We start from the raw sequence: 53,384 nt of genomic DNA, 5'->3' as shown, positions 1-53,384 counted from the left end.
CAAGGTGCGCGTCGCCATGAGCAACGCCTTCGCCATGGGCGGTACGAACGCAGTTCTGGCATTCAGGCAGGTGTAGAAGCCATGCAAGACGCCTCATTTGAGGTCACCTGTCGTATCTAGCTGCTTGAGGGGCGGGGCATTGTGATACAGGGAGAGCTGTGGGGTCCCTCCTTCTCGGCCTCGACGATGTGGAAGGAGCCTGTGCGGCGAAACGGGCTAGACGCCCCCAGGCCCAGAACTTGGGCGAAACCAACTCCCACCAAAGGACAGCCGGTTTAGTAGCCGAACAATGAAACCTCGCTCGACGAGCCGCCGTCTCTACTGTCTCCGGCCTCACGCGGTTGAAGCGAACAGCGCAGCAGCTACTGTTCCGCACAACTCGGATGGCAATTGGGACAAGTCCGCACATGTCGTCACGTACGCTGAACGCCGCAGGTACAGCCAAACTGGGGCGGGGCGTTTCTGCCGTTTTGATAGAATTCTATCAAACTGACAATTTTCCTTGCATAAATGCAAGGAGAGCTCGGTTGACTCCCCTCCTTTCTTGTCAAGGATGAGTTTGCAGGCTGCGGTGCGGCAGAAGCCGGACAGAACAGCGACCGGTCGAGTAAAGGCCTGCGCAAACCGCATATTGCGAGCGCCCGCGCGGAGGAAGACGCTCGTCCTGGTGAAAGGCAACGATGCTCAGGCGCCATTGCCATTTGCCGAGGGCGTCCGCGCGCCGAAAATTTCGAAGCAACAAAGGTGAGATCGAGAATGATGATGACGAAATACAACACAGCTCACCGTCCAGTGCAGTTCTACCGGCGGGTGGCGGAGTGGGATGGGCTGCCAAATGGAACGTAAAAAGATCAGCAAGGAGATGCTTGGCGATAGTCAGGCGCTGCGCAAGCTGCGTGAGCACCTTGTCAAGGTGGCCAAGGCGAAGACTACGGTCCTGTTGCGAGGTGAATCCGGAACCGGTAAGGAGCTGGTTGCCAAAGCCATTCACGAGCTCTCGCCTCGCGCCAAGCAGCCCTTCATCAAGGTCAATTGCGCGGCGCTCACCGAGACGCTTCTGGAATCTGACTTGTTCGGTCATGAGAAGGGTGCCTTCACCGACGCGAGCAGTTTGCGCAAGGGGCGCTTTGAGGCTGCCGACAAAGGCACATTGTTTCTGGACGAGATTGGCGAAATATCAGGTTCGTTCCAGGCTAAGCTGCTGCGTGTCCTGCAGGAGCAGGAGTTTGAGCGCGTCGGCAGCAACCACACCATTAAAGTTGATGTTCGCGTGATTGCCGCAACGAACAGGGACTTGGAAACGGCAGTTCAACGCAAGGAGTTCCGGCAAGACCTCTATTATCGCATCAACGTCGTCACTTTACGCGTGCCGGCATTGCGCGAAAGGCGAGGTGATATTCCGCTCTTGGCCGCTCAGTTTCTCAAGAATTTCAATACTGAGAATGATCACACGCTGACCTTCGCTCCCGAAGCGATTGAGGTGCTAATGAACTGCGAATTTCCAGGCAACATCCGAGAGCTCGAAAACTGCGTTCAACGGACGGCAGTTCTGGCGACGGGTCCATCAATCCTCAGAACTGACTTTGCCTGTTACGCGGATCAGTGCTTGGCCGCGGCGCTGTGGAAGAACGGACCGCCGACGTCAGAGAAGTCGACTACGATCCAGCCTTCCGCCGCCTGTGCCGCCCCGCCCGTCGGCGACGGGCAAGCGCCGATAGGCCCTGCCACGAGTCGTGGTAGGGTGCCCGATGCCGATACGGTCATTGCTGCCATGGAAAAGTGTGGCTGGGTGCAGGCAAAGGCGGCGCGCCTGCTCGGTTTGACCCCGCGCCAGATCGGCTACGTGCTGAGAAAACGCGGTATCGAGATCAAGCGTCTCTGAAACAACCCGCCGAGCAAGAGCTGGAGCAGGTCAAGCATTGGTGCTCTGGCGAGCCCATCGGCCAGGCTTACGAAGTGGGTGTGAACAGCGCTGCCAAGATTCCGGCCGTGTGCTTTCTACCACGTAGTCATACTGGGGCTCTGCGACTGACAAACTAAAAAGGAGTAATCCTATGGCTAGTAACTTCGCTCTACACCGCAAGGCAAATCAATTCGACGTGCCTGGATCCAGAAATAATCGATGTATTATTGGTGACACGCCAGCATGCGTAGAGGCGACGCGCAGATCTCCGCTGGCGGGACCTGGTCGATACATTAGCTGATGGCTTACCGCTCGATATCACGCAATCTGAGATGGGCATGAAAGTGAGTTCGACCGCTGGACAGTTGCCGACCTCGTCAGGTATTGGCCCCTGCGACCGGTTGATCTGCGATATCCAAATTCGCGGAAGTTGGTCGAGACGAAACTGTCGCCCCGGCTCGTGACCGACCGCGCGCCCGGCAAGACCGAGTTACAAAGTTGCCGAGGCAGTTTGATGTGCGTTCCTGCATCACTGTACGGGACACGACCTGACGGGAGACTATGATGCGTAGCCAAAAAGAAAAGATGCTCGCAGGCGAGTTTTACAATGCGGCGGATCCGGAGATCCAAGCTGACCTGTTGGCCACCGGGGCTTGGCTCAAGCGGTACAATGATACGCTGGGGCAGACCACGGGGCATTGGCATGAGCTTTTGTCCGAGCGGCTGGGAGAGGTTGGGCGCGGAACGGTCATCCGTCCGCCCTTTTTTTGCGACTACGGATTCAATATCCGCATTGGAGCCAATGCCTACATCAACTTCAACTGCGTTATTCTTGACGTGGTAGAGGTCAAAATCGGGCAAGGAACGGCAATTGGGCCTGCTGTGCAGATTTATACCGCCGATCATCCACATGATGCCGAGCAGCGGCAGGCCGGCCTGCAGGTCGGGCGTCCTGTTCACATTGGCAGCCGTGTCTGGATCGGCGGTGGAGCAATCATTCTGCCTGGCGTCACGATTGGTGATAATGCAGTGGTAGGCGCTGGCTGCGTGGTCACACGAGATGTTCCCGCCGGGGCAAAGGTAGTGGGAATTCCTGCTCGCGTGGCCGACCCACATAAACAGGCATAATCAACCTCGTTGACCCTGGAGGTGCATGCGAACTGTCGAAACTGTGCCGAATTTTTGTCGAAGCCATTGAGCGCTGCATATGTTGTCGCGACTCGGGCGCTTCAGTTCTTTTGCCACGGGGGTCACAAGATCATGTGCGTAATGCCGCCGCAACGTGCTCACGTCCCGCAGCAGCGGACCCTTTCACATCGCCCAACGAATTCAGAGCCTACGTTGTGCTGCCACTAGCATTACTACTCACGAATGTATTCCCAACTGAGTTTTCGCCCTTGGAGGCAAGCAGCGACTCACCAGCAATCGCCGGCCATTAATCCTGGCTAGCATCGACCCCGACGAGGCGAGCCGCGGCGTTGCGGATCGGCATGTCGATGACCGTGATTGCGCCTTCGGCAAGGAAACGACGTTCGTTTCTGGTCAGCGTAGCCGAATCGATCACCGCAAAATGTGGGCCAGTGGAGCGCTTCATCAGCTGTCTGGCATATGTGCGCAGCATCTGATCGTTGAAGCGGCAGCCCACGAAGAAAAAACCCCGGTTGACGCGCCGTTGCTTCACCGCGTCCGGGATCGGCGTCTGGATATCAATTTCGGTTAGGACTTCGACGTAATCGGAATCAGCCACGAGGAAGTTTGCCGCCGGCCTGACGCTGCCGTGCGGCGCATAGAGCACCGTCCTAGCCACTTGTTCGGCCTCGAGTTCTGTTCCTGACAAATCGTAAGTTCTCGTCCAGATGTTACCGATTCCGGTCGCGCGCGTCGTTCCTTGTATCTCGACAACGTCTGTTTGGCCGGCCTCTGCAAGGGCTGCTCGCATGGCGCCATCGTACCAGCTGTCGATGATGACAGACAGTTGAAGGGTTGCGAGCCAGGCGTGAAGAACGGTCGGCTCGGCGGGGGCTGCGAATATCTCCGCCATCCACGCTTGGAGAGTCCGACGATGTCGGCGCTGCTCGATAAACTGCGCGACCGACCACATATTGGTGCGAATCCTGGAAGGGGCAGGCGCCCGCTTGTTGAGGGCCGCGGCGACATCTTCAGGGGTGCAAGGTACAGGTGATTCCGGTGGGTTAAGCTGCAGAAGACCAGGACCGAGATAGGGGATCACTCGATCGGCCTTGAGAGCGCCGTTCAGCAGGTCAATCAGTTTTTTGGCAAAACTGCCCCGGACGACGACGAGATGGTCCCAGCTCAGCATCGTGTTCATACGCGTTTCCTCTCCGCCACTGAACCCACCGGCATCAGGCCCCGTCGGAAATCTTCATCGCCTCGACGGTGATCGGCAAACGCGTGTCGCGCGGAAGGTCGGGCAGCATGAGCCGCCAACCGTTCCTGAGCGTCACGGTCCCGCCCCATAAGTCAGCGTTCTCAATCTCGGTGATCGGCTCTTCGAGATCCTTCTTGGGGACATAAGCCGACAAGCCAGTAGCGGTCCTGCGAATCATTACTTTCATCCGGCTGTTCCCCCGTTGGAAATGCCTTCAGCTCCGCAGGGAACCTCGACTTTGTCGAGGCTAATGAGTTCGCGCGCTCGCATGCCGACGACCGTGCCACGATCGATCCATTCGACCGCATAGATGAAGAATTGCTGGAGAAAGGTTCCAATGTCGCGCACGTAGCCTTCGTCGCCCTTCCGCACGAGGTTTTCGCCGATCTCCTTGCCGGGATAGGTGCCGTCGTTTTTTATGTGGCGTATCGCACGGACCCGCTCACCCTGCATGAACCGTGGCGGTCTGCCGATTTCGACCTCCTGTTCGCGTCTGGACCACATGCTGTCCATTCCTTTCTCGAGGCTTTTGTTGTGGTCGCGGGTTGCAGGCGTCGTCGTGCGGCGAACCCGACCGTTTCGGTAGGAATCAAGCGGGAACGCAGGTTTTCGGTACCGGACAGACCGACACGCATTGCTGCGTATCGAAGGCCTCCTTGCATTCGGTGCACTTGTTTGGATCGATCACATAGGCGTCGCCCTTGAACTTGATCGCTTCCGAAGGACATTCGAACTCGCAGGCCCCGCATTGGGTACATTGGGATGCGATGATCTTTAAAGCCATTCTAACTCCTGGTTATCGGACGAGACGGCTCAGGCCGTCGCCGCTAGTGGTCTGATCCCAAACTCTGCCGCGTAAAGTGCGCTGACTGCGGTCTCGATGTAGTCATGGCCATAGGCGTCGGTTACGCGCAGTCCAGCTCGCGAGAGTTGTTCCTTCGGGCGATTTCCGATCTTGGCGCATAGCACTATGTGTATGCCTTCGAGCGCTGCGATGACGCCCTCGAGGATGGCGTCTTCGCCCCCGCCTCCGAGGCAATACCGCTCGACCTTCCGATGCCCGACCAAGCTGATCCCTCTAGGCGAGACTTCATAAACCTGGAATTCCTTCGCGTGGCCGAAGTGTTCGTTGACCCGTCCACCTCCCTTAGTGGCCACCGCAACCAGAAGCGACTTTTCGGAGTCTGTTGCCTTGACCATACCGATGGCCTCGCTCCTCGCCGCCTCATGATCACGGCGCTCGTGTGCGACCACCTGCCGATAGGCCTGACGCTTGCCAGCATCGTAGGCGACATCGTCGGGAATCCCGTCCAGCGTGAATTCCTGGCCACGATCTTCACCGAGCAGGCCGACAGCATCTGCCCGGCACTGCCGGCAGTGGCGCATCAACTTGGCGCCACCTTCAAGTCGATCCTGAAGAGCCATCATCTCCATTGCCGTTGGGCCGCGCTGCCCGATGAGTCCGTAGTGGGTACCGTGCGCCGGGTCCGAAATCAGAGGCATCACGTTGTGCAGAAACGCGCCCCGCTCCCTGACCATTTTGTTCACCTCAAACAGGTGCTGGTCGTTCACTCCAGGAATCATCACCGAGTTGATTTTGGTGAGGATGCCGCGCGCGCTCAGCATCTCCAGGCCCAGCATCTGCCGCGCGTGCAAGATTCGAGCGGCTTCGATGCCGAAGTAGCGGCGATTTTCATAAAAGATCCATGGATAGATCTTCGCGCCGACTTCCGGGTCGACCATGTTGATGGTGACCGTCACGTGATCAACATTCATTTCGGCAAGCTCGGCGACATGGTCCGGCAGCACGAGCCCATTAGTGGAGACGCACAGCTTTATGTCGGGGATTTCCCTGATGACGCGGTCGAGCGTTGCCTTCGTTTTCTCCCAATCGTAACAGGCATCCCCCGGCCCAGCGATGCCAAGAACCGAAAGCTGCGGAACTTTGTTGGCAACGGCGATGACCTTGCGTAGCGCTTGGTCGGGCGTCAACTTCTCAGACACAACACCAGGCCGGCTCTCGTTGGCGCAATCGTATTTGCGATTGCAATAGTTGCACTGGACATTGCAAGCCGGCGCGACCGCCACATGCATACGCGCGAAATAATGATGCGCTTCCTCCGAAAAGCAGGGGTGATCCTTGATCCTTTCCCAAATAGCCGGATCCCCTTCGCCCGGGCTGGTCGGCGACGAGCCGTAGGAGGACGATGCGCAGCCACCGGATTTCGCGGCTGCCAGAAAACCCTCGGATGTCGTGCTAGTCGGCCCCTCAATCGAAACTGTCGGTGAGGACATCAAACGGCTCCGTTGCTGGTAACGTCGCGGTTCAAGGTGCAAGAGCCATACCAACTGAAAAAAGCGGCTTCAGTTCACTATTCGGGTCGATATCGCATTGTGTCAGGCCGGCGCGACACAATTTTGTCCTGCTTGCGACAGTGCAAGTCCAAATCCGTTCAGAAGCACGAAGCACTCCTTGTCGCGCACAGGGCGCGCAAGACCACTGGCCTGACGATTGGCTCATCAGGCTCTTAGAATTTCCTTCACCTCGATACTATGCCGGCGTATCGCCTAGCCGACTTGTCGCAGCTTGAGGCCGAGAATTCGAGCCGCATTAGCCTGAACCCAGCCGGCCTTCTCCATTGTGTCGATCAGCCGTCACGCTCCGTCCGCCGCGGTCTCAGCCCCCGTCCGGCCGTATCGTTAGAATCGCAAGTGGCTATCTCGTGTTCAGGGGGCGCCGATGCGCCGAACCGGCATCGTGCTGGCCCGTGAGAGCTCGTCGATGACATTGCCACGTTCCGAAAGATTGGTTCCTTCCAGAGGAGAACGCCAAGCACGCAGTTCTCCGGCTCGGACGTTGCCGGGGAAATAGCATTGCGAGATCAGCTCAACTGCCGACGGCGCAAAGCCATGGTTCTCCATATTTCAAGGGTAAGCGCTGTGTCCTTCCAGGAGGACCCGCGATCTGTGGGCCTGCCGATTCTGAGGTGGATCGGAGATCGGCTTGTGTCTGAACTTGAACTTACGATTGACCCTGAGCGGCAGCCTCGGCGTTTTCGAGGGTGATCAACGGCGCTGTTGGTCGGCGGCATTGGTCGATGGACGACAAGGCACGGAGTCATTCCGAGACCCTGGAGCCGACGCGGTGATCTCGGAGGTTGCCCGGCGCTACGGGCTGCGGCCGCGGCGGAACGCTCGCAAGCTTGCGACGTCGGCAGGACAGGCCACTCCCGCCTAGTGGTTTCGGTGGCGCCACCGGAACGACCCGTTGGGCCTATCCGTGCACCAGAGCTCAAGGCCACGGCCTGAGAATCGGCCGCCGCTCACCCTACTTGGTTCCTCAGCCGACTGCGCTAAGAAGGAGAGCAACTTCCGTCGGCGCGAGGATCATTGCGTCGTGGCCAGTGGCGAGTTCCTGCCACGCCCAGCCATCCTGCTTCGCGACCCATTCTCGCGCTCCCGCCATCGGCGGGTGGAGTGGATTAGTGCAGACGACATAGGTTCGGGGTCTGCCGTTGCCGAGCGGGTGCTCGAGCTTAAGTCCGCTTTCGTAGGTGCCTGCCGGATGCGGTGTTATCCGGCGCCGCACCCAGTCCGTGAGCGAGTGTCCCTCGGGAATGCCGAATGCTGTTGGCGGCGGAGTCGGCATGAAGATACCCCGTCCTTCCTCCGCAACCAATTTTCGACGGGCCGCGACGATGTCGGGGGGCATGGTGCTGAATACACTTTGACCGCTCTCGACGATGGCGCTGTCGAGATAAACGAGATGGCTGATATGGTCGGGTATCCGGTCGGCGGCGCCGGTGATGCTGATGCCGCCTAGACTGTGACCGACAAGGATCACATCGCTCAGCTCTTCCGTCACAATGTGGTTGACGATGTCGGTCACGAATGTGTCGGGCGTGATGTCCTTGCACAGCAAACGTGCGCGTTCGCCGACACCTGGTCGGCGTGGTCACGTGGCATCCCATCTTGCGAAGATTGGCAGCCACGTCCCGCCAACACCATCCGCCATGCCAGGCACCATGCACTAGCACATACGTCTTTGCCATGGGTTGTGCCGTTCCACTTGCTCACCGGCCGTTGTGGCTGCCATCCGGCACGATGGCCGGGCGTTGTCCCAAAGGGGCTCGACCACGTGACCGGTGGTAAGTCCGGCGCACAGGGCAGCGCCGTGGCCTGAGGACACCGCTAACGAGTCAAGGAAATTTGAATTGCGAAAGGCCAATATTCACTAGCTCTTTGCAAGTGGATGGAGAGGCTCATGGTGTGCCGCAGTTGCTCGCTGCCGGCATGCTCTTGGCACGGTCCCGGCTGATCATCCGAACTTGAACAGGACACCAAAGCCGCCGCGCGGATAGTTCCACTCGATGTCGCCGCCTTTCTCGCACAATATCCGGCAGGTGCCGCATTCCATGCAGCCGTCGGCGGTGATCTCGACTTGACCCTTGTCATTCAACTCATAGCATTTCGCCGGACAGACGTAGGTCAACGCAAGCAAGTTCGCGCTTGGCTTGTCGTGCGGTCGCACTATAATATGGGGGCGGCCGGAATCGACCAGATAGCGGTTCTGGTAAAGTTTGTCCTCGACACGAACCTTCGTCACTGCGATCGTCATCTTGTACCCTCTTCAGCGCCATGCCAATGCCAGGCGGACCGCGTCGCTGACCAACCCCCAGCGCGAGCGCGCGTTGATGAAGGCGGCCGTGGTGTTCTTTTCCTTCTCGATCTTCGGCGTGCCGTCGACACGCATGAAGTTCTGAGCGGCATGCGACATCAGCCGCGGATAGCTGTCAAAAAAGTTGCTGGAATTGGTGTGGAGCAAGGCTGGCATGTCCTTGTATTTCTTAAGATCCTTGATCACAAAGGAGTCATCCAGCATCGTCTTGTAGAGCGCAAGGTTCGCTTTGGTCATAGGACCGTTGCGGCTTTTGACTTTGATGATCGCCTCAGCCGCGACACGACCCGAGGTCATGGCAAGGTTCGAACCCTCACGGTGAATGGCATTGTTCAGTTGCGCTGCGTCGCCGACGATGACCCAACCGTCGCCGAAGAGCTGCGGAATGGCCTTGTAACCACCTTCGGGGATAAGATGGGCGGCATATTCTTTCACCTCCGAGCCAGCGATCAGCGGCCGGATCGAAGGATGGTTTTTCATCGCATCCAGGAGGGCGGACGGGCTCTCCATCGTCGCGGCGAAATCCGAGACCAGGCAGCCGATGCCGAGTGATATCGACTCCTTGTTGGTGTAAAGGAAGCCGAGCCCGGCCATGCTGCGAGAGATCGTGCCCACGGCCTCGATTACGCAGCCTTCATCGCCCTTGACCCCGAACCGCTGGCCAATGACCTCTTCGGGCAAGAAATGCATTTCCTTGACGGCAAGCGCCACGGTCTCCGGCTTCGGCATCTCGCGCAGGCCTGCGCGAGTGCCAAGCAATCCCGACACCCCTTCTGCGAGAACGACCACATTCGCGAAGACCACTCCGCCAGCCCGGTCTGTGCGGACGCCGATCACCTTGCCATTGCCATCACGGACGAGTTCCGTCGCGGTCGTCTCACACAGGACCGTCGCGCCAGCCTCGCGCACCTTGCGGGAAAACCATTTGTCGAACTGGGCGCGAATGATCGTGTAGCGGTTGGGTTTCGCCTCATTGAAGTCGTCCGACCGGTAATGAATTCCGGTGTGAGACGTGTCGTCCAACACCCAAAGTCGCTGTTCGACCAGGTGCCGCTCGAGGGGCGCATCATCCCGGAAGTCCGGGATGATCTTCTCCAGCATGTTCGCGTACATTATGGCACCCTGGACGTTCTTAGAGCCCGGATATTCCCCGCGCTCCAACTGCAGTACCTTCAGCCCCTGGCTTGCCAAAGTGTAAGCAGCTGCGTTTCCAGACATGCCGGCTCCGACCACTATGGCATCGAATTGTTCAATCATGTCCTCTCCCTCAACTCGCAAGCTTGTCTCGACTGTGCGGCGACAGCCGCCGGGTGAAGGCTTCCGTCAGTGCGGGCAGGAAGCGGATTGCATCCGTGACGATCCCGAGGTGGGCGAACTCGAAAATCGGCGCGTTCGGATCGGTGTTGATCGCGACGATGAGATCGGCCCCCTCGACCCCAACTCGGTGCTGGATGGCGCCGGAAATTCCGGCCGCGATGTAAAGCTTCGGTCGAATGGTCTTGCCAGTTTGTCCAATCTGTCGATCAGCCGGCATCCAGCCCTTCTGGACCAAGGGGCGCGAACAGCCATGCTCGGCGCCGATCGCTCGGGCAAGATTCTTCACAAGCTGAAGGTTCTCCGCCGCTCCGAGACCGAGGCCTCCCGCAACCACGACATCCGCATAGGCAAGATTTGCCATTGCCGACTGGTTATCCGGTAGGAAGCCGAGGACTTTGGTGACGATATCGTCCTCAACGAGCGACAGCTTGTGCCGCATGACACGCCCGACCGGCTTATCCACCCGTTGCGGCATAGGCATGACCCTTGGTCGCACCGTCGCCATTTGCGGCCGGTAATTTAGTGTATAGATCGTACACAACAATGAGCCACCAAAAGTCGGACGGGTCGCGGCGAGTGAACCGTCGGAATCTACATCAAGTTCGGTGCAGTCGGCCGTGAGCCCCGTCTGCAGGGTCGTCGCTACCGAGCCTGCAAGATCCCTGCCCAGTGTGGTCGCGCCGAGAAGGAGGATTTCGGGTTTATGGGTATTGACCAGATCCGTGAGCGCCTTGGCGAACGGCTCGTTCCGGTAGTCGGCGAGCGGCGGCGCATCGACGATGTAGACAAGATCCGCCCCGTAAGCGAAGGCCTCGGCAACAGCGTCCTCGACCATCTCGCCCGGCGGTCCCAGCACGACGCCCGCGAGCTGGACTTCAAGCTTGTCGGCCAATTTGCGGCCTTCGCCCAGCAGTTCGAATGATACAGGATGCACATTGCCGCGTTCGAGCTCGAGGAAGACCCACACGTGCCGGTAGTCTTTGAAATGGTCGGGAAGTTCTTTCTTTACACCGGCACGGCCGGGGGCAATGCGAGGGGTGGTTTGGCTTGCGGTCGACATTTTCTGCTCCTGGCCGTCACGTGCCGCTGTTGAAGGCCAGCTCATGTTCCAGCGCCGGCCGGCGGGTTAAGATATCGGCGATGAGTTCATCGGCTATGTCCTGCAAGCCCCTTTCCGCGGTGTCGATCTGCGCCGCCCTTTCTGCCCGTGCGGTGGGGGCGAAAACACGCTTGACGACTGTAGGCGAGCCACGCAGACCGCACCGGGTGAGATCGTCAATGCCGGCGTCGGCTGCAGTCCACTTCACGACTTGCCTGCGCGCCGCGCACAGAGCCTGCTGGAGCGAGCCCCGGCGGATTTCGTTGGTGTCTTCCAGCATGGTAATGAGGCAAGGGAGTCTGCTCTTCAGCAACTGGGTGCCGCCTTCGGCGCGACGCGCGACTTCGATCTCTCGCGTATCGAGATCGATGGAGGCAATCTTCGCGACATAGGTAAGTTGCGATAAATCTAGGCGCTTGGCTATGCCCGGTCCGACCTGGGCGGTATCGCCGTCAATCGTCTGCTTGCCGGTGAAGACGATGTCCGGCCTGCCGAAAGTCTCCCCAATTTTTGCGATTGCTTGCGAAAGAGCAAAGGAAGTCGCCAGCGTATCGGATCCGGCAAAATAGCGGTCCGTCAAGAGAACTGCTCGGTCAGCACCGTAACCGAGCGCCTTTCGCAGCGAGTCCTCCGCCATGGGCGGACCCATTGTGAGCACAGTAACCTCGCCACCATGAACGTCGCGCAGTTTGAGCGCTTCTTCGAGGGCGAACAGGTCGTAAGGATTGATGATGGTCGGAACACCCTGACGCATGATCGTGTTCGTCACCGGGTGCACGCGGATCTGTGCCGAATCCGGCACCTGCTTGATGCAGATTACGATATGCATTGGCGGTTTCTCTAAGCTCCCAGTCCGGATTCGTGCTTGGCGGTTCGCCTCATTGCCTGCATCGTTCATGCCAAGTCGTCTTCCTGCCTCTATTCCAGAAGGTGGCTTCGTTTGCTTCCGAGGAGGCGTCATGAGGACTGGATTTGTCGACTTCTCGACATTGTCGCGTCGCAGCCGTGTCGGGCTCATTACTTTCCGAACCGCTTCAGTGCAGAGTCGAGCGGGACGAAGGCGCGGCCAGGTGCGGGACATATGTTTGGATCGTGGTCCCTTAGCACCTTGAACACACGTTGCGTGAGCGGCGAGGAAGTCGCGAAATCTTCGTAGGCGCGTTCCAGCTTGGCGCGCACCCGCGCGGCGATTACCTGGTTAGGCAGACCGGAGAAATCTTCTTCGGCAAGGTATTGGCCCACGCGCTTCATGATATGGAGCCGCGAGACATTCATCACTTTCGGGTCGTAGGAGACGCCAAGGCAGGCGAAGAAGTCCTCCGCGGCCGACAGGCCCTTCAGTCGCGCTAGGATATCGGTGCGATCGATCGGGCGGCTATCAGCGGAGCAGTTCATTGTATTCTCCCGGCGCGTAATTGTGGTGTCGATGCATTGGTGACATTGCTGACGGCGTGCCGACCTCTGGCACGGCGGCTGGGCAAGAGACTTGGCGATCTCAAGCTTTTCTGAAGTGGTGAAGGCGACCCCGAGTTTGACTGCTCTCCATTGCGCAGGGTCGTCACGTTGAGGAAGACCTCACGGCTCGTCGGCTATTGTGCCGCTCGGACCCGGGCCGGAATGAAGCTGTTCTGCACCTCGCCCGCACAGTCCAGCACTGGGAACGGCCCGTAGCTTCTCGGTGATCGCAGGCAGGACCTCAAGCACGCGGTCTACGTCATCTTCGCCGTTGTCACGCGACAAGGAGAAGCGGACTGCCCCACATGCCGCGTTCATAGCGATCAGAACATGGCTCGGTTCCAGTGAGCCAGAGGCACAGGCGGACCCGGCGGAACAGGCGATTCCCAGCCGGCTCAGGACAATTGGAATTGCATCGCCTTCGATACCTTCGAATCCAATGTTTGCAGTGTTTGGCAATCGCTCTTGCGGATCGCCGTTGATGGATGTGTTTGGGATGCGCTGGATGATCCCGTTCTCAAGGCGGTCGCGCAACCATTTTATTCGTTTTGTCTCGTCCATGAATTTCAAGGCGAGTTCGGCCGCCATGCCCAGTCCGACTATGCCGGGTGTGTTTTCAGTGCCTGCACGCCGGTCGCGCTCTTGGTGCCCACCCTTGATCATGGAGGAGAAGCGCACGCCACGTCTTACATAAAGCGCGCCTATCCCCTTTGGACCATGCAGCTTGTGGGCGGAGAGCGACAGCATGTCGATCGCGGTCGATTTCAGCTCAATCGGAAGCCTTCCGACCGCCTGCACTGCATCAGTGTGGAAAAGCGCGCCGACTTCCCTGGCTAGATCGGCAAGCTTAACCACGGGAAAGATCGTACCGGTCTCATTGTTCGCCCACATTATCGAGACGATTGCCACTTGTGGAGTGAGAGCGGTTCTGTAGGCGTCCAGGTCGAGCCGGCCGTGGTGATCGACTGGGATAATGTGCACCTTGACGCCGCGCGTCTTTTCAAGGTGCGCGCACAACTTCAGAACGGCCGGATGTTCAACCGCGGAAGTCACTATTTCCGTTCGGTCGGGCATCACCTCCAGCGCCGAAAGGATGGCTGTACTGTCGCTTTCAGTCCCGCCCGAGGTGAAGATGATCTCGTCCTCGAATCCCGCGCCGATGAGGGCTTGCAACTGTTGCCTCGCCTTTCTCACGGCTTCAGCAACCGATGCGCCATAGGCGTGCATGGACGAATGATTGCCAAATTGCTCCGTAAAGAAAGGCAACATCGCTCCAACGACTGCAGGATCAACCCGCGTCGTTGCGTTGTTGTCGAGATAGACAGGGTTCATGGGAGTGATCCTTCAACTGCTGAAATGATTCAAGGGTAGGCGGGCCATTGAACCTCTGGCGCATATCGTATCTGGTAAGGTGGGCGGCCGGGCGAGCGATGGCTTGGCTGACCGGTCGCTGTCGACATTGCCCTTTGGTGGCGGCATCTGCCGGGAATTCAGCTGTTTCGGGCAATTTTGTTTGCTTGCCCACGGCAACGATCGATGATCGCGATTTGGCGCATCACCGAACGCAATTGTTCCGGGCCGACAGTGCGTGTCGGCCGGTTCCAGAGCGCCGGCGGTGCCGGTTCGACGCAGTATTCCTTGGCGTCGCTATAGTCGAACATAGCCTGTTCCCTCGCAATCATTTGCAGGACTTGCCGCAGCCGCACGTCTCACGCGCATTGGGGTTATCGAAAACAAAGCCGGATGTTTCGAGCCCAGTGACGAAGTCCACGGTCATGCCGGCTGCATGGGGTTGGGAGCCTCTATCCATGAACACCTTGAGCCCATCTCGCTCGATGATCGCATCGCCCTCACGTGAGACGCTCTCCAGGCCCATTGAGTATTGGAAGCCGGCGCAGCCGCCGGCATGGACCATGATGCGAAATCCTTCCGCCGGCTCGCTGGCGCGGTAAAGAGCGGCCTTGATGGCGGCAACAGCGTTGTCGGTGAGCGTAATCATGGCTCGATTTCTCCTCGGTCCGACGTTTTCGCGGATCATCTCGCATGGACCGTGCCAAAGGGAAGACGTGTCAAAAACCGTAGGACATCCCGACGTCTCTTATGCTCGATTGCTGGGGAGACGTCCGACAACCGACACTTACTGTCGGATTTGTCGCGTCCGCGTCACAGGAAGGGCGCCTGAGTTCGCGATGCACTCACGCGTAAAGCAATGAACAGAGCCAAAGATGTTCAGAGCTTGCCGCGGAGCAACTGGCACGATTTTTGTGAAGCCTTCGTTGCGGCGGCAAAATTGCCGGCCGATTCACCTTTGGGTTGCCCTCGCAATCGAAGAACGAAGGAGAGCAATATGATCCATCAGACCCGCCTTGAGTGGGAAAGCAGCACCGCCGGTGGTACCCGAATGCTCGATCGGCCGATTGGCGCCGACCACCCAACAATCGCTCTCTACCGGCGATTGGCCGCTGACCGCCCGGAGACAGGATTCGACTGGCATGTGCCTGACGATCGATCGCGTCCGCCGTGCACACCCCTGAGGCCCGTTTTTCGATCGATCGTCAAAAGAAGAACGGGGCAGGGGTAAAAACATGGATCAGCGCAAGAAGCGGTCGCCCAACGAAATCCGGCGTGCGTGGGAAGTCTGTCCGAACATTCCCGCGCGTGATTTCGCAGCCCAATTGGCCATTTCGGAAGCGGAACTGGTCGCGGCCCATTGCGGTTTCGGCGCGGCACGCATCGACCCGCGCGTCAATCACGTTCTGACGGGCCTCGAATTCGTGGGCGAAGTGACGGCGCTGACCCGCAATCAAGGTGCCGTGCACGAAAAGATTGGCGTCTTCAACAGAGTGATAACCGGCAACAATCACGCCATGGTCCTTGGTGACGAATTCGACCTTCGCGTCTTCCCGCAAGCTTGGAGGTATGGTTTCGCTGTTGAAAGGCGCCATCGCGGCGGAATCCAGCGCAGTTTGCAATTCTTCGACGCCACCGGCGCAGCAGTGCATAAGGTGCATCTCAGGCCGGTCTCCAACCTTCATGCCTATCGAAAGCTGGTGGCCGAGCTCGTATCCGCCAACCAGGAGCCGACCATGTCGCTTAAGGCGAGAGTAGCCGACCTGGGCGCGAGGACTGCGGACTGGGCCGGCACGGTGGACGACCTACGCGAGCACTGGAGCCGGCTGACTGACGTCAACCTTCTAAAGACGCTCAAGCTCAGCCGCTGCCAGGCTTTGCGCATGGTCGGCCAGGATTACGCTTGGCTGCTCGACAATGCCGCAGTTGGCGCCGTGCTCCAGCGTGCGGCCGAAGACGAATTGCCGATCATGTGCTTCGTCGGCAACCGAGGTTCTATCCAGACCCATTCCGGCTTAATCAAGTCGGTCAAGCAGATCGGGCCGTGCATCCATGTGCTGGACGAAACGTTCCGGCTGCATCTCAGGACCCACCAAATCCGTGAGGTTTGGGCCGTGCGCAAGCCGACCAATGACAGTCACGTCACCTCGCTCGAAGCATATGGGTCCGACGGCAAGATCATCATCCAGTTGTTCGGTGCGCGCAAGGAAGGCGAACGCGAGCGCGACGACTGGCGGGTTCTGGCGGAAAACCTGCCTCGTTTCCCCGACAGCTACATGAGAAAAGACCGATCGTCGTCGGTGGGACGCCGGCGCCCATCTGCCTCCGCAGCCAGTAGCCGGGCATTGAAGCCGAGACCGGGGACACGATGACGCAATAAGCGCGCTGTATTATCGCAACGCGATGAGCAGGAAGCAATTTGGCGCTGCCCCATCGACCGCATGGTTACGACGAAGCCGCGGCCTTTGGGCCGAGCTCAGAGGTGGCAATAGCGTGAACGCCGCCGACCGTCACTCCCCACCAGGCGGTCAGGTTTTGCGGTTCGGGCCGAGCAAAAATACTGTCAAGACAGCGAGGAACGTGGCAACCGCGCTGTAGACAAAGACACTGGCAATACCCGTGTGATCCACCAATAGGCCACCGAAAGTTGTGCCGGCTGCGATGGCCACTTGGAAGGTTATGACCATCAGTACACCAGCGCTCTCGGCCTGTTTCGGAGCGGCGCGTAGCACCATCCATGTCTGCAATCCGACCGGGACCGCGCCAAAAGCAAAGCCCCATACGGCAACTGCAATTGCCGAGGTCAAGGCCGATGCTCCCATAGTCAGGAGCGAGACAGCGGCTACGGCAATGAGCAGGGGCGGCAGGGCCGCGACCGCCTTGAGACTGTGTTTGGTGAGGAATGCGCCGGCTAAATTGCCGAAGACGCCGGCCGTGCCAAAAGCAAGGAACACGAGCGGGATTGACTTCTTTTCGAGCGCAGGAACGCTCTCGAGAAAGGCGCGGATGTAGGCGAAGCTGGCAAAATGGCCGGAAGCGACCAATAGCACGACTAGCACCGCAACCTTCATCGCCGGATTCTTCGCGACATCCAGCGGACTGCGGAATCTGCGCACTTCGATCGGAGGCAGTGGCGGAATGGTTACGAGTTGCACGAGCAGCGCAACGGCACTCACGATTGCGGCGACCTTGAACGAGGCTCGCCATCCCCAAATGTCACCGACATAAGCGCCGATTGGAGCCGCGCAGACGGAGGCGACAGAAACGCCGGTGAGGATGATCGACATGGCGCGCGGCATGAGGTGACTTGGAACCAGCCGCATCGCCAACGCTGCCGAAATAGACCAAAAACCACCAAGCGATATGCCAAGGACGACGCGTGCCGCCAGCAAAACCGGCAGCGACCCCGCAACCTCTGCCAGAACGTTCGACAGGATCAGCAGGAGCGTCATCGCCCAGATGACGACCCTGCGGTCCAGACGCTTTGTCACGATGGCGATTATCGGTGCCGAGATCGCCGCGACGATTGCGGTCGCTGTTAGCGCCTGTCCAGCCGTGCCCGTGGTGATACGGAGATCATGCGCGAGCGGTGTCAGAACGCTGGCGGGCAGAAACTCTGCCGTCACAAGCCCGAAGGTGCCGAAGGAAAGCGAAATGATGGCACCCCATGCAGGGCCAGAACGTTGATAGGGACTTTCTGGGTCAAGCCGATCTCGGTCGAACAAAGCCGCGTCCACTAAATCTGTCGCCGATTCGGTCATGAATGAGTTCTCCGGCTAGGAGCTGTTGCAGCAGGGGTGGCTACATCGCCGGGGATCAAAGCCGCGAGACCTTCCGGCGGCGGCCAGTCGGCATCAGTCGAGGCCTCGGCGCCCGACGCATCCGAGGCCTCATCGGAGGGCCGACGGACCCAACCGTCGACAATGCGGGAGAGTTCTCGGCGCGGTCGCATCGATCGCATTCGTCGAAGTGCGGTCTGTTCACTGCGAACCAAGCAAGCCGAACGCGGTGTCCTCGATCGAGGCCTTGATGGGGGGATGATCGACGATCTCTATATTGCTTTGAAGCAGGAAGTTCCGTCGCCATATGTGGTTATCCTGGCAGCCAGAATTGAGCGGTTGTCGCAAGCACCAAGGCGGTCGCAATGAGTGCAACGAGGCGGAAGTCTGATCGATGGCTGCGGTTCGATGGCCGCGCGATCGACAAAATTGAGGTGATGAGTTATCCCTTTTGAAGCCGTTGCTCCCAATTCTGGGATAAGGTAATTGCAGGCGGTCCCAGCAACGTCGGGCGGCCTTTTTGGTGATCGAATTCATGGGACGACACTCTCGGTCCGTGACGCATCTGCGAATGACTCCGCAAGTTCCGTGCCATCAACGACAAATCTGGCTCTGCTGAGCGGGTGGTGGAGGCACGAGCGTGGGCTATCCCAAGAGCTTGCCGCAAGGTTGTTCGAAGTTGAGGTGCCGGATAGACCGCAAATATGTCGGGCGGCCTGGGGTTGGCCAACACGAAGATGCGCAAGTTCAAAAGGACGAGCTGAACCCTTGCCGATATCCATCCGAGGCTGATCTGGAGAAGGTCAAGAACTGCGTCTTGAAGGCTTCCGCCGCACCGGCAAATGCTAAGCCAAGGTGCTGGGCAAGATGGACAGGGCCATCCAACCCGTCGACTGGACGCTCATTAATGGCGTCGGTGTGGCTCTGTAGCTGGCGAGAAAAACGCCCTGCTGAAAGACAAAAGCTCGTGTGGCCGGCTCTGAAGGACGGCCAGTGAGGCAGGCGAGGAGAGGCTATAGCCCATTCGTGTAGACTGATCTTGTCCCACGGAGGCGGCTAACCACCCCGCCAGACATCATCGAGGGGAGCGCCACTAGGCTTACCCCAAGTGTTGGTCATTTCCACCTGGGTGACCTCGGCCAAGTCACCAAGCCGCTTAGAGCAAGCTTTCGAACTGGATGCTCCCCGGGCACATGATCGGCTAGCTGTGAGCTTTCGGGAGGTTGTCCATTCGGACCGGACCGAGGAGACTGGAGTTACCACGCTTCAGCATCCATCGGAGGATCCGAATGAACATCCATAAGAATGCCCGTCTCACACCGCTGCGTCGAGAGGAGATGGCGCTGTCGGTGATAGAAGGCGCTTTCTCCAAAGCCCATGCGGCGCGTGTCTACGGCGTGTCGGCCAAGATCGTGGCGCGCTGGGTCGAGCGCTACAAGTCCGAAGGGCGGGCCGGCATGATCGACCGTTCCTCGCGGCCCGCCCATATGCCGCAGGCCACCGCTGCGTTGATCGCCGAGCGCATCATGGCGCTGCGGCGGCAACGTTGGACCGGCAAGCACATCGCCCATGAGGTCGGCGTCTCGCCCGCCACCGTTAGCCGGGTTCTCAAGCGTGCCGGACTGTCGCGGTTGCGGGATATCGAACCGGCCGAGCCGATCCGACGCTACGAGCGCGAGCATCCTGGCGAGATGATCCATATCGATATCAAGAAGCTCGGTCGTTTCGAGCGCATCGGTCATCGCATTACCGGCAAGCGCACCGGCAATGCCAGCTCGCGCGGCAGCAGTTGGGAGTTCGTCCATGTCTGCATCGACGACGCCTCCCGCATCGCCTTCTCGCAGATCCTGCCCGACGAGAAAAAAGAAAGCGCCATCGCCTTCCTCAAGGCGGCGGTGGCCTACTACGCCAGCCTCGGCGTCACGATAGCCCGCGTCATGACCGACAACGGCTCCTGCTACAGATCAAAGGCCTTCGCCAAGGCCTGCCGCGATCTCGGCCTCAAGCACGTCAGGACAAGACCCTATACACCCAAGACCAATGGCAAGGCCGAGCGCTTCATCCAGACAGCACTGCGCGAATGGGCTTATGCCATCGCTTATCCGACTTCAGATCACCGCGCCGCAGAGTTGCCGGTCTGGCTGCACAGATACAATTGGCACCGTCCCCACGGGAGCCTAAAGTCCAAAACACCTATCAGTCGCCTCGCTCTAACCGAGGACAACCTGTTGAGGCTCCACAGCTAGCGATCCCACCAGTTGAGTTGCTCCAAGTCGGTGTCTAGCTTTCTACATTCTGTGTCCGACGCTGGACAAGAATGTTGCAATCCCGACCAGCAAGTCAGCGCAGGCGCCACCTGTTGCCCAGCAAACGGCAAGGATTATCGAAAGACGAATTCGGCACGGAGCTTGCACCAACGATTGCATGCAAATGCCGACAGCATCTCATGAACGGTCTCTCGATTCTGGCGCGGTTAAATCGCGGCCGGTTCCAGATCATGTCCCGCCCGAAATGGTGAGGGACTTCAGCCTGTTTACGTCGCCCGGCATGTTGCCGACCGCTAACGGGGATCCGCATGCAGCGGTTGCTTGCGTTCATGCCGGGCCTCCGATCTTTTATTCAACCAGCAACACGCGCGACGGTCGGGGTACCTGGGTCATCACTCGCGCGAGCGACCAGCGCCGGGTGCCGCAGGACACCGAAACGTTTTCCAGCCATCGCAGCATCTTCGCCTCTGTGCTCGGCGAGAGCTGGCCGATGATCCCGCTTGAGCTCGATCCGCCATTCCACGGTGTTTTTCGCTCACTGCTCAATCCGCTGCTTTCGCCAAAGCGGGTAATGGCATTGGAGCCGGCTGTCCGGGAACGAGCGATCAAGCTGATCGACAGGATCGCCGCATCAGGCACGAGCTGCGACATCATGAAGGATTTTGCAGTTCCGTTCGCGGTCAATATCTTCCTTCGCTTTATTGGGCTTTCGGACAACGGACTAGAAACATTTGTCGGCTGGGCTAGAGATCTGCTCCACGGCGATAAGGAGCAACGACCACCCGCAGCCCGGACGATCGTGGCCTTCATCGACGAACTTGCCACCGAGCGCCGCAAGGAGCCGGTCGATGATTTCATGACCTTCATCGTGAAGGCAAAGGTCGAGGGTCGTCTGCTCAGTGACGAAGAAGTCCGTGGCATCGGCGTGCTTGTGTTCGTCGCGGGACTCGACACGGTCTCAGCAGCCATATGCTTCGACTTGGCCCATCTCGCGCGCAACCCCAAAGATCAGGAATTGCTACGAAGCGAACCGGACCGGATTGCCGTCGCTGCGGAAGAATTGCTGCGCGCCTATTCGACCATTCAGATGATCCGAGTGGCAACGAAGGATGTCGACTTCAAAGGCGCGCCGATCCGCAAGGGAGACTATGTTTCCTGTGCCACGATGATTGCCAATCGTGACCCGGCGGAATTCGAATGCCCGAATGAGATCGATCTGGCGCGCGAGGACAACCGGCACGCTGCCTTTGGCTATGGTCCCCATCGTTGTCTTGGCTCACACCTTGCCCGGCGGGAGATTGTCATTGGCCTGGAGGAGTGGCTGGCGCGCATCCCAGCCTTTCGGATCAAGACAGGGACTGAACCTATCACCTTCGGCGGCCATGTGTTCGGGATCGAGAATCTGATCCTGGACTGGTCCTGAAGTTTCAGCCAACGACATTGGAGTTCGCTATGCGTGTCGTCGTACATAAAGCCAGATGCCAGGGTCATGCGCGCTGCTGGGCGCGGGCGCCGAGAGTCTTCAAGCTTGATGACGCCGGCTACATCTTGCCCGGTGATATTGATGTTGCCGATGGGGAGCAACTGCTTGCCTCAAAAGGGGTACGAGCCTGCCCCGAACAAGCTCTGGAAGTTGACGAGCCCCCCGCTAACTCAGTTGTAGAGAGAGACACACGCAAAGTGCAGACTGGCATCGGGAAGGATAAAACAATCATACAATTCGCGACAGACCCTGTCGACCACGCGAAAATTACCGAACTGCGTGACCGAGAGGCGATCCGCAACTGCCTGTATCGGTACTGCCGCGGGATAGACCGCGCCGATGAGGCGGCGCTGCGTAGCGCATACTGGCCCGAAGCGTATGACAGGCACGGTCCCTATTGCGGACCGGCAGAGGACTTCATCCAATTTGCTCTCGGTCTGCCGGGGCACCGTAACATCCATCAAATCACGAACAGCCTGATCGACTTCATCAGTTCAGCAGAGGCCGCGGTCGAGAGCTATTTCACCGCGCTGCAACGCGGACCGGATACAGACCAAGAAATACGTCAGACGCTGCTTTGCGGCCGTTACTGCGATCTGTTTCAGAAGAGGCAGGACGAGTGGCGAATTGCGGAACGGACAGTCGTCTACGATTGGGTTGAGGAGCAAATCCCGCCAGCGATTCTTGAGGCAGATAGGTTCGGCCGGCGACAGCCGATTGGAGCACAACATCCAGACGATCCCATCTACCAGTTGCTCAAGGGTCACATCCCCACCGACCAAGATGGCGTCGAGGGTCCCCAACTGGGAGCTGCATAAGTGGGTAGAAATGGAGGATGAGCGCCCTACGGGAACGACATCTGTGTGGGGCCGCAACTGGCGGTCACTGCAACGATTTGGCTCGGCCCTTCATTCCGCCCAAGGTTGATGGGCTGAGATCACAAGCGGTCATCGTGGAGAAGCTCTCGTGAAACTGGCAGCACGCACCGTAATCATCACAGGCGCTGCGGGCGGGATCGGCCGTGCCCTGGTCGATATCCTTGCCGCGGACGGAGACACTGTAGTTGCGGTGGACCTTCCGGGCAGTGGTGTGGTTGAACTGGCTCGGGATCTCGGGTCGCCGCACGTCGGTCTGGAGTGCGATGTGTCGCGAGAGAAGGACATGCTCTCACTTTTCGGCCAGGTCGAAGCACGGTTCGCGCAAATCGATGTCCTCATCAACAATGCGGCGGTTGGACCCACGATGGATAGGATCATCGACACCGCTGTCGATACCTTCCGACGCGGCGTGACAGTGAACCTTATTGGGCCATTCGTTATGGCCCGGGAAGCGGCGCGGCGCATGAAGCCGGGCGGTGCGATCGTCAATGTGGCTTCGATGGCGGGCGTGGTCGGCAATCCCAGGCGCAACGCCTACGCAGCCTCGAAAGCTGGCGTGATCTCGTTGACAAAGTCCCTTGCATGCGAGTGGGCTATGCGAGGAATCCGCGTCACGGCGGTGGCGCCGGGCTCCGTCCGCACCCCAATGGTCACAGAACTGGCACGCGCTGGCAAAATGGACCTCGCGGCGATACGCCGCCGCGTGCCGATGGGGCGCTTGGCTCGCCCCGACGAGATCGCCAGGGTCGTGCGTTTTCTGAGCAGCACGCAGGCGCGCTACATCACCGGCTCGGTGCTGGCAGTCGACGGAGGCTGGATGTCATTCAACCAGCCGGGGGATGCTCACCCGCCGGTGGATGGTGCGCTCCAAGCCGAGCTCTCCTGTCCGGCCGAATGCACAGATGCGCGAATCGTGCTCGTCACCGGTGGCGCAAAAAGCATTGGCGCGGCCGTCGCTCGCCGCTTTGCCGCGAACGGCGACACCGTCGTGATTGCTGATAAAGATGGCACTGCAGCGGCAGAGCTGGCTACATCGCTCCCCGGCAAGCATCTGGCGAAATCGCTGGACGTGGCCGTCGAGAGCGATGTGGTGTCGATGTTCGAAGAACTGAGGGGACGCTTCGGGTATATCGATGTTCTGGTCAATAGTGCTGATACCGCCGACAGGATTGTGCCTGCGATCGAGCAACTGTCGAAACAGCTCGAACACGTCCTGGATGTCAACCTTACCGGCGCCTTCACCTGCGCGCGCGAAGCGATCAAGGCTATGCGCCCGGGCGGCGTGATCCTCAATCTCGGGTCGATCGACAGCTTTCTGCCGTTCGCGCCGCGCCATGCCTACGGCGCCTCCAAGGCGGGGATGGATATGCTGACCCGTTGCATGGCGGCCGAACTCGGGCCGGTCGGAATTCGGACAGCCACCGTCGCTCCTGGCCACATCCGCACGCCCGCACTTGCTCAGTTGGCCAAAGCCGGCCGCATCGACCTGACAGCAATCGGACGACGCATCCCCATGGGCAGGATGGGACGGCCAGAAGACGTCGCAGATGCATCGTTCTTCCTTGCTTCGTCTGACGCCTCATACATCAACGGCTCGATCCTCTACGTGGACGGCGGCTGGACCTCGTTCGGTGATGCGGGAAACGCCAGCGAACTCTATGACGAATGTTTTGCGGAGGCCGCAGGTTAATTGCCAGGCCTTCGCAGGGCGACCGGCCGAGCATTATGAAGCCTCGGCTCCACGACGCACCTGAGGTGCTTGAGATCCAAGCATGTGCATGCCGAGCACATTCCCGGTCGGCTGACGTGTCTATAACGAGGAGAAATCATGGAATTTGCCACTTTCATTCTGGCCGCCCAGCGTGGCTATCACCAATCCTCAGAAAGCGTCATCCGCAACTCCATCGAACAGGCCGTCGCTTCGGAGCAGGCTGGGTTCAACACCGCGTGGTTTGCTGAGCACCACTTCAACAATTACAGCCTCATACCATCCCCGCTGATGATGGTGGCGCACTGCGCCGGCTTGACAAGCACGATTCGCCTGGGCACTGCCGTCTGCGTGCTGCCGCTTTACCAACCGCAGCGCCTGCTGTCCGAGATCGGCTTCGCCGACATCGTTGCGAACGGCCGTCTCGAGCTCGGCGTAGGCTTGGGATACCAGCAGTTCGAGTTCGAACGGTTCGGCGTGGACATCGATGAGGCGCCGGCCGTCTTTTCGGAATACCTGGACATCATTCTCAAGGGCCTCAACCAAAACGTCTTCGAACACGACGGCCAGTATGAGAAGATCCCCCCAACAGCGATTTCGGTCCGCACAGTCCAGCAGCCGACGCCGCCTATCTGGATCGCTGGCGGAGCCGCACGGATGGCTCGGGCCTACCGCGAGGGGCACAATTTTTTTGTCACAGCCTTCCACGACGGCTTAGAGACTTTGACCACACTGCGTGAATCAGTCGAGAGGGCGGCGGCATCCGAGGAAAAGAACGTCACCGACGTCAAGATATCGCTGCTGCGCTGCTGCTATGCCAGCCACGACGAGTTGGAGATCAACAGCTATCTCGACAATGCCCGCTTCCAGCGCCGGCTTTCTGAAGCCCTGCATCAGCGCCGCCAACAGAGCCACGATGGCTACCTGCTGCAGGAGACACCGACCCAGCAGGATCTGTCCTTCGAGACCATGCGCAAAAATTTGCCGATTGGCAGCGTAAATCGCGTGATTGATCGCCTGCTGGAAGAGATCGATATCTTGAAACCGGACCAGATCGCAGTTCAGACTCAATTGGGCGACTTCGACCAAAAGACGATGCTGCGCCAGATCGAGCTCTGGGGCGACAAGATCATCCCTGCGGTCAACAAGGCGCTTTGTCATGCCGGAAGCTGAAGCCGGCCGTTACGATGATGGCTGCCTATCCAGCGCGCAATGGCGTGGGTCCGAGCTAGGGAGGAGCTTCGATCAGCATGTGCTGCCCTGCGTACATTCACGTTCGCTTGAGGAGGTCCAGGCGGGCGAGGTGTTGGCGACGGAGGGGACAGGCCTTTCGTCTGTCGAATTGCGTGATGTCTTGGCCGCAACTTTCCCGTCTACCTCCAGCAGCGTATTCGCTTTGGAGGAGTTGAGCGAGCCCGAGCCGGAACTGGAAGAGGAGCTGCTACGCCGGCTGCTGCTAGCGCATGCTGCGCCGGCCGACCCGGCGAGCGGCCGCTTGGCCAAGATCATCGCCCGGCGTGCGATGCGCACGGACCATCTTTGGCGGGATCTTGGCCTCTCAAATCGCGCTGAGCTCAGCCGCCTGCTTGCCAGACATTTTCCCGCGCTGGCGGCAGGCAACACAGAAAACATGAAATGGAAAAAGTACTTTTACCGCAAGCTGTGTGAGGCCGAAGGCTTTTCGTCATGCACTGCACCCAGTTGTCGGGAATGCCAGGACTTCGAAAGCTGCTTCGGCCCGGAGGAAGTTGAGAGTCGCCTCTCGCCGACCAGGAATGCCGGTTAGTCACTTCGCTTGATCGCAGCTGCGGACAAACGCTTATCGCGGCGCCGTAGTATGGAGGAAGGGATGTTCATCGCCTCGCGATATTTGGTGACGGTACGGCGAGCGACATTGATGCCGGTCTGCTTGAGCTGAGCAACGATGTCTTCGTCGGAAAGTACCTTGTCGAGCGATTCTTCGGCGATGATTGCCTTGATCCGATGGCGGACAGATTTGGCGGAGTGCGCGTCGCCGCCCTCGCAGGATGCGATTGTCGCTGTGAAAAAATACTTCAGCTCGAACACCCCGCGCGGAGTTAACATGTACCTGTTCGAAGCCACCCGGCTTACCGTCGACTGGTGCATTTTGATCCCGTCAGCGACATTTTTGAGACAGAGAGGCCGCAGATGGGCGACGCCGTGTGTAAAAAAGGCATCCTGCTGGCGCACGATTTCGGTCGCAACCTTAAGGATCGTCTTAGCGCGCTGCTCGAGGCAGCTGATCAGCCAGTTCCCTTTTTCCTGGCAATGGTCGAGAAACGCTTTGCCTTCCGGATTTTGATTGGTCAGCTGCGAGATTTCGGCGACATAGGTGTGGTTGATCAACACTTTGGGCAGCGTGGCCGGATCAAGCTCCACCCGCCATCCACCTTCGGACTTGGGCATTACCCAGACGTCCGGTACGATGGTTTCCGGCGTCCCGGACTGGAACCGGTCTCCAGGCTTGGGATCGAGCGCGCGGATTTCGTTCCTCATGTCGAGGAGATCCTCCTCGTCGACTCCGCAACGCTGCTTCAATCCCTGAAAATCCCCCCGTGCAAGCATCTCGAGATTGGCGACCAAAGCTGCCATAGCCGGGTCGAACCGGTCTTGCTGGCGCAGCTGAATCTCCAGGCATTCGCTGAGAGTTCGCGCAAAAATCCCCGGCGGATCAAATTGCTGCAAGATTCCGATGACCCGTTCCACATCAGCTTGCCGAACGTTTAACCTCCTGGCCAGATCGAAAAGGTTTACCTGAAGATAGCCAGTGTCCTCCAGATGGGCGGCGAGCTGTCCGGCAATCAGCCGCTCCTGGGGGGTGAACGGGGTGAGGGCGACCTGGCGGGCGACATGGTCGTGCAATGTTTCGGTGTGGGCGGTAAACTCCTCGACGGCAGGTCGATCGTTGCCGCTACTGCGTTGCGACTTCCATTGCCCGCGCCCGCCAGACGGCCCGCCAATGGGCGATTCGCCGATTTCGCTTCTGCTTTGACTGCTCCGCTGATCCACCCCTGACAGCGGCGAATCGTCGTCAAACGGGTCAGGCTTCAAAACGGGGTTCCTCTCGAGTGCCTGCTGCACGAGCTGATGGAGTTCAGTATGCGTCAATCGCAGCAAGCGAATAGCTTCAATGGCTTGAGGCGATAAGACCATACGTTGCTTCTGGCGTTGAAGCAGGCTTGCTGAGAGATGCATGTTGAACCGTAATCTGCCGAGGATGCTCTAGTGTGTGCTTGGGTTGTGTGAGACTTGCCACTTCTGGGTCATGCCGCCGCCTTCAGTTTGTCGAGAACGTTTTGCGGGGATGAAACGCCATAGGGGTCCGTCTCGCAGTTGTCACAGAAGCCTTCCTCCTCGAACCACTGCTCCACCACGCCATCGTCGATCAGAGCGGCGTATCGCCAGGAGCGCATGCCAAAGCCCAGATTGTCCTTCGCGACCAGCATGCCCATTTTGCGCGTGAACTCGCCCGACCCGTCTGGGATCAGCTCGATCTTCTGCAGCCCCAAGGACTTTCCCCACGCATTCATGACGAAAGCATCGTTGACCGAGACGCAGTAGATCGCGTCAATTCGCAGTTCCAGAAATTGATCATAGAGTTTTTCGAAATCGGGCAGTTGGAAGGTCGAGCAGGTCGGGGTGAAGGCGCCAGGCAGCGAGAACAGGATGACGCGCTTGCCCCCGAAATAATCGTCGGAGGTCTTGTTCTCCCACCGATAAGGATTTGGCCCCCCGATCGACTCATCGCGAACACGCGTGCGAAAGGTCACGAGAGGAACGTTCTTTCTGTCGGTCATTGATTTGCTCCCAGGCCAAAGTGGTACGGTGCATTTTTCGGTTAAACTGAAGCGGCATCGACTTCGGTCGACAGTTCCGGCAGCCTCGCGCCTTGGCGTGGTTGCCTCGGACCGGTCTTGTGCAAGACCGCCCCCGAGCAGGCACGTTTAAAGGCGACGAGCTTCCGCGGAGACGGGGAATTTCGCTCGCGTGCTTTATCGAGCTTTGAGAGGTAGGCATGGTCTGCAACCGTGATTTTGACTGCGTTCTATCGACCGAGTCGCAAGCGCCATGCCAATTGACCCGATGCCTTGGGTTCACTTCGGTTTTTGCAGCAACTTTCGTGTTGTGCAGTAATGCCGGTCGATATTATTGCTCAAGCAGCACTGGAAATTGGGTGCGACTCCGTTCGGCAAACCCGGCCTTTGTCCGAAGCCGGACACGAATGTCGGAAATAGCCAAACGCCAGGATCTGGGGCGGGTTAAGAAACGTTGCCGTGGGCACCGGCTTCAGCACAATTGCGCCACGCGAGCATGGCTCCCAGCGTCAATGCCGTGCAGCAGCGAGACGAAGTCACTGCAGAATATCAACCTCTGCGAAGTCGTTGAAACCCAGCATGTGCGAGCCGTTCGAGGCGCAGATCAAGGCATGCTCGAGGAAGAGCTCGTGCTCTCGGCAGCAAGTGTTGCGACGTCTGACAAGGATCGTCGCGCTTCAAGGAAAAGAACCTGAATGGTGCACGGCTTGTGAAGGCCGGCGCATGGAAATGGCTGGGCTGATCATCCTCCATGAGGGTTGAATGAAGAGCTGGCCCCTATCTCCCTCAGCTGCAACGGGGGGAGGTAGGGCATGTCCGTCTATCGCGCTGGGTAACATTCCTCGGTGAGGCAATAAGGGGGAGCAATTTCTCATTTCGGCAGACACGACCCAGCTCTCCTTTCATGCGCTGATTCCCCCAAGGGAAATCGCGACTCCAGGCTTCCTATGCAGCGAATCGCGGTGCTGTCCGATGTCCGACAATGTCGGATGCGGATCGTAGCTGGGCTAGATCCGTCACTTTGCCTCGATGGTTTCCCACTGGCCTTATATCTGCTTCGCCCCAAATGCGGCGACATAACCTGTGCGGCATCTGTGAATGGATCGACTTCAATCGAGACCTCGGAGGTCCCGATGCGCGAAGGGAGCTTGCCGATATGACGGCCACCATAGCGAACCACGGTCCGGACGACGAGGGGACTTGGATCGGCGGGCCTGCGGCGCTGGGACACCACCGCCTGGCAATCATCGATATCCAGGGCGGCCGTCAGCCGAGGATGCTCCAGGAGGATGGCCGACCTGACTTGGTGCTCGTCTACACGGGTGAGACTTACAACTACCGCGAGCTGCGTCAACAGCTGGCCGGCCTAGTCCATCGCATGAACACGAGCAGTGACACCGAGGTGGTGCTGCACCGCCCCCGCGAGTGGGGCTCTTCGGCGGGTACACTTTTTTCACGAAATCCGTGAATGTTTCTCGCGACATCATCCCGCAATCGGTGGTGCAGCGGGTGAAGAGCCCGTATCCGGCTATCCAGAATGCCGCCTACGACAAAATACTACGTACGCGGTTCACTGCGATGCTGGACGACCTAGTGCCGGCAGTGGCACCGCTGTTGTCCGTCGACAGGTCCCGCGCTTGCTCGGTGCGACCAACAACCTTAAGCGCTAGGGCGTAACCTGACCCTGCAAGATCTCCTCACCGACTATAAGGTGCGCCTCACGATCTGAGACGATGGGACAGGATGGCTAAGGAGGTGCGCCGTCTTGCATGCCCCGCCACCGAGGCGAACCCTCTTGGCTACGCGCGCCACAGCGACGCTCCATATCGTCAGGCCTGCGTCTCATGCTCAGATGAGCCGGTATTTGGCTCTCTCATCAGCAAACCGAGAGAGCCCATGCCAAGACGGAAGCAAGCAAGACGAACGAGCGTCAGAGATATCCTGCGCCTGACCCATAAACAGGGCAGTCCGGTGGGCCAGGTGGCAGAGCAACTGAGGTTCGGCAAGACTTCGGCTTCCACCTATCTGCGGGCGCTGGAGACGGGCTGTCGTGCAGGCCCTGCATGCGGCTTTGAGGACGATGCGATGTTGAAACACCGTCTGTTGCGCCGAATCGGCCGTCGGCCACACGTTGGGTCGTCATCAGGTTCTCGACAGCTTGCCGGTGTCAAATCCAAACCGTGGTCGGCGATCCCCACCAGGGTGGGAAGGCAGCGCTGATATAGCCGAACGTCGATCAAGTCACGATCAACTATTGCCTCATGTCACATGCCCTGCGGGACTGAAAAACGGAGAAGAACATGTGCGATGCAAAACTGAAGACCGTGCTTTCGCTTTTTTCGCCGGTGGCCAGCAAATTAGATGCTCTCTCGTCCAACGGACCAGCGACGGATGCAAATTGCGTTAAGCTAAATACGAACGAGAACCCGTTTCCGTTGCCGAAGAGCGTAATGCAAAGTGCAATTGCTGCGATCGAACACCAGTATCTTTATCCGGAAGACGACAATCTCAGCTTAAGGGCAGCTGCCTCCGATGCTTACGGATTTTCCAAAGATCAGGTGATTGCCGGCAACGGTTCGTCGGAGCTGCTCGGACTCATCTACAGAGCTTTCCTCGCCCCAGGAGATAGAGTGGCGATGCTGTCGCCCGGATTTTCGTTCAACCGTAAACTTGCCATGTTGCAGGGTGCCGAGTTTCTCGAAATCGCATCGAGCGAAGCTCATCCCCTGCCGATAGAAAAACTGCTGTCCGGCCCCGCAAAAGACGCGAAGTTCATTCTGTTGGCTAATCCGAACAATCCGACCGGAACATTCGTGCCGGTGGCCGAAATCGAACGCCTTGTGGAGCAAGCAGATCGCTTGGTCGTCTTGGATGAGGCCTACGTTGACTTCGCACCCGACAATGCCCTGCGCCTCGTCAATAGACATCCGAATCTTTTGATCTTGAGGACTTTTTCAAAGAGCTATGCTGCTGCTGGCGTGCGAGTCGGCTTCGGTTTCGGTCACCCAGAAATCATTGGCAGGCTGCGCAACATCCAGAATGTCTTCAACATGAACGTGATCGGGCAGGCGGTCGGGAAAAGCATTCTTGCGCATCGCCACGCCTACGAAGAGAACCACAGGCACATCAAGCATGAACGACAGCGAGTGACCCTGGCGCTGTTGCAACTTGGCTTTTCCGTAACACCCTCCCACGCAAACTTTTTGCTGGCCCGTGTGCCGGCGGGACAGGAGGGCTCATGCTGGCAAGCCGCGTTGAAAGAGCAGGCGATCCTCATCGCCAGCTTTCCTGACGTAGATTTGAAGAACTGTATTCGCGTCAGCATTGGCACCACAGAGCAGATGGACAAATTCCTTGCTGCCGCCAAACGCGTCTGTATGAGCTTTAAGAAGAATCGCGGTGTGCACAAGCATTAAGTCAATTCACATTAAGCGCCAAGTAATAGGTGCTGATATGTCGCCAGCTATGATGATTAGCGAATAAATAATAGGTAATTTGGAGAACAATTAATTGAAGAAAATTTCCGCTTCGGGCCTGACCTTCGGCATCTTCGATCATCTGGACGAAAACGGCGATGACATCGCACAACAATATGCAGATCGGCTGAGCCTAGCAGAAGCGTGCGATGGCTATGGCTTTTATGCGTATCATCTCGCCGAGCACCACTGTACGCCGCATGGCAGAGGTCCATCACCGAATTTGTTCTTAGCGAGCGTCGCCCAGCGAACCCGCAGTCTTCGTGTTGGTCCCATGGTAATGCTACTTGCGCTCTATCATCCGCTGCGTGCCTTCGAGGAGATCTGCATGCTTGATCAGTTGAGCGGCGGCAGGCTTGAACTCGGCATAGGGCGCGGCTCTGCTCCCACTGAATTGGGATACTTCGGGGTTGCTGTAGAAGCAGCACCAGAACAGTATGCGGAGGCCAGTGAGATTCTCATCAATGCGATGAAAGGCGGGACGCTTTCTTATCAGGGCCGCCACTTTGAGTTGAAAGATGTTCCGCTGACGTTGAGACCTCACCAATATCCCCATCCGCCGACATGGATCGCCACCAATCGACCCGAGCCGGCTAGCTGGGCCGCTGCGAATGGGGCAAACATCGCCTGCGTCGGACCTTCCACTTCTGTTCGCAGCGTTACCGACGCGTTCCGCGCCGCCCGAATTCACGATGCTGACATTGGCCAGCAAGCGCCATTTCTTGGATTGCTCCGAATGGTGGTGATAGGGCGTTCTGAAACAGATGCGTATTTGCTCGCAGCACCTGCCTATGAACGATGGCTCAATAGCTTCAAATTTCTATACGAACTAAATGCCATTTCCACTCCACCAAACTTGCCTTTGAACTTCGATGCAGCAATTGAAAGTGAATTGTGCGTCGTGGGAACGGCAGATTCTGTCCGAAAAGCTCTCCTTGATCAGCTGGAAGAGGCAGGTGCTAATTATCTTCTGTGTCAACTGGCATTTGGGGATTTGCCGCTGGATGCCTCACTATACACCGCATCGGCCATTCGATCCGAAATCATGGCTCGAGTTGCCGCATCGTGAATCCGTCGTGTGATTGGAGGAGCAGCGGCAGCGCTGCTCCTCATTGCGAAACGGTTGTGGGGGCCGGACTCCTGTCAGGTGTAAACCATTGGAGCACGTCCTATCTGATCCAGGTCATATCCTGCGGCTTTGAAGTAGTTGGCACATTCGGCTGGGGTGAAGAGGTCGACGACCGCGCCGAGGCCTTGCCCCTCTGATCTAATCCGGTTTGAAGTTCGTTCTGGCCCATCCAGAGGATCAGGACATGAAACGCAGCCGCTTCTCTGAAGAGCAGATCATCGGAATTTTGAAGAAACACGAGGCCGGGGTATCGGTTGGCGATCTGTGCCGCAAGCACGGGGTCAGCGACGCCTCGATCTACAATTGGAAGGCCCGCTTCGGCGGGATGGATGTCACCGAGGCTCGGCGACCTGAAGGGCTGGAGGACGAGAACACGCGCCTGAAGCGGCTTCTGGCCGACGCCATGCTCGACAATGCCGCGTTGAAGGACCTTGTGGGAAAGAAATGGTGACGCCCGCCGCCAAGCGGAAAGCTGTCGCTCGCCTGAAGGAAGGCTTCGGGATGAGCAAACGGCGGGCGTGTAAAGCCATCGGCTGTTGCCGCATGACGGTTCGCTACCAGACCAGCAGGCCGGACGACCGGGAGGTTCGCGAGCGGATGAAGGCGATCGCGCAGGAGCGTCGCCGGTTCGGCTACCGGCGTCTTCTCGTGATGCTGAGGCGGGAGGGCCTGGTCGTGAACCACAAGAAGCTGTTCCGGCTCTATCGGGAGGAGAAGCTCGCCGTTCGCCGCCGTGGCGGCCGCAAGCGGGCGATCGGGACCAGGGCGCCAATGCTGGTGCCGCTGAGGCCCGACGAGTGCTGGTCGCTCGACTTCGTATCGGACCAGCTCACCGACGGGCGCCGCTTCCGCATCCTGGCCGTCGTCGACGACTGCACGAGACAGTGCCTGGCACTCATCGTTGATACGTCTCTCTCGGGCATGCGGGTTGCCCGCGAATTGGACCGGCTCATCACTAGCGCGGCCGGCCCAGGATGATCGTCAGCGACAATGGCAGCGAGTTCACCTCGAACGCCATCCTCTCCTGGGCGGATCAGAACCGCGTCGAATGGCATTACATTGCGCCCGGCAAGCCGATGCAGAATGGCTTCATCGAGAGCTTCAACGGCCGACTGCGCGATGAACTGCTCAACGAGACGCTGTTCACCTCGCTGGCTCAGGCGCGCGTAGCCATCGCCCTGTGGCACGCCGACTACAACACCGCGCGGCCGCACTCCCAAATCGCCTGGCAGACCCCGGCCAAGTTCGCCAGCACCTTCAATCCGCGACGGTCGCTCGCGCTGCGCTATGCCAAAGGCTCCGCGCCAGCGCCCGTCGCTTCACCCGCCCAGCAGGGCACAACCCACGCCGGAAACGAACTCAAAACTGCTGGGGCAACGTCAGTCCCATAGAGCCTTGATGGTCGGCCTTTGCTCGCAGCAGCGCCTTAGGTTGGGCGAAGGCGTTCTCAATCGGATTGAAGTCGGGACTGTAGGGCGGCAGGTAGAGCAGGCTCGCCTGCGGCCTCAATCGCGCCGCGCAGGGTTCTCCAGGCGGATGTCGCCAATGTCAAATTTGCTGGCATCCATGTCGCCCTCGCTTTCTGGTTCGAGATCGGAAAATCGCCGAATAATCAGCACATCAACCTGCGCCTGAAGGAGCTCACTGCCACTTTCGGCTGGCGGGGTGTGCCGCCCCACAATTAGAATGTCAATTGTCGTGCCAACCGCACAAGCGAAGGCCAGAAAGCCAACATGTGTTCTGCGGCTTAATTAAGAGTCAGCCGATGTCGGCCGAACATCACCTTGTCTCGAAGTCGACGATCCGACAGCAGATTGCGAAAGTTGGCGCGATGCGAAACAAACTGCTGAAGCGCTCAACTTTTATTGATCACGCGTGTTGGACGCGACGCACTCCCGTTCCAATCGGGCTGAGCGCAAATTCTCCCGGTTCACAAAACTGAGTCGCTGGAGTAGTGGGGGCGCAGAGAAATCTCCGGTCGCAGCCTTACCCGGTCAAAACAAGGATACCAATGATGAAGACTCTCGCCGTCTGCTCTGGCGGATTGGACTCCGTTTCCCTTGCTCACATGGTGGCAGCGGAGCACGAACTCACCGGCCTTCTATCTTTCGACTATGGCCAACGGCACAGGAAGGAATTGGGCTTCGCCGCTCTTTGCGCGCAGCGACTGAAGGTCCCGCACCAGATCATCGACATCGGCGAAATTGGCCGTGGCCTTTCCGGCTCAGCGCTGACTAGCAGTATCGACGTGCCGGACGGCCACTACGCCGAAGACACGATGAAGATTACGGTGGTGCCGAACCGCAATGCCATCATGTTGGCAATCGCCTTCGGTCTCGCCGCCGCCCACAGCGCCGAAGCGGTGGCGGCGGCCGTGCATGGTGGGGACCATTTCATCTATCCCGATTGCCGTCCGGCCTTCATTGAAGCTTTCCAGACAATGCAAGACCGCGCGCTCGACGGCTATGCGCAGATACGCCTCTATGCACCGTATGTGAATCTCGGAAAAGCTGACATTGTTGCGGATGGCGCAAGATACGGCACCCCGTTTGCTGAGACCTGGTCCTGTTACAAGGGCGGCGTGCGTCACTGCGGACGATGCGGGACCTGCGTCGAGCGGCGCGAAGCGTTCCATCTCGCCGGGCACGCTGATCCCACCGACTACGAGGACGCCGATTTCTGGCTTGAGGCGCTGCGCAGGAGGCGCGCGTAATGTTCCACATCACCAAGGAATTCCACTTCTCGGCCTCGCATCAGCTCACCTCCTTGCCTCCCAACCATCAATGCGCGCGCCTGCACGGGCATAACTATGTCGTCGTAGTGGAGCTGTCGGCCAAGGAACTGGACGCCCACGGCTTCGTGCGCGACTATCACGATCTGGCGCCGCTCAAACGCTACATTGACGAGAGCTTCGACCATCGGCACCTCAACGACGTGCTGGGACATGAGAAGGTCACGGCGGAATGCCTGGCCAGACATTTCTATGAATGGTGCAAGGCACGTCTGCCGCAGACCGCGGCCGTGCGCGTTAGCGAAACACCGAAAACTTGGGCGGAATACCGTCCGTGACCGACATGCATCCCGCAATCCGTGTGAGCGAGATATTCGGGCCGACTATCCAGGGCGAGGGCGTGCTCATCGGCTTGCCGACGGTGTTCATCAGAACCGGCGGATGTGATTATCGCTGTTCATGGTGCGACAGCCTTCACGCGGTGGACAATCAGTATCGCCATGAATGGCTACCGATGCCGATCGATGCCGTGTGGCAAACCGTCCATGCGCTTTCCGGCGGCAGGCCGGTTATGGTCTCCTTGTCAGGCGGCAACCCGGCCATTCAGCCGTTCGGTCCCCTCATAGAACGCGGCCATCGCGAGGGCTATCGTTTTGCACTGGAAACGCAGGGTTCCGTGGTGAGGGAGTGGTTTGCGGATCTTGACGTGCTGACCCTTAGCCCAAAGCCGCCGTCCAGCGAGATGACCACCCGTTGGGCTGCGTTTGATGCATGCCTCGAAGCGGCGCAAGAGAAGCCGCAAATCGTGCTCAAGCTCGTCGTTTTCGACGAGAGTGACTATGCCTACGCCAAAGAAGTCGCGGCGAGATATCCGCACCTTCCGATCTATCTGCAACCCGGCAATCACACGCCGCCGCGCCCTGGCAGTGAAGACGCCTCTGTCGACTTGGACGGAATAATGATGCGAATGGAATGGCTTGTCGAAAGGGTGACTAGCGACAGGTGGTTCGAAGCCCGCGTGTTGCCGCAGCTGCACGTTCTGCTTTGGGGTAACAAGAGGGCGGTCTAGTCTGCGGCTTGCGTCGCACCGGAAGGCCGGGCTCCAACGGCTTGGCAGGCTCTCTTCGCGTGCCGAGTACAGCCGAGCTTTGTTCGCGTCAGCGGTCTCGCGATTGTGCGGCTGGAAACCGCCCGGACACCCCGCTGCCGGCGTGTGTCACCTTGACTCCGATGAGCTGTCGTCACGCAAAGTTGAAATCCGCAAGAACTGGCCTTCTCGCCCCACCTGCTCCGTCGCAAGCACGTCATCCCCTCATCCTTGTCCAGCTCTTATCGATGTATCTCATTGTCCGGCCTGACGCACGACTGTCAGCATGGGAATGCATCCATTGCGCAAATGCCTTCCATAAAGAAGATCGATTTCCTCACTGGCCCAACGTGAAATATAGCAACGTTTTCGTGGCGTGGGTCGGCTGCGTCGGGAGTAGCGATGAAAACGTATTAGGGTCGCCTGCGTCTCCTTGGGCAGCGAGTGTAAAGTATAGCGATGCGGCCTCCGGCGCGAACGGCAGCCGCGCAGTGATCACCTTCGCCTGTGCCTTTGCGGCGGGGGTCAAGCGCTGGTCTGCTCAAATTTTTTATCGTTTAGCTGGTTGAAACTGCTCCCGTTGCGGGCTGCAGAAGCCGGCCAGCCGAGAAACGGCAGCCGCACTTATGAAAGCACGCCAAGGCATGCGGGCATCTATCAGTTGCAAAGGACAATACTGGCCGCGCCGATTGGCCATCACGCGTCCATTAGGGCAGCCACCAACATCAGTTCGCAAGAGGAGCAAAAGTAATATGTATCGTCGTCACCTGATCAAAGGGTTGGTTGCGCTCGGCGCATGCCGGATTTGCGTTCAAGCCGCCCAAGCGACCAGTGCCCATTGGGGGTACACCGGTCCGGTCGGACCGGAGCACTGGGCTGATCTGGATAAGGAAAATTTCGTATGCTCTGCCGGCACGCAGCAATCGCCGATCAATATCAACAGCGCGGTCAAGGCGGATATCCCGCATATCGCCATCGGCTGGCACAAGGGCGGCGGCAATATGGTGAACAACGGCCACACCATTCAAATCAATATGCCACAAGGCAGCACGCTGACCCGCAGCGATCGTGTCTACGAACTGGTACAGTTCCATTTCCATGCGCCAAGCGAACATCACGTGGCGGGCAAGAGCTTCCCGATGGAGGTGCATTTCGTTCACAAGGACACGCAAAGTGGTACTCTGGGCGTGCTGGGCGTCTTTTTAACGCCCGGCGCGACAAATGCCAGCTTTGCTGCCCTTGCTGCGGCCTTTCCCGAACTGCCGAATGGGGAGGTGACGATCGACGAGGTGAATCCCAACTGGCTTCTGCCAGCCTCGCTTGGCTATTGGACTTATGAGGGCTCACTGACGACGCCGCCGTGCACCGAAAACGTCGAGTGGATGGTGGCGATGGAACCGGTTGACGTTGATCCGGCAGACATCCAGCGATTTGCCTCCCTCTACCCGTCGAACGCGCGCCCTATTCATTCACCCAATCGACGCTTCATCCTGCGCCAGAGTTGAGCGCCGCCCCAGCGGTTCCGCACGGTCCAACATTCTTGGCACAAGTTGGCGCGAAGCCTCCTCTTCCGGTCTGGCGGTCTGACGGCGCTCCCCAAGCTGGCTAGTCTAAATGATAGGGATTCGGTGCCGACACCACTCGTCCCAAAGACGTCGCGGCGAGGTTTGTCTGCAACCCGGCAATCACACGCCGCCCCGCCGTGGTAATGAAGACGTCTCTGTCGAGTCCGACGGAATATGATGCGCATGGAATCGCTGGTAGAAAAGGTGACCAGCGACAGGTGGTTCGAAGCCCGCGTCTTGCCGCAGCTGCACGTTCTACTCTGGGGTAACAAGAGGGTGGTGTATACCTTCTCCTAGCTTCGCCGCCAACTACTCGGTTTTCCGAATTGCTCTCTATATTCTTGAAGACGATGCGTTCGTTAAAGACATGTGCTGCGCACCTGGTGTAAAAGCTGCTCTCATCATGCAGAGGTCAAGCCAGTCGGGCTCATCCGAGGCTATGGCCGTGAGCACTGTTCAGTTCGGCAGAGAGGGCGCTTTTGTACACACTTTGCGATCGTGGCGGCCCCGTGGGCAGATCTGCAAGCTGCCGCGACACTAACCTCTCGAAGCCCGCCCGCCCGCCTGTTGATGCGTGTCTCCCAGTAAGATTCCTGTCCAAGAACGTGATAATCTTCTTGCCAGTGTTGTAGCTGATGTTGCCCTTGATGCCGCAGCCTACCGCGGCGGGACCAAACTCAATGGCAAGCAGGCCGGCTAGGATCGTGCAGCCAGTCGCGAGCCTCGCCCACAACGGGGTCTCACGCGCATGAGGGCGCCGACCATGGGTTCGGCGGTTCGTACGCGTATAACACGTATCTTTCTGAAAAAATCAATGCTCTCGGCTAAGCTACTGAATTATTTGGCTTCCATATAGCGCGTCGGCGGAACCAACTTGTAGACGGGCTATGAAAGGTTAAGCGCGGATGTCTATCGGCCGCCGGCGTTCCCGCTCTGTAAGCCTGCCTGAACTACCCGCGCCGCGGTCAAGCCCCAGGCTCCTGCTCATCCAGCGACCGCCCGATCAATGGCAGGCTGGAAAGACAAGAGCCGATGTCTTCCGATGGTCTCGCCATCAGCTTTGGGCTAACTTCCCCATTCTCCCGCTTCGAGCTCGACACACGGCGGTTTGGATGGCGCACGACAATCTGTGTCGGCTTTGTCGTGTCCGTGACAGACGCCTGAAAGGCCCGTTCGCGCGTTTTGCCGCCGTCTAAGCGGCTGGAATTTAATGACAAAGTTTTTTCTGGGATCGGCCGATCACGCTGGTACGCTTTTTGCGATGCTTGGTGTGAGGCGGCACGAGCTGCCTATCGGCACTTGTGTCGCGGGCAGTCGCGATGATTAGAACGAAGGAAGGAAAGCTATTATGTCAGGTCTGCGTCAGATCGCCTTTTACGGAAAAGGCGGCATCGGCAAGTCCACCACGTCCCAAAATACGCTCGCTGCCCTTGTCGACCTCGGGCAGAGAATCCTCATCGTAGGATGCGACCCCAAAGCCGATTCCACACGCTTGATCCTGAATTCGAAAGCTCAGGATACCGTCCTGGATCTCGCCGCACAGGAAGGTTCGGTGGAAGACCTCGAACTCCAGGACGTGCTCAAGGTGGGCTACAGAGGCATCAAGTGCGTGGAGTCCGGCGGCCCCGAGCCGGGTGTCGGTTGCGCCGGCCGCGGCGTCATCACCTCGATCAATTTCCTCGAGGAGAATGGCGCTTATGACGATGTCGATTATGTCTCCTATGACGTCCTCGGCGACGTGGTATGCGGCGGCTTCGCCATGCCGATCCGCGAAGGCAAGGCCCAGGAGATCTATATCGTCATGTCCGGCGAGATGATGGCGCTCTATGCCGCCAACAACATCGCCAAGGGCATCCTCAAATATGCCCATTCGGGCGGTGTGCGGCTGGGCGGGCTGATCTGCAATGAACGTCAAACCGACCGCGAACTCGATCTGGCCGAAGCACTGGCTGGCCGATTGAATTCCAAGCTCATCCACTTCGTGCCCCGCGACAACATCGTCCAACATGCCGAACTCAGGAAGATGTCGGTGATCCAGTACGCGCCGGACTCAAAGCAGGCAGGGGAATACCGCGCTCTGGCCGAGAAGATCCACGCCAATTCGGGCCAGGGTACGATCCCGACGCCGATCACCATGGAGGAGCTGGAGGAGATGCTGCTCGACTTCGGCATCATGAAGACCGACGAGCAGATGCTTGCCGAGCTTCACTCCAAGGAAGCGGCGAAGGCGGCGGCCCAGTAGTGACATTAGCGCTGCCATGAATCGGCGCGCCTTGCAGAGAACGGCGCCTATTCTTTGAGGCGTCACCCAACCTTGAAAGGGGGACTCATGAGCCGGGAATACGAGAATGACGGTGCTCTTCATGCGAAGCTTATCGAAGAGGTGCTGTCGCATTATCCCGACAAGGCGGCGAAGCGCCGCAAGAAGCACCTCAACGTCGCAAAGAGCGGCAACGAGGCTGGCGGGGAAAGCGAGGTCCTTTCCGAATGCGACGTCAAATCGAACATCAAGTCCATTCCCGGGGTGATGACGATTCGCGGCTGTGCATATGCTGGTTCGAAAGGCGTGGTGTGGGGGCCAGTCAAGGATATGGTCCATATCTCGCACGGCCCGGTCGGCTGCGGCCAATATTCTTGGTCGCAGCGCCGCAACTACTACGTCGGTACAACGGGCGTCGACACGTTCGGGACAATGCAGTTCACCTCCGATTTCCAGGAGAAGGACATCGTCTTCGGCGGCGACAAGAAGCTGGAACAGATCATTGACGAGATTGAAGTCTTGTTTCCGCTCAACAACGGCATCACCGTGCAGTCCGAATGCCCTATCGGCCTGATTGGCGATGACACCGAGGCCGTTTCTCGCAAAAAGACCAAGGAGTATGACAAGACGATCGTGCCGGTACGCTGCGAGGGCTTCCGCGGCGTCTCGCAGTCGCTTGGCCACCACATCGCCAATGATGCAATCCGGGATTGGGTCTTCGACAAAAAGGATGTCAAGTTCGAGGCCGGCCCCTACGACGTCAACGTCATCGGCGACTACAATATCGGCGGCGATGCCTGGGCCTCGCGCATACTGCTTGAGGAGATAGGGCTGCGCGTGGTTGGCAACTGGTCGGGTGACGCCACACTCGCAGAGATCGAGCGCGCCCCGAAGGCTAAGCTCAATCTTATCCACTGCTACCGGTCGATGAATTACATCTGTCGGCATATGGAGGAAAAGTATGGCGTCGCCTGGATGGAGTACAATTTCTTCGGTCCCTCCCAGATCGAAGCCTCTCTGCGCAACATAGCCAAGCATTTTGGGCCGGAAATCGAGGAGAAGACCGAAAAGGTCATTGCCAAGTACAGGCCGCTTGTTGATGCGGTCATCGCCAAGTACCTGTCGCGCCTGGAAGGAAATACCGTGATGCTCTATGTGGGCGGCCTGCGCCCCCGCCACGTCGTCACGGCCTACGAGGACCTCGGCATGGTCATCGTGGGCACCGGCTATGAATTCGCCCACAGCGACGACTATCAGCGCACCGGCCACTACGTGAAGAACGGCACGCTGATCTACGATGACGTGACCGGCTATGAGTTGGAGAAATTCATCGAAGGGATTCGCCCAAATCTGGTCGGCTCGGGAATCAAAGAAAAATACCCGGTGCAGAAGATGGGCATACCGTTCCGCCAGATGCATTCCTGGGATTATTCAGGCCCGTATCACGGCTACGATGGCTTTGCCATTTTCGCACGTGATGTGGATCTCGCCATTAACAACCCGGTCTGGGACCTATTCCACGCGCCTTGGAAAAGAAGCCGGGGCGATGAGCGGGCGATGGCTGCCGAATAAACATTTGCTTCAGCCCCAGTCTCCCACTGAGACGGTGAACTCCCGCGGCCTCTGATCCGCCGGAGCCTGGAACGTCTTGACGTCCTGAGCTGCCGTCCCGCGCAGCCAGATGCAAAAGAGGTAATCATCATGCCGCAGTCGGCTGAAAAAATTCTCGATCACGCTCCCCTGTTCCGCGAGCCGGAATACAGAAAGATGCTCGCTGAGAAGAAGCTAAACTTCGAATGTCCGCACCCCGATGAAATCATTTCCGATCAGCGCGATTTCACCCAGACGTGGGAATACCGCGAAAAGAACCTCGCCCGCAAAGCGCTTGTCGTGAACCCGGCCAAGGCCTGCCAGCCGCTGGGTGCGGTATTCGCTGCCGCCGGCTTCGAGCGAACCATGTCCTTCGTCCACGGCAGCCAAGGTTGCGTCGCCTATTACCGCTCGCACCTGTCGCGCCATTTCAAGGAGCCTGCCGCGGCGGTCTCCTCCTCAATGACCGAGGATGCGGCGGTGTTTGGCGGCCTGAAGAACATGGTCGACGGGCTCGCCAACACCTACCAGCTCTACGACCCCAAGATGATTGCCGTGTCGACGACCTGTATGGCAGAGGTCATTGGCGACGACCTGCACAGCTTCATCCAGAACGCCAAGGACGAAGATTCAGTCCCGCGCGACTTCGACGTGCCCTTTGCCCACACCCCGGCCTTCGTTGGCAGTCATGTCGACGGCTATGACAACATGGTCAAAGGCATTTTGGAGCACTTCTGGAAAGGTCAGGAGCGTACGCAAATCGAAGGAACCATCAACATCATTCCGGGCTTCGACGGCTTCTGCGTCGGCAACAACCGGGAGCTCAAGCGCCTGCTCGATGTAATGGGCGTGTCCTATACATTGATCCAGGATGCCTCTGACCAGTTCGATACGCCTTCGGACGGTGAATACCGCATGTATGACGGGGGCACGAAGATCAACGAGGTGAAGAAGGCCCTCAACGCCGAGGCAACGCTTTCGCTGCAGCATCACAACACCCGAAAGACACTGGGCTATTGCGAGGAGGTCGGGCAGGCGACGGCCTCGTTCCACTATCCGCTCGGCGTTCAGGCGACGGACGAATTCCTGATGGAGGTCGCGGCGATTTCCGGCAAGGAGATTCCCGAGGCAATTCGCCTCGAGCGCGGCCGACTGGTAGACGCCATGGCGGACAGCCAATCCTGGTTGCATGGTAAGAAATACGCCATCTACGGTGATCCCGACTTCGTTCACGCAATGGCCCGCTTTGTCATGGAGACCGGCGGCGAGCCAACCCATTGCCTCGCCACCAATGGCACCTCGGCATGGGAAGCCGATTTGAAGAAGCTGCTAGCATCCTCGCCTTTCGGCAAGGCTGCCCAGGTTTGGGCGGGCAAGGACCTGTGGGCGCTGCGCTCACTGCTCTTTACCGAGCCGGTGGACCTTTTGATCGGCAATTCCTACGGCAAGTACCTGGAGCGCGACACCGGAACACCGCTGATCCGGCTGATGTTTCCGATCTTCGATCGGCACCATCATCACCGCTTTGCGCTCTTTGGCTACCAGGGAGCGTTGCGCGTGCTGACGACGATCCTCGACAAGATCTTCGACAAACTCGATCGCGAGACGAGCGAGACGGGTGTGACGGATTATTCCTATGACCTCACGCGCTAAGAGCCGTGGCCGGCTTTTCGCCGAGGCCATTCCTTGCCCAATGGACTGGGGAGGCTGAGCAATGTCCTCCCTCAGCGCCAAAATCAAGGACGCCTTCGATGAGCCCGCCTGCGATAAGAACCGTGGCAAAGATGCCAAGGCGCGCAAGGAGGGCTGCTCGAAGTCGCTGACACCAGGGGCGGCAGCCGGCGGCTGCGCCTTTGACGGAGCCAAGATCGTCCTGCAGCCGATCACCGACGTTGCGCATCTGGTCCATGCGCCGCTCGCCTGCGAGGGCAATTCTTGGGACAACCGTGGTGCGGTTTCGTCAGGGCCGACCTTGTGGCGGACAAGCTTCACGACCGACCTCACCGAACTCGACCTTGTGATGGGGCAGGGCGAGCGGAAACTCTTCAAGGCGATCCGCGAGATCAAGCACACATACGCGCCGCCGGCGATCTTCGTCTACTCGACTTGCGTAACGGCGCTGATCGGTGACGACATCGAGGCCGTGTGCAAACGCGCCACGGAAAAGTTCGGTTTGGCCGTGGTGCCGATCAATGCGCCTGGCCTGGCAGGCTCCAAGAACCTCGGCAATAAGCTCGCCGCCGAGGCGTTGCTCGATCATGTCATCGGCACGGTCGAACCCGACGACCCCGGACCCTACGACATCAACATCCTTGGCGAATTCAACCTCTCGGGCGAATTCTGGCTTGTAAAGCCGCTCCTCGATCGGCTCGGGATCCGGGTGCGCGCCTGCATTCCCGGCGATGCGCGTTACCGCGACATTGCTTCCGCGCACCGCGCCCGGGCGGCAATGATGGTGTGCTCGACCGCGCTGATCAGTCTTGCCCGCAAGATGGAGGAGCGCTGGGACATCCCGTTCTTCGAGGGCTCCTTCTATGGCATCTCCGACACATCGCAAGCTCTTCGAAACCTTGTCAGGCTGCTGGTGAGGAAGGGCGCCGATCCGGAGATCCTCGAGCGCACAGAGACGCTGATCGCGCAGCAGGAGGCGATCGCGTGGAAGAAACTCGAATCCTACCGGCAAAGGCTCCAAGGCAAGCGCGTGCTGCTCAACACAGGCGGTGTGAAGTCCTGGTCGGTTGTCCATGCGCTGATGGAGATCGGAATCGAGATCGTCGGCACCTCGATCAAGAAATCTACGGTGCAGGACAAGGAGCGCATCAAACAAGTTCTCAAGCACGACAAGCACATGTTCGAATCCATGGCTGCGAGCGAGCTGTACGCCATGCTCTCTGAACACAGGGCCGATATCATGCTGTCGGGCGGTCGCACGCAATTCATTGCGCTCAAGGCCAAGACGCCCTGGCTCGATATCAACCAGGAGCGCCAGCATCCTTATGCCGGCTATGACGGCATGGTGGAACTCGTACGCCAGATCGACCTCGCCATTCACAATCCGATCTGGTCTCAGGTGCGCCAGCCGGCCCCGTGGGATTGCCAGCCTGAGCTGATAGGCGAATTGCCGTGCACGAGGAACGAGACCGCGTACCTGTTTGATGAATTCGCCTGCGCGACGGCACACGAGTGTTGAGGCGACCGATGGCCCGCATCCTTCCCCAGAGCAAATCGGCGGCAGTCAACCCGCTGAAGTCGTCGCAGCCGCTGGGTGCCGCCTTTGCCTTTCTTGGCGTCGACGGTGCGATGCCGCTGTTCCACGGCAGCCAAGGCTGCACAAGCTTTGCGCTCGTTCTCTTCGTGCGGCACTTCAAAGAAGCGATTCCCTTGCAGACTACGGCGATGGATGAGGTGGCGACCATCCTCGGCGCAGCCGACCATCTGGAAGAGGCGATCCTCAACCTCAAGAACCGCACGAAGCCAACGCTGATCGGGGTGTGCACGACCGCGCTGGTGGAGACGCGTGGCGAAGATTGCGCGGGTGATATTGCCAACATCATGCGGAAGCACACGCAACAGCTTGCGGGTACGGAGGTCGTGCTGGCCAACACGCCGGATTTTGACGGCGCGATCGAAGAGGGCTGGGCCAAGGCAGTCACCGCAATGATCGAAGGGATTACGCGCTCGGGCGAACGGGCGCGGCACCCGAAGAAGATCGCAATCCTGCCCGGATGCAACCTCTCTATCGCCGACATCGAGCATATGCGGGACATGGTTGAAAGCTTTGGGCTCAAGCCGGTTATTCTGCCCGACATTTCAGGCTCGCTCGACGGTACGGTTCCTGACCGCTGGGTAGCGACCACATACGGCGGCACCAGCGTCGAAGACATTCGCGAGTTGGGCACGGCCATGCAATGCATCGCCATCGGTGAGCACATGCGCCGCCCGGCGAAAGCGCTGCACGGGTTGACCGGCGTGCCTTACGTGTTGTTCCAGTCACTGACTGGGCTGCAGGACACGGACCGCTTCGTGTCGCTGCTGTCTGCGATTTCGGGCGCGGCGGTACCGGCCCGCGTGCGCCGGCGCCGGGCGCAATTGCAGGACGCGATGCTCGACGGACATTTCCATTTCGGCGGCAAGAAAATTGCCATCGCTGCCGAACCAGACCAGCTGTTCCAACTTGCGACCTTCTTTGCTGGCCTCGGCTCCGAGATAGCCGCGGCCGTCACAACGACCGACAGGTCTAAAATTCTCGAGAAAGTCCCGGCGGTTTCGGTTCAGATCGGCGATCTCGGCGATCTGGAAAGTCTTGCCGTCGGTGCTGACCTGCTTGTCACGCATTCGCACGGGCGCCAAGCATCGGAGCGGCTCCGAATTCCGCTCATGCGCATCGGGTTCCCGGTCTTCGATCGACTAGGCAGCCAGCACAAGCTCGCAATTCTCTATCAGGGCACCCGCGACATGATCTTCGAGGTCGCCAGCATCTTCCAGGCCAACCAACACGCGCCCACTCCTGAGGCGCTTGATCCACTCCGTAATCGAGAAATATCACGATGAACGCTGTTCGCCGCCTCTCGCTGGTCAGTAGTGAGGTTTTCGCCCCGATGCCTGAACGACGTAAGGGCGCATTGCGCGTTGCGATCGCCACTCAGGACATGCAGGACCTCAACGCCCATTTCGGGTCGGCCAGGCGCTTTGCTGTCTACGACGTGACGCGCGAGGAATGGAATCTCGTAGAAGCCGTGGCCTTCGATGACGTGTCCGATGAAAGCGGGGAGCATCGGGCCGAGCGCGATGATCGCATCACGCCAAAGGTGGATGCGCTCAAGGGCTGTCAGATCCTGTTTTGTCTGGCAATTGGCGGCCCTTCGGCAGCCAAGCTTGTCGCGGCAAAAATCCACCCGATCAAAGTGGCGGAGCCCCAATCGATCCCACAGGTGCTCTTGCGCACGCAGATGATGCTCAGGACGTGTCCTCCGCCTTGGCTGCGCAAGGTGCTGGCGCGAGCGGGCATTGCCGAAAAGAAACCGTCCTTCGAGGACGAGGACTGAAAAGAGGAGGACGCCAATGCCTGACCCCGCAATCCCCCCAGCTGTCGCCGAAGACGAGGCGGCTCTTTGCACCCCGTTCGTCAAATGCCTCGTGCGGCTGATCCGTTCTCAGGATTCCTATGGCTCGTGGGAACGCAAAGCGGACGCTGAGCTGCTGGGCGACTTCATCATTACCAAGGAACAGCGCCGAGGGATCCCAATCATCGGAGATCCCGATCCCGACGTGCTGTGGAGGCTCGACAAGTACTACGCCGCCATCGGGCTTGCGATCGAGGAGCGCTGCGGCCTTATGGCATCGCCGATGATCCAGGTGAGCCATGAGGGTTTTGGTCGGGTGCTTTTCACGACCGGACGGCTGGTCGTTTTGTCCAAAACGCTGCGCGATGTCCACCGGTTTGGCTTCGAGACGCTCCTGAAGCTCGCCACGGCCGGTACGAAGCTGGTCGACGATGCGATTTCAGTCATCGAAACCTTTCCCCACGTGGCGCTGGCATGATGGGCGCGATTTTCGAGAAAGGCCATCATGACGGACCCGAGAAACTATGTTGGCCAGTCCCCTCGATCCAGGGACTCGAGGCCGACCAGGTTGTTGGGGTATCGCCGATGAAGAAGCCGCTGGTCCTGATCTGCTCGCAAGATGCCGAGTTCTATCTGCTCTACAGCCACATACTGGAGGTTGACGGTTTCAGCAGTGAGACGGCAGACGGCGCGAAGGCTGCGCTGGCCTTGGCCGAACAACGGGAGCTTCAGGCCGTAGTGCTGGATTGCGACCCAGCCAGCATAAACGGGTCCGCAATTTGCGCCCACCTCAAGCGGGAACCGCGCACCACCGACCTGCCTATCATCGCCCTGATCGCGCCTGGCGCCGAGCACCAGCACCTCGATCTCTTGAAGGCAGGCGTTGAGAGCTTTGTGCGGCCGGTGGCTCCGGCCAAGCTGCTCGACTGCCTGCGGGCGAGGCTCGGGCTGACCAAGCGTGGTCCGAACGGGGTTGAAAACGACAGTTGGATTTGTTGTGGAGGCCTGGAGATGAAGCTCGATGCCCATCGGGTTCGCGGTAATGGCCACGACATCCATCTCGGACGGATCGATTTCAACGTGCTGCGGCTTATGATTGAGGCCCCCGGCAAGGTCTTCAGCCGGGACGAGCTTATCGGGGCGGCCTGGCTGCCCAACATTCATGTCGGTGCACGCACCGTCGATGTCCATATCAGCCGAATCAGGAGGGCGCTGAAAACGGCCTTGCCCGGCAGCGTCATTCGCACCGTCAGGTCGGCCGGCTACTCGCTCGAGAAGCCGGACGACTGAAATCGGTGATCGAACGTGGTGCCGCTCTCTCTTCCTCCTGAGAGCGGTGTTGCCGCTTTGAGGCGCTCCTAACGAAGACCAGGAGAAGCAGGCAAATGGAATTTAAAAGCATATTCAGTGTGACGGGTGCTGATCATTCTGATGAGGACCTCACAACAGCTGCCGGACTGTGTGCCGAGGTCGGCGCGCACCTATCGGTACTCATTATACCGCCTCCATTGCTCTTGATGTTGTCTCCGCCCCCCGAATGGAATACAGGACGTGCACAGGCAATTGCAGTACCGAACTATCGATTTCAGCAAATCGAGAAATTTTCACAGGACGTGACCAGAATGGAAAGACGGTCCGCGGATATCCTCAAAAGGCTGAAAGCTATGTCGCTTTCCTGTGACGTTGACACCGACTATTGCGATCCGGCTAGCCTCGGTGAAGTGGCACGACAGCGGGCGCTCTGCGCTGACCTGACGATCGTTGGAGGAGACCTCCTCAACGATGAGACTCTCGGACCTCCTGTTGTCAACGGCTGCTTGTTCGATAGCGGAAAGCCGGTGCTCATCGTGCCGAAGGGCGTTAAGGCGACGCTGTCGCCTCGACGCGTGCTGGTCGGCTGGGATTCGCGTGTAGAGGCCTCGCGTGCGGTTCGGGAAGCTCTTAGTATCCTATCCGCTGCCAAGGAAGTCTGTGTCGCTATGGTCGATCCAAAGGCGCAAAACAACGGGAAAGGCGCGCAGTCTGGAGCTGACATCGCTGCCTATCTTACTCGGCACGGTGCTCGGGTCTCCGTTGACCTGCTTAAGAGCGCCGGCAAATCGGCGGGCACAGTGCTGACCCAGCACGCGAACGACATCTGTGCTGACATGATGGTTATGGGTGCTTATGGCAGCCGTGGGCTGCGTGAGCGGATTTTCGGCGGTCCGCCGAGCTGGAGCTTTGGGAAGACCACATTGCCGCTGTTTTTGGCTCGCTGATCAGCTCCGTAGGAACACCGATCAGGTCGTAGGACCGCCAACCAGTCCGAAGTCGTCGTCGGTTACCGGTCGGATTGCGGAGACATGGCTGGATCCGCGAACATCTTGCGACGCTTGTCAGAGCCAAACCGGACGCCTCGACTGCTTCACGACGCTCTCGTGAACCAACTCGTGCGAGATCGTCCGCAACGGGCAGTAAAGACGAACGGCTGCAGCAGACCGCAGCCAAGCCACAGGGCGGGTGTACCAGGAGACCCCGCCTCGTGCGCGAACCCTGTTGGAAGGCCCCTTATCAGTACCCGGACGCGCGTCAAATCGGCGGCTGTCCCTGTCAGCCTGCGGTGTGCAAGGGCCGCTGCCGCGGAGCTTCCCCTGCCCGATCGTCGGGCGTGCGACAATGTCGGATTCCAGACGAGCTGGAACTGCGCGAACTCGTTGGTTTGACAGGTCTTTATCCGGCACGCCGCATGCATGGGAGTCTCCGAAAGCATTAAGAGCCGTTATCCATGGTTACGCCCCTCGAAAGAAAGAGCCGCTTCCGTCGTGGCAGGGAAACAGCCACTCCTGGGGTGGAGGCCGGCGCTAGAAGCCGCCGTAAGATCCGGAAGAGCCGCGCGACAGCATCACACACTTTCCTTCTGCTCTTGGGTTCGGATCACGCCGCGCCGCTGTCGATGCCGCCGACATTGAGCCCAAGACCTGGAAGGCGGCACACGCTTTTGCTGTCCTCTCAGTCGGGACCGCGGCTCAAGCATGCCTGTGAGGTTCGCATTGCTCAATGCCCGGCAATCGACGTCAACATGCCGCTGAGTTGGAAAACACTCCTAGAGGAGTAAGGATAAGTGGACCTCTTTTGTATTGGTGTGGGTGCTGGACCATCTAATTTGAGCCTTGCGTGTCAGATACAGGAAGAGATTGCGCAAGGGGCACTGTTCCTGGACCGGGAGGTCGATTTCCGAGGACATCCAGGCAGCGCTTTCGATTGCGCGGAGCTCCAGGTCGGCCACTTCCAGGATCTGGTTACTCTGGTCAATCCGCGATCAGCCTACACATTCGTAAACTACCTCCACGAGAACGGGCGTCTTTACAATTTCCTCAATGCGCAATTTCACGGGGTGCTTAGAGCCGAGTTCGCCCAATATCTCAACTGGGCGTTCCAGAAGAATCCGCTTGTCCGTGGCGGCGAGGCCGTTCGCGAAATCCGCTTTGACGGCGAGTTTCGCGTGCGGACGGACAACGCGGTCCTTGATGCAAGAAACCTCGTCATCGACATAGGCAAGCAGGCGCAAATTCCGCCTCAGTTTCATGGCTGGACTGGACCCAACCTGTTCCACTCATCTGAGTTGGCCCACATCAATCCTGAGGTGCAAAAAAAGCATGTCTGCGTTGTTGGCGGCGGACAGTCGGGAGCCGAGCTGCTACTGCACCTTGTCGGCCGGCCGAAAGAACGGCGGCCCGCGGCGATCACATGGGTCTTGACGCGCGAGATGCCTTTCGACGACCACGCGTTCACAAACGGGCTGTTCACGCCATGCTTCTCGGATCGTTTTGCTGCGATGAGCGAGGTGCATCGACAGCTGTTCCTGCGGCGTTTCGCGCTTGCCTCCGAGGGCATTTCAGAAAGCAAGTTGCGCGCGGTCTATCAGGCGCTCTACCACCACGCCTTTCTCGAGCCACACCAATGCGAGATCACATTGCGGCCAAGTTGCAACGTGTCGCGCTGCATCAATGCCGGAGCAGGGCACAGGCTCACGCTGCAACGCGGCTTGGACAACATCGGAGAAGTAACCGCCGATATCGTCATCCTGGCCACCGGGTACGAGAAACCGCTGCCGGGTTTCCTAGAACCGATCGCAGATCGCCTCGAACAGATCGGCAATGAGCTCGCCATCGGCGAGGATTTTTCGGTGTACTGGGACGGACCGCGAGACCGACGCCTTTTCGTTCAGAACGCCTGCCTTGGACAGCGCGGGCTGGCTGATCCGAACTTTGGGCTGCTGGCCTGGCGAGCGCGCCGCATCCTTGACAGCCTTCTGCGGCGCGCGCCATGCGCCAATCCCGAGCATCTAGGGTTCATCAACCGTCCCTTGACGGAGTGCTGGCCCGACCTCGGAGTCGAACAAATGGGCAGCGGGATATGATTCGTCGATATTGATGATCGGCGGTGGCATTCAGGAAAGATTTCCGCCTCTGGCGGCAAAAGCGGGACGAGCAATATTCCTACGGCGTCAGATCGCTCTGCTCGCGCTTGAGCAAGGTAGCGTCGCGCGACTCCTGCTTGGCGTGAAACAGCAAAGGGCATTCAATCACGATGCAGCTTTACGTGCTGTCGGGCTCAACGCCACGTGGATCGAGCCCAACGCCGCCGTTGGCAACCGCGACGCGAATTATGACGCCGGGCCACATGCGGCGGTGGCTGCAAGGGTACCGAGCCTCTCCCGCACTTTCGACCCCATCGCCGAAGTGCGACTACTCCAGGACGCCGAAGCCGGTCTTATCGCCAGCGGGCCAGCCAAACTCTCACCTTCCTAAACGGCAGCCGCTAAGGTGAGCCGTCGAAAGCCGACATTCAGGTTAACGTCAGCTGGCCGTGTTAGGGCTCGCTTATTCAAGGCGGTACCGGCGCTTGCCGAAGCTAAGAAGGGTTGGCATGCCCTTTGCCGTGCTTGATGTGCGGCAACACGGTGAGAGCTCCGCTGAAGCAAGCGAGAGGGAGCAATGCCCTCGAGACCGTGTCCGATTTTGACTGGAAAATATTCCGCGACAAAAGAGACGAAAGGTGTGGAATGACTTTGGACACCAAGATGGAACTGCGTATGGGGTCCCCGGCTCCTGCGCTGAAAGTGGAGAACTGGCTGCGTGGCGAGCCCCTCACGAGCCTTCGGCCCGGCAAGGTCTACCTCGTTGAATTTTGGGCGACTTGGTGCCGACCATGTGTCCACGCCATGCCCCATTTGATCGAACTGCAGGAGAAATATAAAGACAGCGGATTTGAGATTATCGGAGTCGCAGCTTGCGAAAAGGCTGCAACCGCGGACGAAGCGCGGACCAACGTGGATGCCTGGCTGACCGAGAAGTTCCCGAATCTGAATTATCGGACAGCGTTCGATTGCACTGGCGAAATGAAAAAGCTCTGGCTGGAACCCAGCTCTTCGTTCGGGATTCCCACCTCGTTCGTGGTCGACCGCGACGGCCACATCGCTTATATCGGCCACCCGGCACCTCTCGATGACGTTTTGCCGAAAGTCCTTAACGGCAGCTGGCGCAGCAGCTATGAAGCGAAAGCCGTCGATGCAAAGCGAATCTCGCGTGTGCGCGAATCGTCGCTGAGTCAGCCGATATACGCCAAACTTGGGCCGGCGATGCAGGACGAGGATTGGGCAGCGGCACTATTGGCCATCGAAGAAGGCCTCGCCGTGATGCCAGACTCTTTTGATTTTCGGCGGGTTCATGCGGATATTCTGCTTCACAAGCTGCGCGACATCAAAACCGGCTTGCCGCTTATGCGCGAATTGGTCGAGGACGCGATCAACAAAAAGTTCGAAGCGATGTCTTGGGTGGTGATGGCGCTGAACCAACTCTTCCATCCCACGATCGACAACTCCCATCTTCCGCATGATGATCGCTTTGCGATGGGCAAGGAGCTCTCCGAACAGATCCTGGAACTTAATCCTCCGCAAGGCGATGGAGACTTTAAATTCGGGTGTTACTTTCCGGTCGCTCAGTATTATTACGAGAGCGGCAACAAGGACCGGGCGATCGAGTTGATCGAGGTGGCAATCAAATCGCTGGACCATTCGGAGCCAGTGCCGGACCAAACCAAACAGCGCTACCTCACCTCGTTGCTCCAAGCCCTGGCCAACTACACGGGTGAGCCTGCCTGTCACGCGGGTCTCTGTGTGGCTCCGCAAAACAAGACTTCCGAAACTCAAAACGCTGTCACTTCCTGAGCAAGGATCGCGAAGGGCATGACAATTGGAATTGAACACCGGCAAATCCGCCCGCCCAGGCGCACTTCGCAGCAATAACGTCGATGCCGCAAAAGTGCGCGGCTTGCGGCAGGTGGAATTTCCATTGCGTTTA

43 protein-coding genes and 6 pseudogenes are annotated in these 53,384 nt (G+C 58.9%); 31 read left to right on the top strand and 18 right to left on the bottom strand.

What is annotated here, in order from left to right; all coding sequences use genetic code 11:
- Positions 1 to 838: 838 nt before the first annotated feature.
- Positions 839 to 1,882: pseudogene (gene nifA, locus EN824_RS23455) on the top strand (nif-specific transcriptional activator NifA); the annotation flags it as partial.
- A gap of 582 nt (positions 1,883 to 2,464) precedes the next feature.
- The gene (locus tag EN824_RS23450) at positions 2,465 to 3,031 is read left to right on the top strand and encodes a sugar O-acetyltransferase (RefSeq protein WP_024505228.1); all 567 of its coding nucleotides are present in this window, start codon (positions 2,465 to 2,467) and stop codon (positions 3,029 to 3,031) included.
- Between the two features lie 307 nt (positions 3,032 to 3,338).
- Here the strand turns inward: EN824_RS23450 and EN824_RS23445 are convergent, their stop codons facing one another.
- The 14 genes from EN824_RS23445 to EN824_RS23380 all read right to left on the bottom strand — a co-directional run bounded on the left by EN824_RS23445 (position 3,339) and on the right by EN824_RS23380 (position 14,840).
- A complete protein-coding gene (locus EN824_RS23445; RefSeq protein ID WP_024505229.1) occupies positions 3,339 to 4,232 on the bottom strand; it encodes an SIR2 family protein in 894 nt (297 codons plus the stop codon).
- A gap of 34 nt (positions 4,233 to 4,266) precedes the next feature.
- The gene (gene nifT, locus EN824_RS23440; RefSeq protein ID WP_024505230.1) at positions 4,267 to 4,479 is read right to left on the bottom strand and encodes a putative nitrogen fixation protein NifT; all 213 of its coding nucleotides are present in this window, start codon (positions 4,477 to 4,479) and stop codon (positions 4,267 to 4,269) included.
- A complete protein-coding gene (locus EN824_RS23435; RefSeq protein WP_024505231.1) occupies positions 4,476 to 4,796 on the bottom strand; it encodes a nitrogen fixation protein NifZ in 321 nt (106 codons plus the stop codon). Before EN824_RS23435 ends, nifT begins: the two co-directional genes overlap by 4 nt.
- 85 nt (positions 4,797 to 4,881) lie before the next feature.
- A complete protein-coding gene (locus tag EN824_RS23430) occupies positions 4,882 to 5,076 on the bottom strand; it encodes a 4Fe-4S binding protein (protein ID WP_024505232.1) in 195 nt (64 codons plus the stop codon).
- Between the two features lie 29 nt (positions 5,077 to 5,105).
- Positions 5,106 to 6,587 carry a nitrogenase cofactor biosynthesis protein NifB gene (gene nifB / locus EN824_RS23425; RefSeq protein WP_024505233.1) on the bottom strand — a complete coding sequence of 494 codons (1,482 nt, stop codon included), beginning with the start codon at positions 6,585 to 6,587 and terminating at the stop codon, positions 5,106 to 5,108.
- Between the two features lie 273 nt (positions 6,588 to 6,860).
- Positions 6,861 to 6,932, bottom strand: a complete 72-nt coding sequence (locus tag EN824_RS35650; protein ID WP_245467364.1) for a helix-turn-helix domain-containing protein — start codon at positions 6,930 to 6,932, stop codon at positions 6,861 to 6,863.
- A gap of 700 nt (positions 6,933 to 7,632) precedes the next feature.
- Positions 7,633 to 8,214: an alpha/beta fold hydrolase gene (locus EN824_RS23415; RefSeq protein WP_287152319.1), complete on the bottom strand. Its 582-nt coding sequence runs from the start codon at positions 8,212 to 8,214 to the stop codon at positions 7,633 to 7,635.
- A gap of 396 nt (positions 8,215 to 8,610) precedes the next feature.
- Positions 8,611 to 8,910 carry a ferredoxin family protein gene (locus tag EN824_RS23410; RefSeq protein ID WP_024505235.1) on the bottom strand — a complete coding sequence of 100 codons (300 nt, stop codon included), beginning with the start codon at positions 8,908 to 8,910 and terminating at the stop codon, positions 8,611 to 8,613.
- Positions 8,911 to 8,922: 12 nt separating this feature from the next.
- The gene (locus tag EN824_RS23405) at positions 8,923 to 10,227 is read right to left on the bottom strand and encodes an FAD-binding protein (RefSeq protein WP_126080604.1); all 1,305 of its coding nucleotides are present in this window, start codon (positions 10,225 to 10,227) and stop codon (positions 8,923 to 8,925) included.
- A gap of 10 nt (positions 10,228 to 10,237) precedes the next feature.
- A complete protein-coding gene (locus EN824_RS23400) occupies positions 10,238 to 11,347 on the bottom strand; it encodes an electron transfer flavoprotein subunit alpha/FixB family protein (RefSeq protein WP_126063815.1) in 1,110 nt (369 codons plus the stop codon).
- A 16-nt stretch (positions 11,348 to 11,363) separates the two neighbouring features.
- Positions 11,364 to 12,215, bottom strand: coding sequence for an electron transfer flavoprotein subunit beta/FixA family protein (locus EN824_RS23395; RefSeq protein WP_126063816.1), 852 nt, complete (start codon positions 12,213 to 12,215; stop codon positions 11,364 to 11,366).
- A 188-nt stretch (positions 12,216 to 12,403) separates the two neighbouring features.
- The gene (nifW, locus tag EN824_RS23390; RefSeq protein WP_024505239.1) at positions 12,404 to 12,781 is read right to left on the bottom strand and encodes a nitrogenase stabilizing/protective protein NifW; all 378 of its coding nucleotides are present in this window, start codon (positions 12,779 to 12,781) and stop codon (positions 12,404 to 12,406) included.
- Between the two features lie 180 nt (positions 12,782 to 12,961).
- A complete protein-coding gene (gene nifS / locus EN824_RS23385; RefSeq protein WP_126063817.1) occupies positions 12,962 to 14,173 on the bottom strand; it encodes a cysteine desulfurase NifS in 1,212 nt (403 codons plus the stop codon).
- Between the two features lie 346 nt (positions 14,174 to 14,519).
- Positions 14,520 to 14,840, bottom strand: a complete 321-nt coding sequence (locus tag EN824_RS23380) for an iron-sulfur cluster assembly accessory protein (RefSeq protein ID WP_029356570.1) — start codon at positions 14,838 to 14,840, stop codon at positions 14,520 to 14,522.
- A 586-nt stretch (positions 14,841 to 15,426) separates the two neighbouring features.
- Here EN824_RS23380 and EN824_RS23375 point away from each other — a divergent pair.
- Positions 15,427 to 16,458, top strand: a pseudogene (locus EN824_RS23375) (ChuX/HutX family heme-like substrate-binding protein); the annotation flags it as partial.
- Positions 16,459 to 16,719: 261 nt separating this feature from the next.
- On the opposite strand, the gene EN824_RS23370 reads toward EN824_RS23375, so the two are convergent.
- Complete coding sequence (locus EN824_RS23370) at positions 16,720 to 17,952, bottom strand: MFS transporter (protein WP_126063819.1); 1,233 nt, start codon at positions 17,950 to 17,952, stop codon at positions 16,720 to 16,722.
- A 1,307-nt stretch (positions 17,953 to 19,259) separates the two neighbouring features.
- Between EN824_RS23370 and EN824_RS23365 the strand changes: the two genes are divergently transcribed.
- The 7 genes and pseudogenes from EN824_RS23365 (at position 19,260) to EN824_RS23340 (ending at position 26,092) form a co-directional block, all read left to right on the top strand.
- Entirely contained in the window at positions 19,260 to 20,216 is a 957-nt protein-coding gene (locus EN824_RS23365) for an IS481 family transposase (protein ID WP_126063820.1), read from the top strand.
- A 265-nt stretch (positions 20,217 to 20,481) separates the two neighbouring features.
- On the top strand, positions 20,482 to 21,660 hold the full coding sequence (locus tag EN824_RS23360; RefSeq protein ID WP_189522221.1) for a cytochrome P450: 1,179 nt from the start codon (positions 20,482 to 20,484) through the stop codon (positions 21,658 to 21,660).
- Positions 21,661 to 21,689: 29 nt separating this feature from the next.
- Positions 21,690 to 21,812: pseudogene (locus EN824_RS36125) on the top strand (ferredoxin); the annotation flags it as partial.
- 138 nt (positions 21,813 to 21,950) lie between these two features.
- Positions 21,951 to 22,538: a nuclear transport factor 2 family protein gene (locus EN824_RS23355; RefSeq protein WP_126083656.1), complete on the top strand. Its 588-nt coding sequence runs from the start codon at positions 21,951 to 21,953 to the stop codon at positions 22,536 to 22,538.
- Between the two features lie 148 nt (positions 22,539 to 22,686).
- Positions 22,687 to 24,288 (top strand): SDR family oxidoreductase, encoded by a 1,602-nt coding sequence (locus EN824_RS23350; RefSeq protein ID WP_063169384.1) that lies wholly within the window; start codon positions 22,687 to 22,689, stop codon positions 24,286 to 24,288.
- 138 nt (positions 24,289 to 24,426) lie between these two features.
- Positions 24,427 to 25,479 carry an LLM class flavin-dependent oxidoreductase gene (locus EN824_RS23345; RefSeq protein ID WP_024505249.1) on the top strand — a complete coding sequence of 351 codons (1,053 nt, stop codon included), beginning with the start codon at positions 24,427 to 24,429 and terminating at the stop codon, positions 25,477 to 25,479.
- A complete protein-coding gene (locus EN824_RS23340; RefSeq protein ID WP_029356557.1) occupies positions 25,466 to 26,092 on the top strand; it encodes a nitrogen fixation protein NifQ in 627 nt (208 codons plus the stop codon). The genes EN824_RS23345 and EN824_RS23340 overlap by 14 nt, the downstream gene beginning before the upstream one ends.
- Here EN824_RS23340 and rpoN read toward each other — a convergent pair.
- Complete coding sequence (gene rpoN / locus EN824_RS23335; RefSeq protein ID WP_126063822.1) at positions 26,089 to 27,522, bottom strand: RNA polymerase factor sigma-54; 1,434 nt, start codon at positions 27,520 to 27,522, stop codon at positions 26,089 to 26,091. The genes EN824_RS23340 and rpoN overlap by 4 nt on opposite strands.
- A gap of 68 nt (positions 27,523 to 27,590) precedes the next feature.
- Positions 27,591 to 28,124 carry a peroxiredoxin gene (locus tag EN824_RS23330; RefSeq protein WP_029356553.1) on the bottom strand — a complete coding sequence of 178 codons (534 nt, stop codon included), beginning with the start codon at positions 28,122 to 28,124 and terminating at the stop codon, positions 27,591 to 27,593.
- Between the two features lie 1,174 nt (positions 28,125 to 29,298).
- Here EN824_RS23330 and EN824_RS23325 point away from each other — a divergent pair.
- The 4 genes and pseudogenes from EN824_RS23325 to EN824_RS23310 all read left to right on the top strand — a co-directional run bounded on the left by EN824_RS23325 (position 29,299) and on the right by EN824_RS23310 (position 34,138).
- A complete protein-coding gene (locus EN824_RS23325; protein ID WP_206437555.1) occupies positions 29,299 to 29,610 on the top strand; it encodes a hypothetical protein in 312 nt (103 codons plus the stop codon).
- 832 nt (positions 29,611 to 30,442) lie between these two features.
- Positions 30,443 to 31,558 carry a histidinol-phosphate transaminase gene (gene hisC, locus EN824_RS23320; RefSeq protein ID WP_126063823.1) on the top strand — a complete coding sequence of 372 codons (1,116 nt, stop codon included), beginning with the start codon at positions 30,443 to 30,445 and terminating at the stop codon, positions 31,556 to 31,558.
- A gap of 94 nt (positions 31,559 to 31,652) precedes the next feature.
- Positions 31,653 to 32,687: an LLM class flavin-dependent oxidoreductase gene (locus EN824_RS23315; RefSeq protein ID WP_095484287.1), complete on the top strand. Its 1,035-nt coding sequence runs from the start codon at positions 31,653 to 31,655 to the stop codon at positions 32,685 to 32,687.
- 244 nt (positions 32,688 to 32,931) lie between these two features.
- Positions 32,932 to 34,138 (top strand): annotated as a pseudogene (locus tag EN824_RS23310) (IS3 family transposase).
- Positions 34,139 to 34,151: 13 nt separating this feature from the next.
- On the opposite strand, the pseudogene EN824_RS23305 reads toward EN824_RS23310, so the two are convergent.
- Positions 34,152 to 34,269, bottom strand: a pseudogene (locus EN824_RS23305) (transposase); the annotation flags it as partial.
- A gap of 492 nt (positions 34,270 to 34,761) precedes the next feature.
- Between EN824_RS23305 and queC the strand changes: the two are divergent.
- The 17 genes and pseudogenes from queC (at position 34,762) to EN824_RS23220 (ending at position 53,251) form a co-directional block, all read left to right on the top strand.
- The gene (gene queC / locus EN824_RS23300; protein ID WP_063170389.1) at positions 34,762 to 35,460 is read left to right on the top strand and encodes a 7-cyano-7-deazaguanine synthase QueC; all 699 of its coding nucleotides are present in this window, start codon (positions 34,762 to 34,764) and stop codon (positions 35,458 to 35,460) included.
- Positions 35,460 to 35,816: a 6-carboxytetrahydropterin synthase QueD gene (gene queD / locus EN824_RS23295; RefSeq protein ID WP_126063824.1), complete on the top strand. Its 357-nt coding sequence runs from the start codon at positions 35,460 to 35,462 to the stop codon at positions 35,814 to 35,816. The genes queC and queD overlap by 1 nt, the downstream gene beginning before the upstream one ends.
- 5 nt (positions 35,817 to 35,821) lie before the next feature.
- Complete coding sequence (gene queE / locus EN824_RS23290) at positions 35,822 to 36,547, top strand: 7-carboxy-7-deazaguanine synthase QueE (protein ID WP_164752747.1); 726 nt, start codon at positions 35,822 to 35,824, stop codon at positions 36,545 to 36,547.
- A gap of 770 nt (positions 36,548 to 37,317) precedes the next feature.
- Entirely contained in the window at positions 37,318 to 38,070 is a 753-nt protein-coding gene (locus tag EN824_RS23285; protein ID WP_126063825.1) for a carbonic anhydrase, read from the top strand.
- 160 nt (positions 38,071 to 38,230) lie between these two features.
- A pseudogene (locus EN824_RS36120) lies at positions 38,231 to 38,427 on the top strand (7-carboxy-7-deazaguanine synthase QueE); the annotation flags it as partial.
- A 1,051-nt stretch (positions 38,428 to 39,478) separates the two neighbouring features.
- Positions 39,479 to 40,372 carry a nitrogenase iron protein gene (nifH, locus tag EN824_RS23275; RefSeq protein ID WP_024505261.1) on the top strand — a complete coding sequence of 298 codons (894 nt, stop codon included), beginning with the start codon at positions 39,479 to 39,481 and terminating at the stop codon, positions 40,370 to 40,372.
- Between the two features lie 87 nt (positions 40,373 to 40,459).
- A complete protein-coding gene (nifD, locus tag EN824_RS23270) occupies positions 40,460 to 41,962 on the top strand; it encodes a nitrogenase molybdenum-iron protein alpha chain (protein ID WP_024505262.1) in 1,503 nt (500 codons plus the stop codon).
- Between the two features lie 129 nt (positions 41,963 to 42,091).
- Positions 42,092 to 43,633: a nitrogenase molybdenum-iron protein subunit beta gene (gene nifK / locus EN824_RS23265; RefSeq protein ID WP_126063826.1), complete on the top strand. Its 1,542-nt coding sequence runs from the start codon at positions 42,092 to 42,094 to the stop codon at positions 43,631 to 43,633.
- A 61-nt stretch (positions 43,634 to 43,694) separates the two neighbouring features.
- On the top strand, positions 43,695 to 45,170 hold the full coding sequence (nifE, locus tag EN824_RS23260) for a nitrogenase iron-molybdenum cofactor biosynthesis protein NifE (RefSeq protein WP_095489376.1): 1,476 nt from the start codon (positions 43,695 to 43,697) through the stop codon (positions 45,168 to 45,170).
- Between the two features lie 8 nt (positions 45,171 to 45,178).
- Positions 45,179 to 46,531, top strand: coding sequence for a nitrogenase iron-molybdenum cofactor biosynthesis protein NifN (nifN, locus tag EN824_RS23255; protein WP_126063827.1), 1,353 nt, complete (start codon positions 45,179 to 45,181; stop codon positions 46,529 to 46,531).
- Entirely contained in the window at positions 46,528 to 47,025 is a 498-nt protein-coding gene (gene nifX / locus EN824_RS23250; protein ID WP_063169371.1) for a nitrogen fixation protein NifX, read from the top strand. Before nifN ends, nifX begins: the two co-directional genes overlap by 4 nt.
- A 16-nt stretch (positions 47,026 to 47,041) precedes the next feature.
- Positions 47,042 to 47,521: a NifX-associated nitrogen fixation protein gene (locus tag EN824_RS23245; RefSeq protein WP_024505267.1), complete on the top strand. Its 480-nt coding sequence runs from the start codon at positions 47,042 to 47,044 to the stop codon at positions 47,519 to 47,521.
- Entirely contained in the window at positions 47,521 to 48,333 is an 813-nt protein-coding gene (locus EN824_RS23240) for a response regulator transcription factor (protein ID WP_095489438.1), read from the top strand. The genes EN824_RS23245 and EN824_RS23240 overlap by 1 nt, the downstream gene beginning before the upstream one ends.
- 95 nt (positions 48,334 to 48,428) lie before the next feature.
- Entirely contained in the window at positions 48,429 to 49,301 is an 873-nt protein-coding gene (locus tag EN824_RS23235; RefSeq protein WP_126087041.1) for a universal stress protein, read from the top strand.
- A gap of 842 nt (positions 49,302 to 50,143) precedes the next feature.
- Positions 50,144 to 51,442, top strand: a complete 1,299-nt coding sequence (locus EN824_RS23230; protein ID WP_063169368.1) for a SidA/IucD/PvdA family monooxygenase — start codon at positions 50,144 to 50,146, stop codon at positions 51,440 to 51,442.
- Positions 51,443 to 51,455: 13 nt separating this feature from the next.
- Complete coding sequence (locus tag EN824_RS23225; protein WP_024505270.1) at positions 51,456 to 51,833, top strand: hypothetical protein; 378 nt, start codon at positions 51,456 to 51,458, stop codon at positions 51,831 to 51,833.
- 272 nt (positions 51,834 to 52,105) lie between these two features.
- Entirely contained in the window at positions 52,106 to 53,251 is a 1,146-nt protein-coding gene (locus EN824_RS23220; protein WP_063170388.1) for a TlpA disulfide reductase family protein, read from the top strand.
- Positions 53,252 to 53,384 lie beyond the last annotated feature (133 nt).

It is taken from the genome of Mesorhizobium sp. M8A.F.Ca.ET.181.01.1.1 (genome assembly GCF_004792025.1).
Classification (GTDB): Bacteria; Pseudomonadota; Alphaproteobacteria; order Rhizobiales; family Rhizobiaceae; genus Mesorhizobium.
This window is presented reverse-complemented; position numbering and strand designations above follow the sequence as displayed.

Excerpts from the sequence above, each read along its gene's own strand:
- EN824_RS23360 (WP_189522221.1), top strand. The coding sequence starts at position 20,482 with ATGGTGAGGGACTTCAGCCTGTTTACGTCGCCCGGCATGTTGCCGACC.
- EN824_RS23405 (WP_126080604.1), bottom strand. The coding sequence starts at position 10,227 with ATGATTGAACAATTCGATGCCATAGTGGTCGGAGCCGGCATGTCTGGA.
- nifK (WP_126063826.1), top strand. The coding sequence starts at position 42,092 with ATGCCGCAGTCGGCTGAAAAAATTCTCGATCACGCTCCCCTGTTCCGC.
- EN824_RS23445 (WP_024505229.1), bottom strand. The coding sequence starts at position 4,232 with ATGAACACGATGCTGAGCTGGGACCATCTCGTCGTCGTCCGGGGCAGT.
- EN824_RS23225 (WP_024505270.1), top strand. The coding sequence starts at position 51,456 with ATGATCGGCGGTGGCATTCAGGAAAGATTTCCGCCTCTGGCGGCAAAA.
- EN824_RS23330 (WP_029356553.1), bottom strand. The coding sequence starts at position 28,124 with ATGACCGACAGAAAGAACGTTCCTCTCGTGACCTTTCGCACGCGTGTT.
- hisC (WP_126063823.1), top strand. The coding sequence starts at position 30,443 with ATGTGCGATGCAAAACTGAAGACCGTGCTTTCGCTTTTTTCGCCGGTG.
- nifB (WP_024505233.1), bottom strand. The coding sequence starts at position 6,587 with ATGTCCTCACCGACAGTTTCGATTGAGGGGCCGACTAGCACGACATCC.
- nifT (WP_024505230.1), bottom strand. The coding sequence starts at position 4,479 with ATGAAAGTAATGATTCGCAGGACCGCTACTGGCTTGTCGGCTTATGTC.
- EN824_RS23430 (WP_024505232.1), bottom strand. The coding sequence starts at position 5,076 with ATGGCTTTAAAGATCATCGCATCCCAATGTACCCAATGCGGGGCCTGC.
- nifN (WP_126063827.1), top strand. The coding sequence starts at position 45,179 with ATGGCCCGCATCCTTCCCCAGAGCAAATCGGCGGCAGTCAACCCGCTG.
- nifW (WP_024505239.1), bottom strand. The coding sequence starts at position 12,781 with ATGAACTGCTCCGCTGATAGCCGCCCGATCGATCGCACCGATATCCTA.
- EN824_RS23340 (WP_029356557.1), top strand. The coding sequence starts at position 25,466 with ATGCCGGAAGCTGAAGCCGGCCGTTACGATGATGGCTGCCTATCCAGC.
- nifS (WP_126063817.1), bottom strand. The coding sequence starts at position 14,173 with ATGAACCCTGTCTATCTCGACAACAACGCAACGACGCGGGTTGATCCT.
- EN824_RS23365 (WP_126063820.1), top strand. The coding sequence starts at position 19,260 with ATGAACATCCATAAGAATGCCCGTCTCACACCGCTGCGTCGAGAGGAG.
- EN824_RS23450 (WP_024505228.1), top strand. The coding sequence starts at position 2,465 with ATGATGCGTAGCCAAAAAGAAAAGATGCTCGCAGGCGAGTTTTACAAT.
- EN824_RS23240 (WP_095489438.1), top strand. The coding sequence starts at position 47,521 with ATGGGCGCGATTTTCGAGAAAGGCCATCATGACGGACCCGAGAAACTA.
- nifH (WP_024505261.1), top strand. The coding sequence starts at position 39,479 with ATGTCAGGTCTGCGTCAGATCGCCTTTTACGGAAAAGGCGGCATCGGC.
- queE (WP_164752747.1), top strand. The coding sequence starts at position 35,822 with ATGCATCCCGCAATCCGTGTGAGCGAGATATTCGGGCCGACTATCCAG.
- EN824_RS23400 (WP_126063815.1), bottom strand. The coding sequence starts at position 11,347 with ATGTCGACCGCAAGCCAAACCACCCCTCGCATTGCCCCCGGCCGTGCC.
- nifD (WP_024505262.1), top strand. The coding sequence starts at position 40,460 with ATGAGCCGGGAATACGAGAATGACGGTGCTCTTCATGCGAAGCTTATC.
- EN824_RS23285 (WP_126063825.1), top strand. The coding sequence starts at position 37,318 with ATGTATCGTCGTCACCTGATCAAAGGGTTGGTTGCGCTCGGCGCATGC.
- EN824_RS23220 (WP_063170388.1), top strand. The coding sequence starts at position 52,106 with ATGGAACTGCGTATGGGGTCCCCGGCTCCTGCGCTGAAAGTGGAGAAC.
- EN824_RS23435 (WP_024505231.1), bottom strand. The coding sequence starts at position 4,796 with ATGTGGTCCAGACGCGAACAGGAGGTCGAAATCGGCAGACCGCCACGG.
- EN824_RS23245 (WP_024505267.1), top strand. The coding sequence starts at position 47,042 with ATGCCTGACCCCGCAATCCCCCCAGCTGTCGCCGAAGACGAGGCGGCT.
- nifX (WP_063169371.1), top strand. The coding sequence starts at position 46,528 with ATGAACGCTGTTCGCCGCCTCTCGCTGGTCAGTAGTGAGGTTTTCGCC.
- EN824_RS23395 (WP_126063816.1), bottom strand. The coding sequence starts at position 12,215 with ATGCATATCGTAATCTGCATCAAGCAGGTGCCGGATTCGGCACAGATC.
- EN824_RS23235 (WP_126087041.1), top strand. The coding sequence starts at position 48,429 with ATGGAATTTAAAAGCATATTCAGTGTGACGGGTGCTGATCATTCTGAT.
- EN824_RS23345 (WP_024505249.1), top strand. The coding sequence starts at position 24,427 with ATGGAATTTGCCACTTTCATTCTGGCCGCCCAGCGTGGCTATCACCAA.
- EN824_RS23370 (WP_126063819.1), bottom strand. The coding sequence starts at position 17,952 with ATGACCGAATCGGCGACAGATTTAGTGGACGCGGCTTTGTTCGACCGA.
- EN824_RS23325 (WP_206437555.1), top strand. The coding sequence starts at position 29,299 with ATGACGGCCACCATAGCGAACCACGGTCCGGACGACGAGGGGACTTGG.
- rpoN (WP_126063822.1), bottom strand. The coding sequence starts at position 27,522 with ATGCATCTCTCAGCAAGCCTGCTTCAACGCCAGAAGCAACGTATGGTC.
- EN824_RS23380 (WP_029356570.1), bottom strand. The coding sequence starts at position 14,840 with ATGATTACGCTCACCGACAACGCTGTTGCCGCCATCAAGGCCGCTCTT.
- queC (WP_063170389.1), top strand. The coding sequence starts at position 34,762 with ATGAAGACTCTCGCCGTCTGCTCTGGCGGATTGGACTCCGTTTCCCTT.
- queD (WP_126063824.1), top strand. The coding sequence starts at position 35,460 with ATGTTCCACATCACCAAGGAATTCCACTTCTCGGCCTCGCATCAGCTC.
- EN824_RS23410 (WP_024505235.1), bottom strand. The coding sequence starts at position 8,910 with ATGACGATCGCAGTGACGAAGGTTCGTGTCGAGGACAAACTTTACCAG.
- nifE (WP_095489376.1), top strand. The coding sequence starts at position 43,695 with ATGTCCTCCCTCAGCGCCAAAATCAAGGACGCCTTCGATGAGCCCGCC.